This window comes from Variovorax sp. YR750, from assembly GCF_900109805.1.
Classification (GTDB): Bacteria; Pseudomonadota; Gammaproteobacteria; order Burkholderiales; family Burkholderiaceae_C; genus Variovorax; species Variovorax gossypii.
In genome coordinates, this window is record NZ_FOBJ01000011.1 from 224,181 (window position 1) to 281,851 (window position 57,671).

The window sequence follows — 57,671 nt, forward strand, 5'->3', positions numbered from 1 at the left end:
TCCGCGCCGGCCGCTGAACGGCGTGTTCCTCACCGTCAGCGTGGCCGACCTGCTGAGCCAGGGCCCCGAGGCGCGCACGCAGCTCGCGGCATCGATCCGCGCGCGCCTGCTGGAGCTCGACGGCAAGCTCACCACGCGGCTGCCGGTGTACGTGCTCGTCACCAAGAGCGACCTGCTCTACGGCTTCACCGACTACTTCGACGACCTGGGCAAGGAGCAGCGCGCGCAGGTCTTCGGCTTCACGCTGCCGGCCGACGAGAACCTGCAGGTCGAGGAAAAGGGGCTCTCCACCGCCTTCAACCGCGAGTTCGCGCTGCTGCACAACCGGGTGAACGACGGCCTCATCGCGCGCATGCAGCGCGAGACCGACGGCAATCGCCGCGCGGCCATCTTCGGCTTTCCGGCGCAGTTCGGCTCCATCGGCCCGCTGCTGTCCGACCTGCTGGAGCAGGTGTTCACCGGCTCGCGCTTCGCGCAGCCGCCGTGGGTGCGCGGCGTGTACTTCACCAGCGGCACGCAGGAAGGCAGCCCCATCGATCGCGTGATGGGCAGCCTCGCGCGCAGCTTCGGCATCGAGCGCGCGATGCTCGCGCCGCAGAAGTCCAGCGGGCGCAGTTACTTCCTCACCTCGCTGCTGCGCGAGGTGGTGTTCCCCGAGCAGCGCCTGGCCGGCGCCGACGTGAAGCTGGAGCGCCGCCGCCACACGCTGCGCGTGATCGGCGTGACGGCGATGACGCTGCTCACCGTCGGCCTGCTCGCGGCCTGGGGCTACAGCACGCTGCAGAACATGAACTACCTGAAGTCGGTCGAGGCCCGCGTCGAGCCCGCCCGGCAGAACCTCGCCGCGCTGCCGGCGCGCGTGCAGAACCTGGTGGAAGTCGCGCCCGTGCTGCAGAGCCTGCGCGACATCTGGAAGACGCCCGACAACCGGCAGGGCGACGAGCCGCTGTCGATGACGCTGGGCCTCTACCAGGGCGACAAGCTCGACGCCGCCGCCATGCTCACGCACCAGCGCGCGCTCAACGACGCCTTCCTGCCGCAGATCGCCAAGCGCATCGAGGACCAGCTGCGCACCGCGCAAAAGGACAACCTCGAATTCACGTATGAGGCGCTCAAGAGCTACCTGATGCTCTACCAGCCCGAGCACTTCGACGCCGAGGCGCTGAAGGCCTGGATCACGCTCGACTGGGCGCGCAACCTCGACCGCGGCATTCCCGAAGACCAGCGCAAGCAGCTCGAAGACCAGCTCGACGTGCTCATCGCCCAGGGTCCACCGCGCTCGCCGCTGAAGATGGACGAGAACCTGGTGCGCAGCGTGCGCGCCGTGCTCGCGAGCTATCCGCTGGAGCAGCGCGTGTTCAGCCGCCTCAAGCGCCAGCGCGCCAGCAAGGACATCCCGGCCTTCAGCGTGGCGACCGCCACCGGCCCCTCGGGTCCGCTGGTGTTCGAGCGCATCAGCGGCAAGCCGCTGTCCGATGGCGTGCCGGGCATGTTCACCTATGACGGCTATCACAAGCGCTTCCAGAACGAGGTGACCGTGCTCACCGGCCTGCTCGCGAATGAAGACCCGTGGGTGCTGGGCCAGGACCGCAACGCCGCCGACCGCCTGCGCGACGTGGCCGCGCTCGGCGCGCTGACCGACCGCGTGCGCCGTCTCTACCTGGAGGAATACGTGAAGCAGTGGGAGGCGCTGCTCGCCGACGTGCGCCTGATTCGCGTGAACGGCCTGGAGAAGAACATCGAGACCGCGCGCATCCTCTCGGGCGTCGATTCGCCGCTCGCCAACTTCCTGCGCGCCGTGGTCAAGCAGACCACGCTGATCCCTGCCGCCGACGCCAACAAGGACGTGGTCAGCAAGGCCACCGAGACCGTGCGCAACACCCGCAAGGGCCTGGAAGACCTGTTCGGCAGCGACCCCGGCCGCCAGGTGGCGCCGGGCAAGCGCATCGAGAGCATCGTGGACGACCGCTTCGAGGCGCTGCGCCGCCTCGTCACCGCCGGCGGCCCCAACCAGCCCGCGCCCATCGACGACGCGCTGAAGCTCTTCAACGAGGTGTACGTGTACCTCAACGCCGTCGACACGGCAGTGAAAGGCCGCACCTCGCCGCCGCCCGGCGACGTGGCCGGCAAGCTCAAGTCCGACGCCGGCCGGCTGCCCGAGCCGGTGCGCTCCATGGTCGAGAACCTGAGCCAGGCCGGCGCCGCGCAGGCGCAGGTGGCCGAGCGCGGCAACCTCAGCCAGGACCTGCGCCCCGTGACCGAGTTCTGCGCGCGCGCCATCGCCGGCCGCTACCCCTTCGTGCAGAGCAGCAAGCGCGACGTGCTGCCCGAGGACTTCGGCCAGATGTTCGGCCCCGGCGGCCTGATGGACGATTTCTTCCAGAAGCGCCTTGCCTCCATCGTCGACACCAGCACGCGCCCGTGGCGCTACAAACCCGTGGCCGAGCGCGGCGCCATCACCACGCAGGCGATCGCGCAGTTCGAGCGCGCCGCGCGCATCAAGGAGATCTTCTTCCGCGGCGGCGGCCGGGGCCCCTCGATGCGGCTGGACTTCAAGCCGGTGGAGATGGACGCGGGCATCACGCAGTTCATCCTCGACGTCGACGGCCAGCTCGTGAAATACGCGCACGGTCCGGTCGTGCCCATGGCCGTGCAGTGGCCGGGGCCGAAGGGCAGCAACCAGGTGCGCATCCAGGTCAGCCCGCCCTCGACCACCGGCAGCTCCGGCGCCGCGGTGGACGGCCCATGGGCCCTGTTCCGCGCGCTCGACGACGGCCAGCTCGAGGCAGGCGACGCGCCCGAGAAGTTCTTCATCACCTTCCAGATCGGCGCGCGCAAGACGCGGTTCGAGGTGACCACCAACAGCGTGCAGCATCCGATCCGCTTGCGCGAACTGCGCGAGTTCTCATGTCCGGAGGGGTTGTGAGCGAGGCTTCCTCTTCTTCTCCTTCTTCTCCACTGCTGTTTGCGTCGACTGCGCTGCCGGGGTGGTTCGGCAAGCTGCCGGGCATGGGGGACTTCGCGCATCGGCGGCTGCCTGAGCCGTTTCGTGCGGTGTGGGATCAATGGCTGCAGCGGGGGATGTCGCGGCTGCGGGACCGGGCGGACTGGACCGAGCGGTATCTGGAGGCGCCCATCTGGTGCTTTGCGCTCGGGCGGCAGGTGGCTGGCGACCAAGCCTGGATCGGGGTGTTGATGCCCTCGGTGGATGGGGTGGGGCGGTACTTTCCGTTTGCTCTTGCGATCGAGCTCGATGCTTCGGCGCCTGGGCAGCTGCAGGGGGAGGCGCTGGCTGCTGCGTTGCGGTGGTGGGCTCATGCGACGCAGGCTGCGTTGGAAGGGCTTGATGGGGATCTGGATGCCTTGCGGTTCGATGCTGTTCTGCATCGGCTGTTTGTTGAAGGCGCTTCTTCTGGTGTGCCTGAGAGTTCTGTCGAGTCGCTGGACTTGCCTCTGGCGGGGGCCTCGCTTTGGCTGAGTGATCCTGCTGCGGAGCATGGGGTTCGGATGTTGAGTACCGGGTTGCCTCGGGATGAGCAGTTCGATGCTTTGTTTCTTGGGTTTGCGGAGGAGGGGTGAGATGAAGGCCCTTCTTCGTTTTTCTTCCCGGAGCCGGGTCTCGCCCCGGCGGGCGACCTACTTTCTTTTGCTTCGCCAAAAGAAAGTAGGCAAAGAAAAGGCGACCCTGCTGTCTGTGTCCCTTCGCTTCGCTGCGGGCAACCTGCGGTGCTCGGCGCAGGAGGGGGTCCGCAGAACTCGCTTCGCTCAAACAGCTGCGGCCCTGATCCCTCCTGCGCCTGCGCTCCTCGGCACAGCCAGAAGGGAGTGGAACGCGCCATCGCTGCGCTCGGCTACCGAACAGCCGCTGCAGGCCTTCGCTTCGCTCGGCGGCGCATTGAGGCCCCGCGGCTTCGCCAAACCCGACTCCCCATTCCAAGCACAGCGAGCGCGAAGCGCTTGCTGTGCCTTGGTGGCCGAGCGAAGCAAAGGCCCGTGCGTATCCACTCCCCTCTGGCTGCGCCGAGGAGCGGAGCGTTTCGCGGATCAGGGCCGCAGCTGTTTGAGCGAAGCGAGTTCTGCGGACCCCGCGAAACGCGAGCACCGCAGGTTGCCCCGTAGCGAAGCGCAGGGGTCGCAGACAGTGGGGTCGCCTTTCTTTTGCCTACGTTTCTTTGGCGAAGCAAAGAAAAGTAGGTCGGCCGCCGGGCCGAGACCCGGCCCCGGGAAACAAACCCTCAGCACAACCCAAAAAGGAGCCAGTCAATGACCGACTCCAACGAAAACGACCGCACCCGCGTAGTCCCCAAATCGACCCCGCCGTCGCAGCCAACGACAACAGGCGACACATCAGCCACCGTCATCACGGCAGGCACCCCCACGAGCATGTCCGGCTCGAACCCCGTGACCAGCCCCGCCACCGGCGCAACGGAAGCCGGCCTCCTCCCCGTAGGCAGCCGCCTCGCAGAATTCGAAATAACAAGAGTCATAGGCCAGGGCGGCTTCGGCGTCGTCTACGAAGCCTGGGACCACACGCTGGAGCGAGTCGTAGCGATCAAGGAATACCTGCCGACCTCGCTATCGGCAAGACAGCAGGACGGCACAGTCGTCCCCCTGTCGGAGAAACACAGGGAAACCTTCGACCTCGGCATGCGCAGCTTCATCAACGAAGCCCGCCTGCTGGCCCAGTTCGACCATCCGTCGCTGCTGAAGGTCTACCGCTTCTGGCAGGAGAAGGGAACGACCTACATGGTCATGCCCTTCTACCGCGGCGAGACGCTCAGGGAGGCGCTGGTCTCGATCCCCGCGGGCGTGGACGAGGCCTGGCTGATCCGCATCATGGACGGCGTGACGCAGGCGCTCGCGGTGATGCACAACGCGAACTGCTACCACCGCGACATCGCGCCCGACAACATCATCCTGCTCGAAGGTTCGGGCCGACCGGTGGTGCTGGATTTCGGCGCGGCGCGGCGCGTGATCACCGACAAGACGCAGGCGATCACGGTGATCCTGAAGCCGGGCTACGCGCCAATCGAGCAGTACGCCGAGATGCCCGACATGTCGCAGGGCGCATGGACCGACGTGTACGCGCTCGCGGCGGTGATGCACGTGGCGGTGTGCGGGCGCGCGCCGCCGCCTTCGGTGGCACGGCTGCTGTCCGACAGCTACGTGCCGCTCGCGGGCAACGAGATCCTGCGCAAGCGCTACAGCCCGCGCCTGCTGGAGGCGATCGATGCGGGGCTGGGCGTGAGGCCCGAGCAGCGGCCGCAGTCGATGGCGGAGCTACGCGCCGCGCTCGACCTGGAGGTGGGTCACAGCATCGCGCCGGTTCCGCGCACGCAGCCGCCGTCGTCTTCGGGTGGGCGGGGAGCGGGTACGAATGCCGATGCGGCCACGGTCATCGCAGGGAAGGCCGGCGTCAAGGCGCCTGCGCCCGCACCGGCGCCCGCGGGAAACAAGGGCAGCAACAGCAGCAGCGGCGGTAGCAAGACCGTCGTCGCCCTCGCTTCGATCGCCGTGCTCGCCGCGGCGGCCGGCGGCGGCTGGTGGTGGTTCCAGGGGCGCGGCGGCGCGGACGACAAGCCGGTCGTCGCCAACACGCCGGCCCCGCCTTCCGATACGAAGGTCGCGGAGGCCCCGCCGGCGCCTCCTCCGCCGCCGCCGCCTCCTCCTCCGGCCCCGCGCACGCCGGCCGAGTCGCTGCAGTCGCTCGCGACTGGCGCCGCGCCCGGCTTCGACGTGACGGCCACGCCGAAGAAGGCCGAGGTCTCGATCGGCAAGGACCGGCTCGCGTTCGAGGTCCGCAGCAAGCGGGAGGGCTACGTCTACGTGTTCCTGCTGTCCAGCGGCGGCGAGATGTTCCTGCTGTTCCCGAACCTGCTCGACAAGTACAACAAGATCACCGCGGGCGGCACGCTCTCGCTGCCGCGCGCTTCGTGGCCGATGGACGCGGGCGGGCCGGCCGGCACCGACCAGTTCGCGGTGCTCGTGAGCGAGCACGAGCGCGATTTCAGCGCCGCCGGCGTGCAGAACGACGGCGTGTTCCCGGTGTTCCCGCTGCCGGTTCTGGCCGCGCTGGAGGCCACGCGCGGCACCGGTCCGTCGCCGCTGCTGGGCAGGCCGGTGTGCGGGCCCAACACCCCGTGCAACGACGTCTACGGCGTCGGCAATTTCAAAATCGTCGAGAAGTAATCGTCTGCAGAGCGTTGGCCTTCGGGCCGTGACTTTCCGGACAAGGAGGCTTTCATGATGACCACATCGCAACCGCAGCAGCAGCAACAACTGCTGCAACAGCAACGGCAACCCCGGGGACGCACCCTGGCCTGCGCACTCCGCTGGAGCGTTGCCGCCGCCGTCGCATCGCTGGCGGGTTGCGCCGCGCCTCCGCCGGCCGCCACCGACACCGGCGCCGCGACCACCGCCGCCGCGAGCACAGACACAGCCGCATCGCGCCCGCCCGCCGGCGCCAGCGTGGCCGGCCAGGCGCGCACCTTCTCGACCCAGCTCGCCACCTACACCTCGGTGAGCTTCGACGCGGTGCCGGGCTGGTCGCGCGACGATTTCTCCGAGAGCTGGCCGGCCTTCCTCGGCAGCTGCAAGGTGCTGAACGGGCGCGGAGCGGAATGGAAGTCGGTGTGCGACCGCGCGCAGAAGGTCGACGCGAAGAACAGCAATTCCATCCGCGGCTTCTTCGAGAGCGAGTTCTCGGCCTACCAGATCCGCGACGACGACCGCCGGCCCGACGGCGTGGTCACCGGCTACTTCGAGCCCGAGATCGCGGGCGCGCGCCAGTACGGCGCGCCCTTCATCTACCCGGTGTACGGCCAGCCCGAGGACATGCTCTTCGCCGACGCGCGCAAGCTGCCGCCGGGCAGCGGCACGGTCGCGGCCCGCGTCGACGGGCGCAACGTGGTGGTGCAGACCGGCCTGAGCACGCGCGACATGGGCGCGCCGGGCCTGTATGCGCTCGACCTCTCGGGCATCTCGCGCGACACGCTCGACCGCAAGGTGCGCCTGCGCATCGAGGGCAAGCAGCTGCTGCCGTACTACACGCGCGAGGAGATCGAGACCAAGGGCGCGCCCAACGCCAAGGTGCTGGCCTTCGTGAGCAGCGCCACCGCGCTCTACGAAATGCAGATCCAGGGCTCGGGCCGCATCCGCATGGCCAACGGCGACATCGTGCGCGTCGCCTATGCCGAGCAGAACGGGCAGCCCTTCCGCCCGACGCTGGCGCAAGCGGCCAACGGCAAGCCGCGCAGCCCGGTGAAGGTGCGCGGCTCGTCCATCGAGCTGCAGCTCGACGACGGCGACGACGACGACAGCGATGTCGGCGCGGTGGCCAACGGCACCATCCGCACGCGAGGCTTCACGCTCGCGCGGCCGGTGGCCAGCGGTCCGGTGGTGGTGCCGGGTCGGCGCCCGGCAACCGGCGGCGCGGTGACGGGCTCGGGCATCAAGGACCCGAGCTACGTGTTCTTCAAGGAATCGCCGTCGCCCGTGGGCGGCCCGGTGGGCGCCTTCGGCGTGCCGCTGTCGGCGGGGCGCTCCATCGCGGTCGATCCGCGCAGCACGCCGCTGGGCTATCCGGTGTTCGTGTCCACGCGCACGCCCGGCAGCGGCGCGCCGATGCAGCGCCTGACCATCGCGCAGGACACCGGTGGCGCCATTCGCGGCGCGGTGCGCGCCGACTATTTCTTCGGCAACGGCCAGCAGGCCGCGACCAACGCGCGTCGCATGAAGGAGCGCGGCCAGCTGTGGATATTGCTGCCGCGCGGCCTCGCGGTGGCTCAGGCGGCCGTGTCCTCGACGATCCGCACGCGCGGCGGGCCGGTGGGCGCGAACCTGCCGCAATGCCTGGTGCCTTCCGAGGGCAGCTGCGTCGACGATTGAAGGATCGAGGCATGCGAGACCCCGGGCCAATTGCCATCCCGTCGGCCCGCGAAGCGAGGCCCGTTCGGGGAACACCGCGGAACCGGCTTTGCCGGGCCGCAGGTGTTGCCCCCTGCAAGGGGGTGGGCGAAGCGACACGAAGTGCGCGAAGCCTGGGGGGGAGCCGATGATCGAAACGCTGTCGTCCGCGCAGAGCAGTGAGCTCGTCCGCCTCTGGCGGCGCAGGCAGACGCTGTCCCCCGACGACATGGGCGCCATGTATCGCATCGTGGGCGATGCGCTGGTGGCCTGCAATCCGCCCGAGCTGCAGGTGCTGGGCGAGGGGCGGCAGGAACTGGTGGCGCAGTTCATCTACGTCAAGGTGCTGCGGCTCGACGCCGACCCCGACGAGGCCGAGGAGCGCGCGGGCCACAGCGCGCCGTCCACCGCCTTCGCGCTGTGCGCCTACTTCCGCCGCTATCTCATCGACTGCACGCGCGCCAGTTCCTTCCGCCGCAAGCTCTCCATCGGCGACCAGATCACCGAGGCGCAGCTGGAGGACGAGATCGGCCCGGACGAAGACCTCGAAGGCTGCCTCGCCGAGCACGGCCTGAGCGCCCAGGCCGTGCAGCTCGCCGCGCGCGCCTTCATCGCCGAGCTGCCCGAGCCGGAGCGCCTGCTGCTGTGCGAGGGCTTCGGCAAGGAGGCCGAGGGCGGGCTCTCGGGCATCGCCTCGCGCCACGCCATCGCGTCCTACCACTACCGCGCGGGCCGGCTGGGGCTGGTGCACAAGCGCGAAGGGCTCACGGCGGACTATGCCCGCACGCGGCTCGGCGGCTGGATCCAGCAGACGCTGGGCATCGCCATCGAGCCCGACAACATGGCGGCGATCCTGCAGGTTTTCAAAATCCTCGGTGCTGAAGCGTCTTACGCCTGAAGACATAGCCATTCAGGAACAGACGCCATGACCCACGACCTCTGGCCCCCGCTCAGCGTGATCCGCAGCGCGCTGGAAACAGGCGCGGCCGTGCCCGACGGCGCACCCGGCACCGCGACCGTCGCCATGCCGGGCATATCCCCCGGAGCGCCGCCGGGAACCGAACCCTCGCCGGCAGCCGCATCCGACCTGCTGCTGCCGCTCACCGAATTGGCCCGGCGCCGCGAGGCCGTGGCCCGGCGCGCCTTTCCGGCCCGCTGGGCGCCGGGCCGCCTCGTCAGCGTGGTGCACCAGGGGCGCATGCTCGGCGTGCTGCTCGACCGGCGCGTGCAGGGCGAACTCTGGCAGGGCTGGATGGCCGCGGGCGAGGCCGACTGGGCCGGCGCCTTCGACGTGCTGCTGGAGCCGGAGGACGAGCCCTTCGAGCCCGCCTTCGGCGTGATCCAGGCCTGGAACGTGCTCACGCTCGAGCCCGGCCCGCAGCTCTGCGCGCGCGTGCTCGGCGAAGTCACGGCCACGCGGCTCGCGGCGGTCCGCGCGGTGCACGACGAGTGGGCCGCGCACGCCGCGCCGGCCATCGCGCCCGAGCCGGGGCGCATCGCGCTGCGCAGCGTGGGCGGTGTCTTCTCGGTGCTGTCGGGCACGCCGCTCGGGCCTGAAGACCCGCGCACCGAGTACCAGGACCTGTACCGCGACGTCGGCCTCGAACTGGGCAAGGCGCTGACGCGGCCGCAGGGCGAGGAGGCTTCTGCTTCTCCTGCGCCATCGCCCGCCCGGCCGCAGCCCCGGCCCGAAGGCGGCTGGTGGGGCAGCATCCGCCGCTGGTTCGGCTCCGAAGGCTGGGCGCGCCCGGCCTTCGCCGTGCTCGCGCTGGTCGTGGTGGTCCAGAACGTCGGTCTGCTCGGCGGACGCGGCGCCGGACCCGAGGAAGACGAAGTGCGCTTCCGCGCCGTGCCCGCCGCACCCGCGCCGGCACGCGCGGATCTGGTGGTGCGCTGGAAGGCCGGCGTGCGCATGGACGAGGCCGACAGGCTTCTGCAGTCGATCTCGGCCGACGTGGTGGGCGGGCCCGGCGGCGACGGCGCATGGCGCCTGCGCGTGCCCAGGCCGGTCGATGCGCTGGCGATGCTCGCGGCTTCGCCGCTGGTCCAGTCGGCTGGGCCGGCCGGGCCGGCCGCGCCGACGCAACCCGCCGGGGAGCAGCGGCCATGAAACGCGCCGCACACCAGTCTTCCTTCTCCCTTCTCCACTGGGGAAGGCCGGGAATGGGGGTGCATGACACGTACATGAGGCGCCCCCGCCAGACTCGTCCCGTCATCCCGCCGAAGAGGGAAGGGACAAGGCAGCTGCGCCTGCTGCAGGTGCTGCTCGTGCTGTGGCTGCTCGCCTGCTGCAGCCTCGCTTTCGCCACCCAGCGCGCGCTGCTCGTGGGCGTTTCGGAGCTGGTCAACCAGCCGCAGGCGCTGTGGCTGCAGGCGCCGCGCAACGACGTGCTGCTGATGCGCGACGCGCTGCAGAAGCAGGGCTTCGCGGCGACCGACATCGCCGTGCTGGCCGACGGCGTGAACGGCGCCGCGCTGCCCGAGGCGCAGGCCATCCACGACGCGCTGACGCGGCTGCTCGCGCAATCCAGAAGCGGCGACTTCGTGCTGCTGTACTTCTCGGGCCACGGCACCCGGCTGCGCGACATCGTCAAGCGCTACCAGGAGCCCGACGGGCTGTCGGAGAACTTCCTCGCGCGCGACGTGCGCGGCACGCTCGGCAGCGACAGCGCGCTCGCGGGCGACCTGCGAGACGTGGACTTCGATGCATGGATCCAGTCCTTCCTCGCGAAGAACGTGTTCGTCGCCTCGGTGTTCGACACCTGCTCCGCCAACTCCATGACGCGCGGCACCGCCGACGCGCCGCCTACCGCCGAGGGCACGGGCGACGACGAGGTGCGATGGCGCGGCCTGCGGGCGACGCAACTGGCGGGCGGTGCTCCGCCCGCGCGCGCGCCGGCACCGCCCGTGCCGGCGGAGGCCGTTCCCCGTGCCCGCTACGTCGCCTTCTTCGCATCGGAAAGCCACCAGATCACGCCCGAGCTGCGCCTGCCCCGCAAGGCGCGCAACGCCAGGCCGCAGGGCCTGCTGACCTGGGCGATGGTGGAAGCCCTCGCGCGCAAGCCCGCCACCTGGCGGGAATTGTTCGATGGCGTGCTCGCGCTGTACCCGCCGGTCATCGACGAGCTCGCGCAGCGCTTTCCCACGCGCGAGCTGCCATCGCCGGTGGCCGAAGGCAATCTCGACGCGCCGCTGTTCGCCAACAGCGGCGCGCCCGCGTCCACGCGCCCCGTGTGGCGCGCGCAGCGCAGCGGCGACAGCCTGGCCATCAAGGCGGGCCTGCTCGACGGCCTCGCGCAGCAGCAGGAGCTGCGCGTGCTCGCGACGTTGGACGACGGCACGGTGCGCGGCGCGTCCGCCACGGTGGCGCAGATCAAGCTCGGCGGTGCATGGCTCGGCGTGCCCGCCGCATTGAAGGACGTGCCGGGCAGCGCCTTCTGGAGCGTCACGCCCATGGGAGAGCCCGCCGCCACCGCGCTGCGCGTGCGCGCCGACAAGCCGCTGCCCGCCGGCCTCAGCCTCGACTACCCGGCCGCGATCCGACAGGCCGACGACGCCGCCACCGCCGACGTGCGCTGGACCGACCTCGGCCCTTCGGGACAGCGCCTCGAACTGCTCGCGCCGCTGTTCGGCGCCAACGTCTCCACCGTGGTTCTGCCCGACACCGCCGCGCTGCGCCGCCGCCTGCAGGCGCTGGCGCAGCTCAAGTGGCTCGCGCAGCTGCAGGGATACGGCAAGGACGGTCAGCTCGACGGCTTCGATGCGGCGCTCGAAGTGTGGAGCGCCGACCGCATGCTGCGCAGCGTGCCCATCGCATCAGTCGCGCAGGCCGCCAATGCGCTGCCGCCGCCGCGCCCCGGCGAGCGCCTGCGCCTGAGCGTGCGCAACACCAGCGGCCGTTCGCTCGATCTCGTCATCGCCGGCATCGATGCGCGCGGCAACCTGCAGCCGGTCTACCCCGACGAGTCGGGCGAAACCAACCGCTTCAAGCGCGGCACGCCCGAGCAGCCCTCGGTGAAGCGCTTCGACCTGCCATGGCTCGATGCGGCCGGTGACGCGCGCCTGCTGGTCATGGCCGTGCCCGCCACGCCCTACAGCGCGCCGCGCCTGTTCGGCGTGGCCTATGCGCAGGCCGACGTGTCGGAAGTGCGCGTGCGCGGCGGGCAGCCGCCGGCCGACAGCGGCGAGCGCCAGGTGTTCGCGGCCCTGCTGCGCAGGAGCGGCACAGCGGACGCGGGAGCGCGGCCATGACGGTTCCAGTTCTTCTTTTTCTTTCCTGTTCCTGTTCTCTCGATTTCCGGAGGTGATATGGCATTCCTTGACGACGGCTCCTGGAGCCCTGAAGACGCCCGCCAGTTCTACGAACTGATCGGCACCGGCTCGGCCGAGACCGACCTGGTCATGCTGATCGAGAACAAGGGCGCGCCGGTCGAAGGCGAGCTGGAGCGCAGCTTCGACGACGGCAAGGCGCGCCTGAACATCGGCGGCTACTACTGGTCGGTGCAGGTGCCGGAGTCTTCCAGCCAGAACCAGGTCGTGCCCAACAACCTGATCGTCGCGCGCCGCAGCGACGCGGCCACCGCCACCATCGCCAGCCTGCTGCGCGCGCAGGAGAAGGACCTGAAGATCATGATCAGCGCCTTCAAGTCGGGAGGCGACGAGCGCTCGCCCGATGCGCAGTCGACCTTCGAGATGGTGCTGGAGAACGCGCGCATCTGCCGGCTGGTGCTCAGCTCGGGCGGCCACTGGGGCGTGCCCTCGGAGCTGATCTCGATCAGCTACCGCACGGTGAAGGTCCGCTCGGCTCCGCAGAAGACCACCGGCCTGCGCGGCGCGGTGCGCGAATGCCAGTTCACCCGCGCATGAGCCGCGCACCCAGCCCAGCCACAAGGAGCCGCACGCCATGACCACCGCCGCTGAATTCCTCAAGGCCGCCGACCCGGCCGCCGCCCTCAAGGCCCTGAGCGACGATGTGCGCGCCAAGCCCTCCGACAGCAAGCACCGCGTGTTCATGGCGCAGCTGCTGTGCGTGCTGGGGCAGTGGGAGCGCGCGCTCAACCAGCTCACCGTCGCGGCCGAGCTCGACGCGCTGGCCGTGCCCATGAAACAGGTCTACGGCGAGGCCGTGCGCTGCGAGGGCCTGCGCGCCGAAGTGTTCGCCGGCACGCGCACGCCGATGATCTTCGGCCAGCCCGACGAGTGGCTGGCGCTGCTCATCGAGTCGCTGCTGCGCCAGGGCCGCGGCGAGAGCGAGCTGGCCGAGGACCTGCGCCAGCGCGCCTTCGACGGCGCGCCCGCCATCGGCGGCAGCATCGACGGCAAGCCCTTCGAGTGGCTGGCCGATGCCGACATGCGCCTGGGGCCGGTGCTCGAGGCCTTCGTCAACGGCAAGTACTACTGGATTCCCTACGCGCGCCTTGCCCACATCAAGATCGAGCCGCCGGAGGACCTGCGCGACTGCGTGTGGATGCCCGCGCACCTGCAGTTCGAAAATGGCGGTGAGACGCTCGCGCTCATTCCCACGCGCTACGAGGGCACCGAGAAGGTGGAAGACGGCGAGCTGCGGCTCGCGCGCAAGACCGAATGGCGCGAGCTGCGTCCCGAGGTGTGGGCCGGCTACGGCCAGCGCGTGCTCAGCAGCAGCGACGGCAGCGAGCATGCGCTGATGGACGTGCGCGAGATCCTCTTCACGCAGGCCGATGCAACGGCCGAAGCGCCCGCCGAAGGTGCGGTCGATGGCTGAGCTCACCGCGCAGGAGCGGCTGCAGCCATCGCTGCTCGACCGCCTCGTCGACAACGCGCCCGACGAGAAGCGCGAGGGCGACGACAAGCGCACGCTGACCAAGCAGGCGCTGCGGCAGGCCGTGCTGCGCGACCTGGGGTGGCTCTTCAACGCCACCGGCTACGGCCTCTCGATGGACGACAGGCAGTACCCGAATGCGGCGCGCTCGGTCATCAACTACGGATTGCCTATGCTGTCTGGCCAGTTCACCTCGTCGGTGCAGCGTGTCAGCATGGAACAGGCTTTGAAGAACGCAATCCTGCAGTTCGAGCCGCGCATCCTGTCCCGAACACTCGAAGTCGAACTCATCATGGAAGGCCCCGCACTGGACTCCCACAACAGCATCGGCCTGCAGATCCGCGGCATGCTGTGGGCGCAGCCCGTGCCGCTCGAGTTCCTCATGCGAAGCCGCGTTGACCTTGAAGAGGGCCGCATCGAGATAGTGGACATGGCGCAAAACCCAAGGTAAGTCCGACATGGACCCTCGGCTGCTGAGCCTGTATGAACAGGAACTGCGCTACTTCCGTGAGAGCTCTTCGGAGTTCGCACGCGCATTTCCAAAGATTGCGCATCGACTTGGCATCGAAGGCCAGGAGGTCGCCGATCCGTACGTGGAGCGGCTCATCGAGGCCACTGCATTCCTTTCGGCACGCGTGGGCCTGAAGCTCGACGCCGAATACCCGCGCTTCACCGGTCACCTGCTCGACATCGTCTATCCGCACTTCCTCGCGCCGACGCCGGCGATGGTGGTGGTCTCGTTCGCGCCCGACCCCGACGACGCCAACCTCGCCACCGGCCCGAGCCTGCCGCGCGGCAGCGGCCTGCGTGCGCGGCAGGCGGTGGGGCAGAACACGCATTGCGAGTTCCGCACGGCGAGCGCGCTGCGCGTCTGGCCCGTGGAGGTGCAGCGCGCGCAGTACTTCACCTACGCGCCCGACCTGCCGCTGAACACGCATCCGCAGTCGCGCGCGATCCGCGGCGGCCTGCGCATCACGCTGCGCGCCACGGCCGGCCTGGACTTCAGCCAGATCGCGCTCGACGACCTCGTGCTGCATTTCGGCGGCGCCGAAGACGTGGCCTGGCAGCTGCACGAATGCGCGCTGGGCCAGCCGGTCGGCGTGCTGGTGCGGCCGCTCGGTGCGGGCGGCGCCCTGCAGGGCACCGCGCGCAGCCTGCCGCCGAGCGCCATCGGCGCGGTCGGCTTCGAGGACGACGAGGCCCTGCTGCCCGTGACCGCCACCGGCTTCTCGGGCTTCAGGCTGCTGCAGGAGTACTTCGCGTTCCCGCAGCGCTTCCAGTTCGTGCGCATCGGCGGACTCAGGGCGCTGCTCGCGGAGATGCCGGTCGCCGAGGTCGAGATCGTGCTGCTGTTCTCGCGCGGCGACGCGGCGCTCGAGAAACTCGTGAGCGCCGACAACGTGCTGCTGCACTGCGTGCCCGCCGTCAATCTGTTCAACAAGCGGCTCGACCGCGTGGCCATGACCGAGGGCGTGAGCCAGTTCCACCTCGTGCCCGATCGCACGCGCCCGCAGGACTTCGAGGTGCATACCGTCACCGAGGTCATCGGTCACGGCGCGCCCGGCAGCGACGCGGTGGCGGCCGAGCAGCCGTTCAGGCCCTTCTACTCGGCCTTCCACGGCAGCCGCCTGAGCCACCCGGCCTATTTCACGACCACGCGCGAGCCGCGCATGCTGTCGGTGCGCCAGCGCACCGAGGGCAACCGCAGCAGCCACATCGGCTCCGAGGTCTACATGCAGATCGTCGACCCGCAGCAGGCGCCGTACGCGGCCACGCTGCGGCAGCTGGCGGTGACCGCGCTGTGCACCAACCGCGACCTGCCGCTGCTGATGCCGCTGGGCCGCGAGAACGACTTCGACTGCGTCGACTCCTTCCCCGTGCAGCGCGTGCGCATGGTGCGCGGACCGTCGCGGCCGGTGTCGCCGGTGGTGAGCCAGGGGCTGGGGTGGCGCGTGGTCGACCACCTCGCGCTCAACTACCTGTCGCTGTCCGACAGCACGCCGGAGCAGGGCGCCGCCGCGCTGCGCGAGACGCTGATGCTCTACGCGGTGCACGCCGACGAGATGCGGCAGGGCCAGGTGCGCGGCCTGCTGTCGGTGAAGTGCAAGCCCGTGGCGCGCAGGCTGCCGCTGAAGGGGCCGATCGCCTTCGGGCGCGGGCTCGAGGTGACGCTCGAGGTCGACAAGGACGCCTTCCACGGCCACAGCGCCTTCCTGTTCGGCGCGGTGCTGGCGCGCTTTCTCTCGCGCCACGTCGAGGTGAACCATTTCGTCGAGACCGTGCTGCGCATCGCGGGCAAGGGCGAGGCCATGCGCTGGAGGCCGCTGTGCGGAACGCGGCAGATCCTGTGACGAGCGTGGCCCGGCCACCCGAGGCCGGCGGCACCGTGCAGGCGCGCGTCGACGCGGCGCTGCGCGAATGGTCGAGCGAGCCCTGGGCCTTCGACTACTTCGCAGTGATGCGCCGGCTCGAATCGGTCGCGCGCACCACGCCGCGCTGGGGCCGCGCACTGCTGCCCGGCGCCGAGCCGGTGCGCGTGGGCCAGGAGCCGTCGCTGTCGTTCGCTCCCGCGAGCTTCAGCCGCTTCGAGCCCGCCACCGCGCATTCGCCGCCGCGCCTGCGCCAGCAGTTCTTCGGCTACATCGGCCCCAACGGACCGCTGCCGGTGCACCTGAGCGACTTCATCCGCGAGCGCAGCCTGAACCATGGCGACCCGACCTGGCTGGCCTTCCTCGACAGCTTTTCTCATCGCTTCTCGCTGCACTTCTATCGCGCGTGGGCGCAGTCGCGTCCCGCCGTCGCGCTCGACCGGCCGGGCGAGGACCGCTTCCGCCTGCAGATCGGCGCGCTGGTCGGCATCGGCACGCCGGGCCGCGTGGACCGCGACGAGATCCACGACGACGCGCGCCTGCACTTCTCGGGCTGGCTCGCGCGCCGCGTGCACAACGTGGAGAGCGTGGAATCGGTGCTGTGCAGCTACTTCGGCGTGCCGGTGAAGCTGGAGCGCTGGGTCGGTCACTGGATGAGCCTGCCGGCCGGCGAGCTCACGCGGCTGGGGCAGGGCGAGAGTTCGCGCTCCATGGGCATGGGCGCCATGCTCGGCACCCGCGCGTGGGACCGCCAGCACCGCGTGCGACTGCACCTGGGGCCGCTCACGCTGGAGCAGTACCGCATGTTCCTTCCGATCGGAAACGCGCGCCCCGTGCTGCAGCGCTGGATGCAGCAGCTGCTCGGCGACGAGCTCGAGTGGGATGCCGAGCTCGTGCTCGAGAAGGCACAGGTGCCGGCCACGCGCCTTGGCGACGCGAAGGGCAGCGCGCCGCGCCTCGGCTGGGTGTCGTGGCTCGGCGAGCGCCCGCGCTCGCGCAACGCCGCCGACGTGCGCATCGGCAACCAGTCTTTCAACAAGCCCATCTTCATTCGTTCAGAAGAGATACGGAGTCCCTCATGAGTGAAATCAGCCGCACCGCCCTTTTCGGCAAGCTCAACTCGCTGGCCTACAAGGCCATCGAAGGCGCCACCGTGTTCTGCAAGATGCGGGGCAATCCGTACGTGGAGCTGGAGCACTGGTTCGCGCAGCTGCTGCAGGCGCAGGACTCCGACCTGCACCGCGTGATCCAGCACTACGGCCTCGACGTGTCGGTCATCGCCAAGGACATGACAACCGCGCTCGACCGCCTGCCGCGCGGTGCCACCGCCATCAGCGACTTCTCGCCGCACATCGAGAACGCCATCGAGCGCGCATGGACCTACGCCACGCTGCAGTTCGGCGAGGCGCAGGTGCGCACCGGCTACCTGCTGGTGGGCATGCTGAAGACGCAGAGCCTGCGCAACCCGCTGTTCGGCCTGTCGAAGCAGTTCGAGAAAGTGAAGGTCGAGGACCTGGCCGACAACTTCGCCAAGATCTGCGACGCCTCGCCCGAGGCGCAGATGCGCGCGCAGGACGGCACCGGCATGGGCAGCGGCGCACCCGGCGAAGATTCCGGTGCGATGGCCCCGGCCGCCATGGGCAAGGGCGACGCACTGAAGAAGTTCGCGGTCGACCTCACCGAGAAGGCGAAGAAGGGCGAGATGGATCCGGTGACGGGCCGCGACGAGGAGATCCGCCAGATCGTCGACATCCTCATGCGCCGCCGCCAGAACAACCCTCTGCTCACCGGCGAGGCCGGCGTCGGCAAGACGGCCGTGGTCGAGGGCTTCGCGCAGCGCCTGGCGCGCGGCGACGTGCCGCCGCAACTGAAGGACGTGAAGCTGCTCACGCTCGACATCGGCCTGCTGCAGGCCGGCGCCAGCATGAAGGGCGAGTTCGAGCAGCGCCTGCGCCAGGTGATCGACGAGGTGCAGAGCTCGCCCACGCCCATCATTCTTTTCATCGACGAGATCCACACGCTGGTGGGCGCGGGCGGTGCCGCCGGCACCGGCGACGCAGCGAACCTGCTCAAGCCGGCGCTGGCGCGCGGCAACCTGCGCACCATCGGCGCCACCACCTGGGCCGAGTACAAGAAGTACATCGAGAAGGACCCGGCACTCACCCGCCGCTTCCAGGTGGTGCAGGTGCCGGAGCCTGACGAGACCAAGGCGATCCTGATGCTGCGCGGCGTGGCCAGCGTGCTAGAGAAGCACCACCGCGTGCAGCTGCTCGACGAAGCCATCGAGGCGGCCGTGAAGCTGAGCCACCGCTACATTCCCGCGCGCCAATTGCCCGACAAGGCCGTGAGCCTGCTCGACACCGCCTGCGCTCGCGTGGCCGTGTCGCAGCACGCGACGCCGCCCGAAGTGGAAGACTGCATGCGCCGCATCGAGGGCCTGACGGTGGAGCAGGAAATCATCGGCCGCGAGGAGGCCATCGGCATCGACGTGACCAAGCGTGCCGCGCAGGTTGCCGCGCTGCTGGCCGAATCGAAGGTGCAGCTCGATGCGCTGAATGCGCGCTGGCAGGAGGAGAAGGGGCTGGTCGACCGGCTGCTGGAGCTGCGCAGCAAGCTGCGCGCGGGCAACAAGCCGGTGGACACGCCCGCTGCAGCCACGGCCACCGATGCGGCCGCACCCGCATCCGCCGAACCCGCGCCCGACCGCGCCGCGCTGCTGGCCGAGCTGCACGAGCTGCAGGCGAAGATCCACGCGGTGCAGGGCGAGTCGCCGCTCATCCTGCCGTCGGTCGACGAGCAGGCCGTGGCCTCGGTGGTCGCCGACTGGACCGGCATTCCCGTCGGCCGCATGGTGAAGAACGAGGTGGAGGCCGTGCTCAAGCTCGCCGACACGCTCAACCAGCGCGTGATCGGACAGAAGCACGGGCTGGAGATGATCGCGCGGCGCATCCAGACCTCGCGCGCGCGGCTGGACAACCCGCAGAAGCCCATCGGCGTGTTCATGCTCTGCGGCACTTCCGGCGTGGGCAAGACCGAGACCGCGCTCGCGCTGGCCGAGGCGCTGTACGGCGGCGAGCAGAACATCATCACCATCAACATGAGCGAGTTCCAGGAGGCGCACACCGTCTCCACGCTCAAGGGCGCGCCTCCGGGCTACGTGGGGTACGGCGAAGGCGGCATCCTGACCGAGGCGGTGCGCCGCCGGCCCTACAGCGTGGTGCTGCTCGACGAAGTGGAGAAGGCCCACCCCGACGTGCACGAGATCTTCTTCCAGGTCTTCGACAAGGGCTGGATGGAAGACGGCGAGGGCCGGATGATCGACTTCAAGAACACCATCATCCTGCTGACCACCAACGCCGGCAGCGAGCTGGTGATGAGCATGTGCCGCGACCCCGAGCTGCTGCCCGAGCCCAACAGCCTGGCCGATGCGCTGAAGGCGCCGCTGATGAAGGTGTTCCCGCCCGCGCTGCTGGGCCGCATCGTCACCATTCCCTATTACCCGCTGTCGCCCGAGATGATGAAGAAGATCGTGCGGCTGCAGCTGGGCCGCATCAAGAAGCGCGTGGAAACCAACCACGGCGTGCCCTTCGAGTACAGCGACGCGGTGGTCGACCAGGTGGTCGCGCGCTGCCAGGACCCGGAGTCGGGCGGGCGCGTGATCGACGCGATCCTCACCAACACCGTGCTGCCGACGATCTCCGTCGAGTACCTGCAGCGCCTGGCCTCCGGCGGCGAGATCCGCCGCGTGGCGCTGGACGTGAAGGACGCCGACTTCACCTACGCCTTCGACTGACAAGCCTCCACCCCAAGAGAAAAAGATGGCCGACAACGAGTTCCGCATCGAGAGCGATTCACCCGCCAAGGACGACCTGATGTTCTGGCGCATCGTGGGGCACGAGGCGCTTGCGCGTCCATCGGCCTACGAGCTCACGGTGATCTCGAAGAACAAGGCCGTCGACGCCAAGGACATCCTGGGGCATGCCTTCGACGTGGTGATCGAGTTCAAGGACGCCGACGGCGGAACGCACGAGCGCCACTGCCAGGGCCATGCGGTGCGCTTCGTGCGCGCGGGCCACATGGGGCGGCACTACGAATACCGCATCACGCTGCGCTCGTGGTTCTGGCTGCTCACCAAGCGCGCCAACTCGCGCATCCTGCAGGAGAAGAAGGTGCTGGAGGTGCTCGACGCGGTGTTCGAGGACAGCCCCATCAAGCGCTTCAAGAAGACCAAGGCCGACAACGTGATCGGCACGCACAACCCGAGGCGCTACTGCGTGCAGCACCAGGAGAGCGACTACCGCTTTCTCTCGCGCCTGCTGGAGGACGAGGGCATCTACTACTGGTTCGACGCGCACGATGCGCCCGGCACCATGCACCTTTCGGATGCCAGCGACATGGCGCACGAGAAGCTGCCCGCGGCCGACACCCTGCGCCACATGGCCGTCAACGCCGCCGAGCCGCGCTTCAACGAGATCTCGCGCTGGGTCAGCGGGCGGCAGTTCGACACCGGCAAGCACGCCTCGCGCGACAGCGACTTCAAGGCCATCAAGAAGAAGCTGGGCGCCGACATCGACGCGTCGGACGACCATGAACTGGCGAGCCTGGAGCTCTTCGAGTTCCCCGGCGGCTACTTCAGCGGCGACGACGCCGAGACCCGCGCCAAGCTGCGCGGCGACGAACTCAACGCTCACCGCGACCGCCACTGGGCCGTGACGCCGTGGCCCGACGTGACGGCCGGGCGCGGCTTCAAGTACGAGGGCGACCCCGACGGCACGCGCAACGGCGACTACATCATCGCGGCCTGCACCTTCGTCGCCAGCCATCGCGGCTACGAGGGCGTGAGCGCCAGCGCCCCGGCCCGGCCCGTGCACGACGCACTGGCCGACGTGCTGCGCGACGACGCGGTGAACGCCGACACGCTGCCGGTGCTGGAAGAGATCATCGCCGCCACGCCCGCGCTCTCGGCCGCGCAGACCGGCAACAGCATCTTCCTGCTGACCGTGATGCCCACCGAGCGCCTGTTCCGCACGCCGCGCCTCACGCCGCGCGTGACCATGCCCGGCCCGCAGACCGCCATCGTGGTCGGCCCCAAGGGCGACGAGCTGCACGTGGACGACCACGGCCGAGTGAAGGTGCATTTCCACTGGGACCGCTACGACGAAAGCAACGAGAAGTCGACCTGCTGGATCCGCGTGTCGCAGCCGTGGGGCGGCAAGGGCTGGGGCGGCTACTTCGCCCCGCGCATCGGCCAGGAGGTGATCGTCGACTTTCTCAATGGCGACCCCGACCGGCCGATCATCATGGGCCGCGTCTACAACGACGAGCAGCCCATACCGTACAAGTCGCCCACGCAGAGCGGCTTCAAGACCCGCTCCACGCCCGGCGGCGGCTCCTCGAACTACAACGAGATCATGTTCGAGGACAAGAAGGGCGAGGAGAACATCAACATCCACGCCGAGCTCGACATGAGCCGCAGCGTGGAGCGCGACGACTCCACCACCATCGACCGCGACCAGAGCGTTACCGTCAAGCGCGACCAGACCAACCACGTGGACCGCGACCGCAAGAGCACGGTGACGCGCAACGACACGAACATGGTGGTGGTGGATCAGAAGAACACGGTCAAGGGCAAGCAGAACAACCAGGTGGTGGGCGACCGCACCACTTTCGTCGACAGCAACGACAAGACCATGGTGACCGGCACCAGCCTGAGCGACGTGACCGGTGCGCGCACCGACACCTCGCGCGCCGGCGAGACCCGCAACGTGATCGGCAACCAGACCATCACCGTCAGCGGCAACGTGACCTACAAGGCCGCGAAGATGAGCTTCGAGGCTGGGCACATCGACTGGATGGTGACGGGGGCGAGCTCGAAGTACATCACGGTGCCCACCGGGCCGCTGCACCTGATGGCCAACAAGATCAAGCTGATGAGCAACACCGGCATCGAGATGATGGCGGTGGGCAGCATCGACGCGACCTCGGTCGGCTCCAACACAACCATCCTGGGGCCGAACACCAGCGGCTACATCGGCACCAACAGCGAAGCCAACCTGGGTATCGCGCGCTCGACCTTCATGGGCATGAGCATCGACAACGCGCTGGCCATCGCCATCTCCAACTTCGGAGGCGTGGCCATCGATACCGCGCTGGGCGTCAAGCTGTCGTCCGGCCTCGCGCCGGAGATCCAGGCCTTTCCGGTCGACGTGGAGCAGGCCGCGCTGCACACCTTCACGCCGGGAGCGGGTGCCGGTGGCGCGGGCGGAGCCGCGGTCGCCGGCATGCTCGGAGCGGTTGCGGGCCTTGCCAGTGCGGACGCGGACATCGCCGCGACACTGAAGCAGTACGCGGACGCCGCCAACGCGCTGGACAACGCAGCCAACGAGGCCGACGCCGCGCACCTGCCGGGCCTTGCGGGCCGGCTGCGCTCGCTCGGCGCGATCACGCGCAACCGTCGCACGGAAGGCGTGATCGGCAGCATCCCGGTGATCGGCACTGTCGCGATCGCCGGCGGTGAACTGATCGTCGGTGCCTTGGGTGCCGCCGGCGTCGGCACCGGCGGCGAACGACTGGCAGCCGACGAGTCTGTCAACGCGGACGGCTCCGCCGCACCGCCCCCGCCTCCGCCGGCTCCACCGGCCCCGCCGCCTGCACCAGGGGTAGGCGCCCCCGCGGAGCCGACGCAGGAGTGGAGCCCGACGCCGCCAGCACCGCCGCCGCCGCCACCGCCACCGCCGCCGCCGCCGCCGCCGCCACCGCCACCGCCACCGCCACCGCCGTCATCCGACCCGCTGGACGGCGGGGTGCCGCCGAACGACGACTGGGAATGAAGAGGGCTGTCGATCGACCATGCAAGTCCTCAAACCCCAGGCGCTCGGCTTGTCGACGCGCCCAATCGAGTACCGCAAGCGCTTCGGGCTCAGCATCAGCGCCTGCCTGCACCTGCCGTTCGCGCAGGGCGAGCGCGCAACGCTGTGGGCGGAGCAGTCGATGTGGTCCTTCCTGGCGAAGGAGATGGCCCAGCCGATGATCGACGAGGGCGTGGCCAAGCTCACGCCGGAGTTCCTGGTGCACGGCAAGGCATTCCCGCCCCCGGACCGGCCCGACGGCTGTGCCGTGAGGGCCCGCTTCGGCACGCAGGAAAAGACCGTGCTGGTACTGGGCGACCGCTACTGGGACGGATCGAAGCCGAGCAAGGCCCGGCCTTTCGCGGAGATGCCGCTGGACTGGTCCAGGGCCTACGGCGGGACGGACTTTCCCCTCAACACCGCAGGCCGCGGCAGGCAGAAGGCGGATGGCGTGGCCTGGCTGCCCAACATCGAACTGCCGCACGACCGCCTCCTTCGCCCCGACCAGGCCATTGCGCCCGCCGGCATGGGCGCACTCGACGTGATGCATCCGCAGCGCGTGCAGTACCGCGGCACCTACGACGCCGACTACCTGAAGCTGCACGCGCCGGGCTTCGCGCCGGACACCGACTGGCGCTACTTCAACCTCGCGCCGCCGGACCAGTGGATGGGCGCGGCGCTCGTCGGCGACGAACCGTTCTCGTTCGAGAACATGCATCCGGAAAAGCGCCTGATCGAAGGCCGCCTGCCGGGCATGCGGGCCCGCGTGTTCGTCGGCTACCGCATGGCGATCGGGGAGCCCAAGGTGCGCGAAGTGCCGCTGCGGCTGACGACGGTGTGGTTCTTTCCGCATGCCGAGCGCTGCATCGCGATCTTCCAGGGCCTGGCCGAGGTGGGCACCGACGACGGCTCCGACGTGGTCAGCCTCATGGGGGCGGTCGAACGCATCGGCCAGGTCCGCTCCGATGCGCACTATCTCGACGCTGCCGCGAAGCGTGCCGATCCGAAGATGGGACCGATCTACGCCATCGTCGACAGCGACCTGCTCCCGGAGGGTGTGAGCACCGTCGACCCCGATGTGGAAGCCGCGAAGGCACCCTTCGGGACGGAGGGGCTGCAGGGCGAAGCGCAGCGCCGTCGCGCCGGGATGGATGTGGCCTTCGCTCGCGAGAAGGCCATCTCCATGGGCAAGGACCCGGACGCACTGGGCATCCGGATGCCGCCGCGCGAGAAGGTTCCGGTCGGCGACGAACTGCCGCCCTACCTCGAGAAGAAGATGAAGGAGGCCGAGGCGCAGCGGTGGGCGGCGGTCGAGGATGCGGTCACGGTCATCGAGCGGGCGCTGGCGATGTCGCAGGAGCAGAAGATCGACCTCGCCAAGCTGCAGCACCGCGGTCCGCCGAAATACGACCCCGACAGGCACATGGCCGAGATGCGCGCGCAGGTGGCCATGGGAACGAGGCCCGTCGACCTGGCGCCGATCTATCCGAAGCTGTGCCAGATCGAGGATGCGCATCGGGCAGGCTATCTCCAGTCCGCGCACATGCAGCCGCCGGCCTACCCGATGGCCGTGGGCGAGGCCGCGAAGCTGCGCGGCGAGATGGCACGCGCCAGCGCCGCGGGCATCAAGTTCTTCGCGGGCATCGACCTCACCGGCGCCGATCTCTCGGGCCTCGACCTGCGGGACGTGAACTTCGAAGGCGCGTGGCTCGAGAGCGCGAACCTCGTCAATACCAATCTCTCCGGTGCCAACCTCGCGGGGGCGGTGCTGGCGCATGCGAATCTGGAAGGCGCGATCGCCATCGGCACGAAGTTCGGCAAGGCCAACCTCGGCAAGGCGCGGCTCGCCCGCGGCGTCTTCGACGATGCCGACTTCAGCGGCGCGACGCTCATGCATTGCGCATTCGCCGGCACGCAGATGCGGCGCGCGACGTTCGCCAAGGCGAACCTGCTTCACACCACGTGGGGCGAGGCCGACTGGGCCGGTGCCGACCTGAGCGGCCAGGTCTTCCACAAGCTGGACCTGAAAGGCATGCGTTGGCCGGAGGCGAACCTGTCCGTCTGCAACTTCATCGAGTCCGACCTCTCGGGCGTCGACATGCACGGCGCGAAGATGGAGAACGCGACCTTCGTGACCAGCAAGCTCGACGGCGCAAGGATGATGGCGGCACATTGCGCCGGCACCGTGGCGGTCAAGGGAAGCAGCCTGGCCGGTGCGGACATGAGCCAGGCCGACCTGCGCCGTTTCAACTTCGGTGCCTCCGATGCGCGCGGCGCCAAGATGATTCGCGCCGTGCTCGACGGCGCCAATCTCTGCGAAGCCCTGCTCGAGGGCGCCGACATGCGGCTCGCCAGCGCCAAGGGCGCCCTGATGCGCAAGGCCGTCTGCACCAACGCGCTGCTGTCGGGCGTGAACTTCAGCGACGCCATCTTCCAGTCGGCGGATCTGCGCGGGGCCGACCTGCGGCGCAGCAATCTCTTCGGCGCCGACCTCGGGCGCGTGCGGCTGGACGGCTCGACGAGCTTCGACGGCGCATTGCTCAAGCGGGCGCGGACATGGCCACGGCTCACGCCGGAACAGCAGGCCGCAGCATGAGCCCGAACCTGCTGGCCATTGCAGTCAGCGTCGGCGAGGCGCTGGAAGGCCTCGACCTGCGCAAGGGACGCTACGCGGGCCTCGCGCTCGGCGGCGGAATCTTCTCCCGGATCAATTTCGCCGAAACGGATTTCCGCGGCGCCGACCTGCGCGAGACCGTGTTCGACGCATGCGACCTGCGCGGCGCCATCGCATCGGGCGCCAACCTGCGCAAGGCCGTCTTCAATCGCTGCAAGCTCGACCACGCAGACCTGCGCGAAGCCAATCTGCACGGTGCAGTCTTCTCCGAGTGCGACCTGACGCACGCGCAGATGGCGCAGTCGGCGATGACCATGGCCACGCTGGCGCGTTGCCGGCTGGACCATGCCGTACTGCGCGGCGTGCAGCTCGACTCCGCCGTCATCAGCCAGTCGGTGCTGCTCGACGTCTGCGCCGACGACACCAGCTGGCAATACACCACCGTCAACGAATGCGATCTCTCGCACCTGACGTGGACCGGCGCACGCATGCTGCGCAACGTGTTCTTCAAGACCTCGCTCAAGGGCATGTCGTTCGCGGGACTGGACCTGAACGGCTGCCAGTTCTCGTCCGCCGACCTGGGTGGGGCCGACTTCAGTGGCGTCACCTTGCAGCAGTGCAACTTCCAGGGCGCCAACCTCGAAGGCGCGAAGTTCGCGAACGCGGTGGCACCGTCGGCGATCTTCTGCGCGGCCACCGGCAAGGGAGCCGACTTCTCGGGCGCGCGCCTGCGGCAGGCTCTTTTCACCGGCGCCGTGCTGCCCAAAGCCAATTTCATAGGCTGCGACCTGTACCAGACCCATTTCGCGGGCGCGAAAGTGCAGGGCGCCAACTTCAGCGGCGCCGAGCTGACGTATGCCGACTTCAGGCATGCCGATCTCACCTCGGCCGACCTGCGTCGCGCCACCATGCTGCGCACCGTGCTGCATGCCGCCATCACCGAGAACGCGCAGATGAGCGACCGCGCGCGCGCGCTCGAGACCGATCCGGAGCTCGCGGAATCGGAACGCTGGCAGCCGCTGGTCGCCTGATTGCCTGATCACCAGATTCGCCGGATGAACGAACACAGAGGGAACACGCCATGAACAACGAAACGACCCTGAAGACCCGCACACGCCAGCGCCCGGCCGCGAAGGCCATCGGCGGCGAATGGTGCGTGGGCATCCTGGGCATCGACGCGAAGGGCGGCCAGGTCGTTGCCAGCGGCGACCTGAAGCTGCGAGCACGCCGCGCCGCGAGCTGCCTGCTCGAGCCCGCGGCCGGCGACAGCGTGGCCTGCCTGCGCATCGCGCCCGACGAGGTCTGGGTCATGGCCGTGCTGCAGCGCGAGGAGGGCACGGCCAATGTCGTGAACTGCGAAGGCGGCGACATGCGCATCGCCGCGGAGGGCGGGCGCATCGAGCTCGCTGCCGAGGAACTCGACATCGCCACGCAGCGCACGCGCCTGGCCACCGACAGCGCCGATGTCGTTGGCCGCCAGCTCAGTGTGGTCGGCACCAGCTTGAAGCTCGTGGGCTCGGTGCTGTCGTCGGTGATGGACCGCGTGCAGCACTTCAGCAGGCACTACCTGCGCATCACCGACGGCATCGATCGCGTGTCGGCCACGCATGTGGAGTGCGAGGCGCAGCAGCTAATGCGCCTGGAGGGCGAGCACACGCTGGTCAACGGCCGCGAACTGGTCAAGGCGCGCGGCGCGCAGATCCACTTCGGCTGAAGCGGCAGCGGAGAGAAAGAGAAATGTTCGCCAACTGCCAGCTGATGGGCACGGACACGGGCTTTCCCGATGTCTGCATCACGCCCGCCGCGCCGTCGCCGATTCCGGTGCCGTATCCGAACATCGCCATGGGTCCGATGGCGATTCCGAACTGCCCGACGATCCTCATCATGGGCGGTCCGGCCCACAACCTCGGCACCACCATTCCGATGACCAACGGCGACAACTCCGGCGTGCTGCTGGGCGTGGCCTCGGGCACGGTGATGGGACCGAGCCGCCATCTCACCGGCGCCTTCACGGTGCTGCTGATGGGCATGCCCGCGTCGCGCCTGACCAGCGTGTCGCTGCAGAACAGCACCAACTGCCCCGGCGTGCGCACCGTGCCGAGCCAGCCGCTGGTGCTGCTGTTGGCGCCGTAGGTTCCGCTGTCCGGTCCGTCCGCACGGACCAGGGGAGAGGAGAGGCGATGAGAGAGAGAAAAAAGGGGGAAGCATGGCCGATCACAAGTTCAGCATCCAGGGCGATTCGCCCGCGGTCGACAAGCTCATGTTCTGGCGCATCGTGGGCCACGAGGTGCTGGCGCGTCCCTCCGCCTACGAGCTCACCGTGCTGACCGACAACGAAAGCATCGACGCGGCCGACGTGCTGGGCCGCTCCTTCGACGTCGTGATCGAGTTCGCCGATGCCGACGGCAACGCCCACAAGCGGCATTGCCAGGGCCACGCGGTGCGCCTCACGCGCGTGTCGCAGAGCGGGCGCTTCCTCGAATACCGGATCAGCCTGCGTTCGTGGTTCTGGCTGCTGAGCAAGCGGACCAACGCGCGCATCCTGCAGAACAAGCCGGTGCTGGGCGTGATCGACGCCGTGCTGGACGACAGCCCGGTCGGCAGCCTGAAGAAGATCAAGGCGGGCGGCGTGGTGGGCCCGCATGCGCCCCACGTGTACTGCGTGCAGTACAGGGAAAGCGACTACCAGTTCCTCTCGCGCCTTCTGGAAGAAGAAGGTATCTATTACTGGTTCGACGCGCACGATGCGCCGGGCACGCTGTACCTGTCGGACACCAGCACGCTGGCGCACGAGAAGCTGCCGGCGGCCGACACGCTGAACCACGTCGAGCGCGGCGCATCGGAAGGGCGCTTCAACGAGATCACGCGCTGGGTCAGCTCGCGGCAGTTCGAGTCGGGCAAGTTCGCGTCGCGCGACCGCGACTTCAAGGTCATCAGCAAGCAGCTGGATGCGGACAAGGGCGACCCCGACACGCACGAGCTGGCCGACCTGGAGGTGTTCGAGTTCCCGGGCGGCTACCAGTCGGGCGACGATACCGACAACCTCGCGCAGCTGCGCCTGGACGAGCTGGTCGGCCGGCGGCAGCGCCACTGGGCATTGACCGGCTGGCCCGACGTGGCGGCCGGGCGCAGCTTCGCCTTCAAGGGCGACCCCGACGGCAAGCGCGACGGCGACTACCTGATCGCCGCCTGCACTTTCGTCGCGAGCCACCCAGGCTACGAGGGCGCGAATTTCCCCGAGAGCCAGCGTCCCATCGACGTCGTGCTGCACGAGGCCCTGGCCGACGATCCGGTCAATGCCGGCATGGCCGAACTGGTGGGCGACCTGATCGCCGAGACGCCGACTCTGCGCACGGGCCGGCAGGGGGCCTGCAGCTTCCTGCTCACCGCGATCCCGCTGAACACGCCCTGGCGCCCGCCGCGCATGACGCCGCGCGTGACCATGCCCGGCCCGCAGAGCGCCATCGTCACGGGCCGCAGCGGCGAGCAGATATGGACCGAGGAGCACGGCCGCGTGAAGGTGCAGTTCCACTGGGACCGCTACGGCAAGAACGACGAGAACAGCTCGTGCTGGGTGCGCGTGTCGCACCCCTGGGCCGGAAAGAGCTGGGGCGCGATCAGCATTCCGCGCATCGGCCAGGAGGTGATCGTCGACTTCCTCGACGGCGACCCCGACCAGCCCATCATCATCGGCCGCTTCTACAACGGCGAATCGATGGCACCGTTCGGCCTGCCGGCCGGCGCGGTGGTGAGCGGCATCAAGTCGAACACGCACAAGGGCAAGGGCTACAACGAACTGTCGATGGACGACACCGCCGGCAAGGAGAAGGTGACGATCCACGGCCAGTACGACATGAACACCACGGTCGAGAACAACCAGACGACCACCGTGCACAACAGCCGTACCGACACCATCGACGTCGACGACTCGGAGAGCGTGGGCAACAACCAGATGCAGCACGTGGGCGTGGACCAGAGCGTCTCGATCGGCGCCAACCGCACGGAGACCGTGGGCGGCACCGAGACCATCACCATCACGGGCCACCGCACCGAGACAGTGAACGGCGGCGAGACCGTAACGGTCAACGGCGGGCGCAGCCACACCGTCAACGGCATGCAGACCACCACCATCTCGGTGGCCGAGGCCCACACCGTGGGCGCGGGCCGGATGCACAGCGTGGGCGCCGGCGAGGCCATCAACGTGGGCGGCGTGCAGACCGTGAGCGTCGGCGGCGCGCAGATGGTGAGCGTGGGCGGACTGCAGAAGGTGAGCGTGGGTGCGCTGCAGTCGGTATCCGTGGGCGGTCCGCACAAGCTGTCGGCCGCGGTGATCTCCGAGACCTCGAAGGGGCCGATCAAGATCAAGGCGGGCGCGATCTGCATGGTCGAGGCGCCCACCATCATGCTCAAGGCGGGCGGCAGCAAGATCGTCATGAACGCCAGCGGCATCACCATCAAGGGTGCAAAGATCACCATCAAGGCCGACGGTACCGCATCGTTCAAGGCCGGAGGCTCGATCAAGATCAAGGGCTCCAACCTGGGGGAGGACTGAGACCGTGGAAGACCAAACCGATCTCAGGAGCGCGCGCAGCGTGCTGCACAGCGTGGCGGCATGGTCGAAGCTCTCGGGCCAGGGCGTGGCGGTGGCCCGTTTCGCCGGCTTCGATGCCGAGGGACGCTTCCTGGTCACGCTGGGCGAGGGCATGGCGCCGGTGCAGGCGCTGTCGACCGTAGGGCTGGCGCCCGGTGATGCGGGCGCGGCCGTCGTGGTCGCCTTCGAGAAGGGCGAGGCGCGACACCCCGTCATCGTGGGCCGCGTGCAGCCGCCGCACACGGAAACGCCGGCGCTCGACGCGCGCGTGGACGGCGAGCGCGTCGTGCTGCAGGCGCGCGAGCGCATCGAGCTGCGCTGCGGCGAGGCCAGCATCGTGCTCACGCGCGCGGGCAAGGTGCTGATCAACGGCAGCTACGTGCTCTCGCGCTCGAGCGGCGCCAACCGCGTCAAGGGCGCCTACGTGGGCATCAACTGACGAGGCACACGCCATGTGGCAACTCGAAAACCGCACGCCCTACGCCGCCGAACGCACCTGGGTGCGCGACCGCGACGGTGCGGAGATCTGGCTCGTGGCGGTGAAGTGCAGCTTCGACATCGCGCCCGACGGCGAGACGAGCGTCGCGCCCGAACAGCCACCCGTCGCGCAGGCGCCCGTCTTCGTCGACGAGGCCGCGCCCCAGCCGAACCTGTTGTACGAAATGGACCTGGTGCGCACGAAGCAGACCACCGACGTGCTGTTGATCGGCCACGCGCATGCGCCCGGCGGCGTGCCGGTGGCGCAGATCGACGTGGGACTGCGCGTCGGCCCGATAGCGAAGCGGCTGCGCGTGATGGGCGATCGCGTATGGCTGGGCGGTTCGCCGTCGGAGCCCCAGCCCTTCGTCACGATGCCGCTGGTGTGGGAACGCGCGTATGGCGGTGTCGATCCATGGACGCGCGATGCGCCGAATCCGCAGTTCGACGTGCGCAATCCGGTAGGTACCGGTTTCGCGCTCGAAGCCGCGCATGCGGAGGGGATGCGGCTGCCGAACATCGAGTACCCCGACCAGCTCGTGCGCGCCTGGAACGATCGGCCAGAGCCGGCGGGCTTCGGACCGCTGTGCAACCATTGGCAGCCGCGCGCGGGGTTCGCGGGAACGTACGACGAGGCGTGGCAGAGGGAGCGGTTGCCGTTGCTGCCGGTGGATTTCGACGACAGGCACTACCAGTGCGCTCCTGCGGACCAGCAGGCGCCGCAGTTCCTCGCCGGCGGAGAGCCGGTGATGCTGATCAACCTGTGGCCGCATGGCGAGATGCTGCGCTTCGAGCTGCCGCGGGTGATCCTGGGAATGGAGACTTTCTTTTCGGATGGCCAGCGTGTGCTGCATGAACGGCCGGCGCTGCACACGGTGATTGTCGAGCCGGACCGTTCGCGCGTCGCCTTGGTATGGCACAGCGCGCTGCCTTGCCACCCAAAGGTGCACAAGCTGTTGAAGACGCGCATCTTCGAGAAGCGCCTTGTGCGTCTGGGTGAGCACCCTGACGAGGCCGGAGTGCCGGCATGACCCCCGCAGTCTTGCAGGTCGCCGGTTTCGGCGCATGCACCCCCATCGGCCGCAATGCATGGGCGAGCGCTGCCGCGGCACGCGCCGGCATTTGCGGATTCGCCGAACACCCCTTCATGATCGATTCGGCGGGCGAGTCCATGCGCGTGGCCCGTGCGCCCTGGATCGGCGCGGATGTCGATGTACCGCGTCGCTGCGCCATGCTGCTGCTGCCGGCCATAGAGGAAGCCGTGCGTCCGCTCGTGGCCCTCGGCGACGCAGTACATTGCCGGTTGGGCCTGGCGTTGGCCCTGCCGCCTCCGCGCGCCGGGCATCCGTTTGGCCTTCGAGATGCACTGCTGGCGGATATCACACAGGCAAACCGTGCGCTCTTCGGTGCGAGCCGGGTCTTCGAAGTCGGCCACGCGGGCGGGCACCTGGCCCTCGATGCAGCGATGCGCGGTTGCGCCGGCGCTTCCATCGACGCTTGCGTGGTTTGCGGCGTCGATTCCTACCTCGCGCCGGAAACGCTCGAATGGATCGATGCCAGCGAGCAGCTTCATGGCGGCGGCGTACTCAACAATCCCTGGGGCTTCATTCCTGGCGAAGCAGCCGGCGCCGTGCTGGTTGTCTCGCAGGAGTTCATGGAGCGGACCGGCATGGCTTCACTCGCCACGCTCGCCGAGCCGGGCCTCGGATTGGAGACCCGGCTCATCAAGAGTCCCGATGTTTGCATCGGCGACGGTCTCACTCAGGCCTTCCGTCATGCACTTCAATCCTTGGGGCCGGGCGACATGGTGCACAACGTCATCTGCGACATGAACGGCGAGACCTATCGCGCTGACGAGTATGGGTTTACCGTGCTGCGCACGAAAGAGCACTTTCGCAACGCCACTGATTTCGTGGCACCGGCCGATTGCTGGGGCGATGTGGGCGCCGCAGGAATGCCATTGCATGTCGTCCTTGCCGCCATCTCTCATCTCAAGCACTACGGCAGGGGCCCGGTGTCGATGGTGTGGGCCAGTTCCGAGTCGGGCGAGCGCGGCGCCGTGCTGGTACGCGGCATCGACCCGCGTGATGGCTGAGACGCGCCATGCCCGTCACTATCCGCGTCAATGGCACCGTAGGCTCGCTCGTTCACAAGATGAGCAGCGGGATTACCACCGCGACCATCCCGGACGTCTGCAAGACGCCGAGCCCAGGTGGCCCGGTGCCCGTGCCTTATCCGAACATCGCGCAATCCATCACGTTGACCAACGGGACGACCACGGTCAAGGGCGACAAGGTGATGGCTGCGAACAAGGGGTCGAAGTTCGCACTCTCCAACGGCGACAACGCCGGGGTGGCTGGTGGCGTGAAGTCGAGCACCTTCATGAAGGAGGCGACGTGGATCCTCTACTCATTCGACGTGAAGATGGACGGCAAGAATGCCGCGCGCTTCATGGACAAGATGTTCCACAACTCGGAGAACGCGGCCAATCTGGCGGGCATTCTCCAGTCGGTGGTCAAGGACCTCGGGCTCGATGCCGACGAGGAGGCGATGGCGAACAAGCTTTGCGAAGAGTTCTGCAAGGACCTCGCCAAAGGCCATGTGAAGGGGCCGCGCGGCGGCTGGAGCCGGGACTCATCCTCGAGCGGAAACTGGTCCTACGAACTGGAGAGCCGCCTGAGCAACCCTCAGTCCTCGGCAGCGCGCGAGATACAGAAACTCGGCGGCCTGATCACCCAGCAATTCACTCGTTCCTACGGCGTTCTGATTCCCGACGTGGTGCTGGCGGTGGGAACGGATGCGGCGGGCGTGCCGATAGTGAAGCGCTGCTTCGATTTCAAGTTTCCCGGCGACCGCTGGCGCAAGACGCAGAAGCTGCGCCAGCAGAAACTGGCCAATGGCAACAAGCCGGTGAAGATCAACGCCAAGAATTGCGACTGCTGAGTCGGAAGGAACACTCCCATGAGCAATGAGAAGGAAAAGCTGGTTTTTTCGGGCGACGATGGCATCTACCTGCGCCTGGTGACGGACATCACGTTGTACTGGCGTGGGTCGATGTTCGACCATGCGCAAGGCATCCAGAACTTCTATGCGAAGGCACTGGGGGTAATCGGCAGCTACCTGAAGTTCTATCGGACCGAATCGATGGAGGGCTCCAGACCGCTCAAGCCCGATTCGCTGCAACTGCTGCCCGACTGGTTTACCAAGCGCAAGGGAAAAGGCAAGGGCATCTACATGCTGAGTCTCGAAGGTGGCGACGACAGGGACGAGCCGTCGGAGCATGGCTTCTACCTGCTGGCCGACCAGGAAGAAGAGACGAAGGTGGGGGTGGTTCGGCTCATCCTGCCGTCCTGGTTCATGGATACCGGATACGAAAGCGTTGCGAACCTGCTGGCCCAGCTGGTCGCAGGTTTCGATTTCGACTCCGGACACGCAGGCTTCGCCGTCAACTGGGATCCGGAGGGCGAGTACGAGAACGAGGCCGCGAGCCAGATGCTGATGCTCGCAAAGAAGTACCCGGGCATCGATCTGAACTACATGGACTCGACCATCATCGCCCTGCAGCGTTCCGATGCACCTTCCATCAAGTGCGTCAACTGGCTCACACTGACCGGGGCCCCACTTCGACAGCGCTTGCCCGCGCTGGAAGACGTGCGCGAGGAGCTGGGGCGCTCATGCCCCGTGCACGAATTGCCGGGCTGCTGGGTGATCCAGGCCGGCCCTGCGCCGGTCCTCGGCTATCCGGACAGAGACGAGATGAAGCCCTATCAACGCGTCGGAGCGTTGCTGGCGCCCGTGCGCCTGCAGCAGCATCCGGCGATCTTTGCCGAGTCGGATCCAGGCTATGGAACAGACGAGTGGCTGGCGCGACTCGACTGACATCGCGGTGGCTGCGATGAATGACCCGGATGTCTCGTCGCCGGCACTTGCCGGGGTTCTGGCCGAGCACGCCGACGAAGCCTCCTTCCTCTGGCTGCAACGCGCCAGCGCAGTCCACGCCCCCAACTATTCGCTCCAGCAGTTCACCGACCTCGACGAGCGCCTCGCCGCCCACATCGACGGCCTGCGCGTCGCCGGTGACGAGGGCTGGCAGCACGCGCTGGCCCTCGCCGACAACGAAGGCCCCGAGGATTTCTTCGTTGCGGCCGTGCTCGCCATCGAAGCTGTCGATGGCCGTTTCGACGACCTGGTCGAGCGCGCGAAGGACCTGCCCGAGGTCGTGCCCGGCCTGATCTCCGCGCTCGGCTGGGTCGAGCCGAAGCATCTCGGCGGCCGCGTCAGGGCCTTGCTCGAAGATGCCTCGCCGCTGAAGCAGAAGCTGGGCGTGGCGGCTTGCGCGCTGCATCGGCGCGACCCGGGCCCGTTGCTCGGCGAACTGCTCGGGAGTGCGCCCGACAGCGTGCGCGTCCGCGCGCTTCGGGCGGCGGGCGAGTTGGGCCGTGTCGACCTGTTGCCGCAGGCCCTGTCGCTGCTCGGCGAGGTCAAGCCCGAGCTGCGCTTCTGGGCCGCGTGGGCGGCGGTGCTGCTCGGCGACCGGGCGCAGGCGCTCGACGTACTCGCGGCCTTTGCGCTGAAGAGCGGACCGCGCCAGCCGCGCGCGTTCCAGCTCGCGCTGCAGGCGATGGAGGTCGCGCCGGGCCACGCACTGCTGCTCGACAGCGCCGCGCTGCCCGAGGCGCAACGCCTGCGCATCATCGGCTCGGGTTTCATCGGCGACTCGCGCTACGTGCCCTGGCTCATCGAGCAGATGGCGCAGCCGGCCACGGCGCGCATCGCGGCCGAGGCCTTCGTCGCCGTCACCGGGGTGGACTTCAACCTCGAGCAGATGGAGGTCCCCCCGCCCGACGGCTTCGAGGACGGACCTACCGACGATCCCGATGACGACAACGTCGAGCTGCCCGAGGACATCGCCTTGCCCTGGCCCGACATCGACAAGGTGCGCGCGTGGTGGCAGCGGAACGGCGCGCGCTTCGCCCCGGGAGGACGGCTCTTCATGGGGCAGCCGGTCTCGCCTGGCAGCTGCCAGGGCGTGCTGAGCCAGGGCTTCCAGCGCCAGCGGGTGGCCGCCGCGCTGCACCTTGCGCTGCTCGACGCGCGTGCGCCCGTGTTCGCCACCAGCGCGCCGGCGTGGCGCCAGCAGCGCTGGCTGGGCGACGGCATACCTCTTTAGGCGAGATTGCCAACATGCCCCACGGAATGAATACTCCTTGCGAGTTTGTTCGGGCGCATTCAGGCACAGAGCCTTCGGGGGCCGATTCATGATCCATATCGCTGTCATCACCCGGCAAGGCGCTCCGGCTGGCCAGTCCATCTCGGCGGACTTCGGCCCCAACGGAGGCACCATCGGCCGGGCCGACACCAACACGCTGGTGCTCGACGACCCCGACCGCACGGTCTCGCGCGTGCATGCGCAGGTGCTGTGCCGCGACGGGCAGTACTTCGTGATCGACCGCGGCAGCAACCCGATGCAATGCAACGGCGTGTCGCTGGGCTCCGGCAAGGAGGCCGCGCTGACCGACGGCGCGCGGCTGGTGGTGGGCAGCTTCGAACTCACGGTGCGCGTGACGGCAGTCGCTGCTGCCGCGCCGGCATCGCCGATCATTCCCGCGACGGTGCTGGGAAGCTCTCCTGTCGCGGCCACGCCGACGAGCGACGATCCCTTTGCCGACCTGCTCGCGGGCCTCGCGCCGCCGCCTGCTCCGGCTCCGCCGGCGGCGGCGCCCGCCGCAGTCGCCTCCACCCCGGCCGCCGCGCTGCCCGATTCGCTGCTCTTCCCCGACCCGATGGAAAGCGGCTCGCGCAACGTGCAGGCCTCGCAGGTCGATCCCTTCGCCAACCTGCTGGGGCCCACGCCGTCGTCGGCGCCGGTGGCCGGCCTGGGGGCGCTCGACGACTTCTCCGATCTCGGCGCGCCGCCCGCGCACGGCAAGGCTGCGAACATCGACGAGCTGTTCGGCGGCATGGGGGGCGGCGGTGGCGGCATCGGCGGCGATCCGCTCGCGCTGTCGCCGCTTGCCGATCCGCTGCTGCAGCCGAACACCGCGTCCAACGCCGATCCGCTGGCGGCCCTGCAGCAGGCGGCGCCTCCAACGCCCACGCCGCGCCCCGACCATCTGCCCATCGACCAGTTCGGCTTCACGCCGCCGAAGGCCGTCGAGCCGCCGAAGCCGCCGGTGATGGCGCCAGCCCCTGTCCCCGCGCCTGCGCCAGTCATGCCGACCGCGCAATTCGACGACATGACCGGCCAGCCGATCCGCATCAGCGGGCCCGAGGGTTCCGGCAAGCCGCTGGAGCCGCTGCGGCCTCCGGCGCCGGCGGTCGTCGCTCCCGCGCCAGCTCCGCGTCCGGCGGCGCCTCCGCCCGAGCGCATGGCCAGCGACGACGAGCTGCTCGCGGCCTTCCTGCGTGGCCTCGCGAGCACGCACCAGCCGCCCGAGATGCTCACGCCCGGCCTGATGGAGCGCATCGGCTCGATGCTGCGCAGCGCCACCGAGGGCACGCTGCAGCTGCTGCTCACGCGCCAGGAGTTCAAGCGCGAAGTACGCGCCGAGGTCACGATGATCGCGGCGCAGGCCAACAACCCGCTGAAGTTCTCGCCCACGGTGGAGGTGGCGCTCGCGCACCTGCTGGGCCCCGGCGTGCGCGGCTTCATGCCGCCCGAGGCCGCGATGCGCGATGCCTTCAACGACCTGCGCGCGCACCAGTTCGGCGTGATGGTGGGCATGCGCGCGGCGCTGGCCCATGTCATCGCGCGCTTCGAGCCGGCGGAGCTGGAGAAGAAGATCAGCGCGAAGACGGCGCTCGACGCGCTCTTCAGCGCCAACCGCAAGGCCAAGCTGTGGGACCAGTTCGTGTCGCTCTACGGCGGCATCGCGAGCGAGGCGGAGGACGACTTCCACAGTCTCTTCGGCAAGGCCTTCCTCGAGGCCTACGAGGAGCAGATGGCGCGCCTGAAGTCCGACGCCTGACGAGAAAAAAGAAGAAGAGCAGAGCAGCTGACAGGCAGGCAACACAAAGACAACACAACCCCAGCACTCGCGAGGCACCCCGCTTGGAAATCGAAATCGTCACGCTCTCCCGGCAGGGAGGCCGCAACTACAACGAGGACGTGCACGGCCACTGGCACGACGAGCGCTTCGTCGCCTGCCTCGTGGCCGACGGCGCGGGCGGCCATGGCGGCGGCGACGTGGCGGCGGCCACCGCGCGCGGCAGCATGCTCGCCGGCTTCGCGGTCGCGCCGGGGCTGGACGAGGCCACGCTGCGCGGTCTCGTGGAGCAGGCCAACCGCGACGTGGTGGCGCGCCAGGCCGAGGGCGGCAAGCTCGCGGGCATGCGATCGACCATCGTCTTCGCGGCCATCGACCTCGAGAGCCAGGCGCTCGCCTGGGTGCACAGCGGCGACAGCCGCGCCTACCTGTTCCGCGGCGGCGCCATCGTGGCGCGCACCACCGACCACAGCCTGGTGCAGCAGATGGTGGCCGGCGGCATGCTCGACGAGGAGGGCGCGCGGCTGCACCCTCAGCGCAACATGCTGCTGTCGGCGCTGGGATCGATCGAGGAGGCGCCCGACATCGCGGTGTCGGAGCGCATGCGCCTGCTGCCCGGCGACGTGCTGCTGCTGTGCAGCGACGGCGTGTGGGAGCCGCTGGGCGACGAATGCCTGATCGACACGCTGCACGCCTCGCGCACGCCCAGCCAGTGGACCGAGCTGATCGACGCGCAGGTCAAGGCCAACGCCAAGCCGGGCCACGACAACTACACGGCGCTCACGCTGTGGGTGATCGAGGACGACGGCGACGACGTGACGCGGCTGATGCCAGAGAACGTCGCGTCGACCGACTCCTGACCTCTCTCTTCCCGGCCGGCAAAAGAGAAAGGGCCCCGAGGGGCCCTTTCTTGCGGGTGAGGCAACTGCGCTGCTCAGGCACCGCCCGTGCTGGGCACGGTCTGGGGCGCGACGTAGGTGTACTTGCTCGCCGTCTTCTTCACCTTCTTCAGCGCGCTGCGCAGCAGCTGCGGCATGTCCTGGCGGTTGGGCAGGTTGGTGTAGTTGTCGATGCCCTGTTCCTTGCAGCAGTTGGCGCAGCCGTTGTTGAGCAGGTCGAGCGCGTAGCGCGTCTTGCTCAGCGTGCTGGACGCGCCGGGCTCGCGGAACGGATCGAAGATGCCGTCCGGCAGAACCTTCTGTCCGAGCGCGATCGCCTGCGTCTGGAAGTGCGTGATGTGCTTCTGCGTGATCGGCCCGTAGTAGCCGTCCACGACGATCACCTCGGTTTGGCCCGGGGGCGGGTCCAGGTCGTGGTTGAAGCCCAGCAGCTCGTAGTAGAAGATCTTGAACAGCGCCTGTACCAGCATCACGTCTTCACGCGTGTTGGAACCGATCCGGCCTACCGACCAGTCGATGTTGTAGGCGGTGAGCAGCGCGCCGCTGGTGCCGATGAGTGGGGTGCTGAATGCCATTGCATTGCTCCGGTGAGGACGCGTGGAAACCGCACCGGGCACTGGCGCGCCCGATGCCGTGCCCCGCGGGTCCGTCGTCCGTCAGCGGGTCTCGGTGGTCGCGACGTTCCAGCCGAACTTGACTTCGCCGCCGGCCGCGCCCTTGTCGTCCTGGGCCTTGTAGGCGAACTCGATGTCCTTGAACGAGCACGACACCTGTTCCTGCACGTCGCCGCCCTGCGCGCCGCCGGGGCCGACCATGGCGATGAAGACTTCCTTGAGCGTGACCTTGAGGTACTCCTGCTGGCCTTCGCCCGACTTGCGGCAGGTCAGGACCATGTCCTTGAAGTGCTTGCCGCTCACGCAGTTCTTGGCGAGCACCGGGGAGGCCTTGTCGTAGGTGTGCGTGAAGTGGAACTCGCCGGGGGTGGCCTTGCCCTTGCCCGAACCGCCGCCGGAGCCGGCGCCCGAGGCGTTGCTCACGTTCCAGGTCCACGACGAGATCTCGATCTCGTCCTTGTGGTCCTTGTGGGAAGACTCGCCCTTGACGCCGTCGAGCTTGATGTGAAAGTCAGAAGACATGTTCCTACTCCTTGGAACCCGATTGCGTTCGGGCAGTTGCTGTTGATGATCGAGACGGATGCTTGGGCTGCCGCCGGCTTGCTGGCAAGACCGGTATGTGGCAGCTGTTGATAGAACGAAACGGGAGCCGGAATTTCAAGAAAGTCCGGCCCGTTTTTTCAGGTTTTCACGCGCCGCCCTTGGCCGAGGGCAGCTTCGACACGAGGCGCAGCGAAACCGTGAGGCCTTCGAGCTGGTAGTGCGGGCGCAGGAAGAACTTGGAGGTGTAGTAGCCCGGGTTGCCTTCCACTTCCTCCACGACCACCTCGGCGGCGGCCAGGGGCTTCTGCGACTTGGTGATCTCCGAGGAGTTGGCGGGGTCGCCGTCCACGTAGTTCATGATCCATTTGTTGAGCCAGCGCTGCATGTCCTCGCGCTCCTTGAAGCTGCCGATCTTGTCCCGCACGATGCACTTGAGGTAGTGCGCGAAGCGGTTGCAGGCGAAGAGGTAGGGCAGGCGCGCCGCCAGGTTGGCGTTGGCCGTGGCGTCCGGGTCGTCGTACTCGGCCGGCTTGTTCAGCGACTGGGCGCCGATGAAGGCCGCGAAGTCGGAGTTCTTGCGGTGGATCATCGACAGCAGCCCGGCCTTCGAGAGCTCGGCCTCGCGGCGGTCGCTGATGGCGATCTCGGTGGGGCACTTCTGGTCCACGCCGCCGTCGTCGCTCGGGAAGGTGTGCAGCGGCAGGTTCTCCACCGCGCCGCCCGACTCGATGCCGCGGATGCGCGAACCCCAGCCGTAGAGCTTGTACGAGCGGTTGATGTTGGTCGCCATCGCATAGGCCGCGTTGGCCCAGGCGTACTTGTTGTGGTCGGCGCCGGCGGTGTCTTCCTCGAAGTCGAACTCCTCCACCGGGTTGGTGTTGGCACCATAGGGCGTGCGCGCCAGGAAGCGCGGCATGCACAGGCCGATGTACTTGGAGTCGTCCGACTCGCGCAGGCTGCGCCAGCCGGCGTACTCGGGGGTGGAGAAGATCTTGGTCAGGTCGCGCGGGTTGGCGAGCTCCTGCCACGACTCCATCTGCATCAGGTTGGGGCTGGCGCCGGTGATGAAGGGGGCGTGCGCAGACGCGGCGATCTTGGCCATCTCGCCGAGCAGTTCCACGTCGGGCGGGCTCTGGTCGAAGTGGTAGTCGCCCACCAGCGCGCCGAAGGGCTCGCCGCCGAACTGGCCGTATTCCTGCTCGTAGATCTTCTTGAACATCGGGCTCTGGTCCCAGGCCGCGCCCTTGAATTTCTTCAGGTTCTTGGCCAGCTCCTGCTTGGAGATGTCCATCACGCGGATCTTGAGGTTCTCGTCGGTCTCGGTGTTGTTCACCATGTAGTGCAGGCCGCGCCACGCACTCTCGAGCTTCTGGTAGTCGGGGTGGTGGATGATCTTGTTGACCTGGTCGGTGAGCTTGGCGTCGATCGCGGCGATCATGGCCTGGATCGACTTGGTCACGTCCTTGCCGATGACGGTGGTGTTGGCCAGCGCCTGCTGCGCCAGCGTGAGCACCGCGGCTTCGACGGCGCTCTTGGCTTCGTCGCTGCGCGGCTTGAATTCCTTCTGCAGCAGCGATGAAAAGTCGCTGCCCGCATACGCGACATCTTTCAGCGCGCTCTGTTCGAGTGCTTCGGTGGCCATGGTTGTTTACTCCTCGTGATCCTGTGTGGCGGTCGGATGGGTGTCGTCAGGCGGCGGGCGTGGCGCCGCCGTCTTCGGGTTTCTTGCTCGCGGCCAGGGTCTGCAGCAGGGCCGGGTCCTCGAGCACCTTGGCCAGCAGTTCCTCGGCGCCGCCCTTGCCGTCCATGTAGGTGACGAGGTTCGAAAGCTGCGTGCGCGCCTCCAGCAGCTTGTTGAGCGCGCCGACCTTGCGCGCCACGGCGGCGGGCGAAAAGTCTTCCATGTTCTCGAAGGTGAGTTCGACCTTCAGGTCGCCTTCCCCGGTGAGCGAGTTCTCCACCGCGAAGGCCGCGCGCGGCTTCATGGCCTTCATGCGCGAGTCGAAGTTGTCGATGTCGATCTCCAGGAACTTGCGGTCGGCCACCGGTGCGAGCGGGTCTGCCGGCTTGCCGGAGAGATCGGCCAGCACGCCCATCACGAAGGGCAGCTGCACCTTCTTCTCCGCCCCGTAGAGCTCCACGTCGTACTCGATCTGGACCCGGGGCGCCCGGTTGCGGGCGATGAATTTCTGACTGCTCTTGGCCATGGAGATGCTCCTTGCGGGTGTGAATGGGGGCGGATGAGGCGGATAGGGAAGTGGTCGGGGCCTACTCGGAAGGACGGCGGCCCGTGACCGTTTCGATGGTGTCCATCGCGTTCGGCGCGAGGTTGGCCATGATTTCGAGGAAGCTCACGCCGATGAGCTTCTTGGCGCGCTCGATCAGCAGCGGAGCCGGGTTGCCGGGCTCGGCCTGCTCGAGATAGCGGATCACGCGGTCGAGCATCTGCACGGCGTCCTGGCGGCTCTGGATCTCGCCGCGCGCGGCGGCGGGGCGGGCCGCGGCAGCGCCGTCGGGCTGGGTGTCCGCCGCGCCGGAGGCTTCGTCCGCCGACGCCTCGGCCGACGCGCCGCTGGCGGAGGCGCATGCCTTCTGCAGCACGCGGGCGATGCAGCGCAGCGGGTCGAAGTCGAACGCATCGGCGCGGCCGGTGCGGTCTGCGATGAGCTTCCTGAGCTGGTCCACCAGCGCGGGCACGCCCAGCGCGGCCTGGATCGCATCGGGCCGTTCGGACTGGATGGTCTCCAGGCCGCCCTGCACCTGCGCCATCGAGTAGGTGGCTTCGCCGCCGACGGCCGTGAGCGTGTTGTGGGCGATGGCGATGTCGCGCACGCGGATCGGGCCCACGCCCCGCGCGACGCCGACCTGCGCCTCGTACAGGTCCCGCAGGCCCATGGCCTCGTCGGTCAGCGGCGCGAGCGCGTTCAGGCGCATCGTCGGGTCGTTGTCGTCGTCGGCATCCAGCTTTGGATGTATGCCGTCCCAGAATGTGTCGAGCAAATCGTTGAGCAGCCGCAGCCCGGCGGCGAAGCCTTCCACGCCCTGCATGCGGGTGGAGGCGCGCAGCAGCAGTACGGCGGCGCGCACGTCCTTGCTGCGGCGAAGAATGCCTTCGGCCTTCTCTCCCACCTCGCGCCACTCGGGCTCGACAGCGGGGATCACCGTGTCGCCGAACTGCTGCTCGGGCTTGCCCTGCGCGTCCGCGACCAGTGCCATGAAGTCCGCGTCGTACTCGAGATCGTCGCCGCACGGCGATGCATCGCCGATGGGCGCGAGCAGTGTTGCAGCGAGTTCGTTGTTCAGCATGTTGCCTGTTCGAGTTCGCTGGTGATAATCAAAGATGCGTCTTGACCGGTCAATGCAACGAAGGGAATAGCATGCGCACGCTGGGTACACACCATTCGTCCTATGAGGGCCTCCCTGCCGCAGTAACGCGGCGCCACATCGCCGTTCTTGGCCTTGCTGGAGCCGGTCTTCTGCTCGCGGGTTGCGCGGCGAAGCCCGTGGTCACCACGGTGGCCGTCACGCTCACCGCCGGCGCCGACGCCAACCCCGACGCGCGCGGCCGCGCATCGCCGCTCACGGTGCGCGTGTATGCATTGAAGTCGCCGGGCCCGTTCGAAGGCTCCGACTTCTTCTCGCTCTTCGAGAAGGACCAGGCCACGCTCGGCGCCGAGCTCGTGCAGCGCGAAGAAGTGCTGCTGCGGCCCGGCGAGACGAAGAAGCTCGACTTCAACCTGCCGCCTGACGCGAAGTCGATGGGCGTGATGGCTGCCTACCGCGACCTCGATCGCGCACGCTGGCGCGAAGTGCGCCCCGTGGTCACCGGCAAGGCGCAGGCGCTCGACGTGACCTTCGGCGCGCGCGCGATGCGCGTCGACAGCAAGTAGCGGCCGTAGCGGCCGCGCCCGCCTCGCTCCCGATCACGACGGTCGTCCCGGCCGCACCAGCGGCTGGTCGACGGGCAGGAAGCGCTCGAACAGATCGTTCACGAAGGCGCCGCCGACGGCATCCGACGCGGCGGCCGTGAGATAGAGGCCGCGCCAGCGCGGCGCGCGCGAATTCCGGCCGTGGTTCTCGAACAGCACCTGCGCGAACTCGCGCAGGCCGGGCCGCAGCGCACGCACGGCCTCCACGAATTCATGGATCGCGAGCCGGCCGGTGGCGCCGGGCTGTTCGCGCAGCAGTGCCATGCGCAGTGCGTGCAGCTGCTGCGCGAGCGGGTCGAACACCGCGTCGAGCCGTTCGCCGGCCGGCGTCTCGATGAATGCCGAAGGGTCGGTCAACCGGTGCCCCAGTGCCTGCGCCAGCACTTCGGGCGGCAGCGCCCCGTGCAGGGTCTCGTAGCCCGCGAGCCGCTCCAGGCCGGTCACGACGAGGTAGGTAGGCATCTGCAGGCGCAGGGTGTCGCTGGCTTCGTCGAGCAGGCGGCGCGTTTGCGCGGCCAGGGACTTCAGCTCCGCCGCGTCGGCCTCCAGCAGGTCTGCGGCTGCCACGCCCACCACGAGTCCGTTGAGCGGCAGCCGGTCGCGCCGCTCGGCCAGTGCGAGCAGCGAGTGCAGCCACAGGCCGCGCGACCGTGGCGCACCGGCGGTGTCGCCGGCGGCGTTGGAATCGATCTCGACGGCCACCAGCCGCGGCGTCAGCCACCAGCGCCACCAGGCGCCGTCGGGTGAGGAAGGCGTGTCCGCGCGTTCGCCGTGCGCCGTCGCGAACAGGCCCGGCAGGTTGGCCGCCTTGTCGCCGAAGCACAGGAACCACGGCACCGGCGCAGCGGACTTCGCCCAGTGCGCGCGGCGCATGGTCTGCTGCGCCTGCGCCATGCCTTCCCTCAGCGCACTGATGGCCGCCTCGTCCGTGCCGGCAGCGGGCCAGCCGAGCGCCGCGATGCGCTTCTGCAGCCCGCGCCGCCGCGCGCCGCGCCCCGCGTCGCGCACCACCGCATACAGCAGGCCGAAGCCCAGCAGGCACAGCGACAGCAGCAGCCAGAAGCGGTGGGCGGGCGACAGCAGCAGCGCGCTCATCGCGGAACGGTCTCCAGGAAGACGAAGTCGGCGATCAGCCGGTCGCTGTTCTTGCTGGCCGCGAGCGACTCGCGCAGCCGCAGCAGGTAGGCCGAGGCGAGCTCGAAGGGCGGCCGGTCGGATGCCTCGCTGAGCGGCGTGGGCGACGACAGCACCGTGACGAGCACGCTGCCGAAGGGTGGGCTCACGAGCCAGCTCGAGGGGATGTCGCGGCCGATCTCCAGCGTTTCGCCCGAGTGCAGCCGCGTGGGCTGCTGGCCCGCGTTGAGGTGCATGACCGAGCCGTCGACGGTGTAGTAGTCGACCCAGATGTAGCTGTCGTGCCGCGGCGCGACGACCTGCATGCGCACGTTGTCGCCCTCGCGCAGCTTGCCGTCGCGGGCCGTGGGCGCGCTCACGTCCAGCCCGTAGGCCTTCTCGCTGTTGCGCGTCTGGTAGGGCTTGAGGATGGCGAACACCTCGCAGTGCGGCCACACGCGCAGCCCGATGTCGAAGCGCGGCGCCTTCACGCCGGGCAGGGCGCTCACCTCATGCTCCACGCGCGGCAGGTCGCCGGGCAGCGAGACGAAGCCGGTGACACGCGTGTGGCCGTCGCGGTCCACGCTGGCCGTGAGGTCGGCGCAGGCGAAGGTCTGCAGGTGCTGCTCGATGCGCTGGGCCAGGCCGGTGTCGGCCGCCGGCGGGCCGCCGGACCATAGCCACAGCATGTACAGCAGGGGCAGGGCGAGCGCCAGCGCGGCGCCGCTGAGCAGCAGCGTGCGGTCGCGCCGGCGCGTGTCGTTGGGACCGCGCGGGTCGGCCACCTCGTAGGGCTGCGGCGCGATGCGGTCCTGCACCAGGCTGCCCGTCGAGAGCGGGCGCAGCAGGAGCTGGCGGCTGTGCAGGTCCTTCAGCTTGCCCAGCTCGCCCTGGTCGCCTTCCTCGAAGTAGTACTGGCCCTTGAAGCCCAGAGCCAGCGCGTGCCAGTACACCTCGCGCACCGCGTCGTCGCCGGTACCCAGCGCCGACAGGTGATGGAAGAACTCGCTGTGGGCGTTGTTCGAGTTGAAGAGCTGGACCTGCAGCGGGGCCGCCGCGCCTGCCCCGGTACCCGCGGCCGTGGCGGCGTCGGGGTGGCGCGCGAGGATTTCGTCGATCCAGGCCACCATTGCGAAGGCGGCCGACTCGATCTGCGCCGCCGGCGTGCCCGATGCCTCCGCGGCGGCGCGTGCCGCGTCGAGCTGCTGGCGGAACTGCTGCTGCGCGGCGTCGAGCGACGGCAGCGGGGCACCGGCCGCGATGGCGGCGTCCAGTGAGAGGCCGGACGAGATGAGGGTGGAGAAGCAGTCGAGGAGGCGGGCCATGGACGGGCCCGCTCAGTCGAGGGTTGCGAAGGATGCCTTGCACCGGCGTCTGCAGCGATGGCACATGCCCATGTCCCCGGTTCCTTCGAGTAGGCGCTCATTCTTTCAAAGTGCTTGCGGCGGGCGCCATATCGCTTGGGGTCTATGCCTTTGGTGGGGCCGCCGGCCTTGCTGCGCGGGGCATTCGCCGGTATCTTCAGCGTCTGCCGTGCGTTGCACGCTGGGACACGGGGAAAAGACATCATGAAAATACTGATCGCCGACGACCACCGGCTCGTCATCGAGGCGGTCAAAGCCAAGCTGTCGGAGCTGGAGCCCGGCATCGAATTCGTCCTGGCGATGAGCGTCGACGAATTGCTTGCCGGGGCCACCGACGACCTCGACCTGGCCCTGATCGACCTCAACATGCCCGGTGCCGATGGCCAGGCCCACATCGACCAGATCCGCCAGCGCCATCCGGCGGTGCCGGTGATCGTGCTGTCGGGCTACGAAGACCCGGCCATCATGCGCAGCGCGCTCGAGCGCGGCGTGCTCGGATTCATACCCAAGGCCTACTCCCCCGACGTGATGCTCTCGGCCGTGCGCTTGGTGCTGGCCGGCGGCGTGTACGTGCCGCCGATGATGCTGACGGCGCTGCCGCCGGGCATGGTGGCGGGCATGGCACCGCAGGCGGGCGCCGAGGCGCTGGTGCGCGGCGGCGGTGCCGCCGGCGGCGCCAGCAGCAGCGGCGGTGGCGGCACCCAGACGCTGGAGCACCTGCGCAGCGTGCTCACCGAGCGGCAGGTCGAGGTGCTGCAGCTGCTGTCGCAGGGCAAGCCCAACAAGCTCATCGGGCGCAGCCTGGGCATCAGCGAAGGCACGGTGAAGATCCACCTGGCGGCCATCTTCCGGGCGCTCAACGTGCGCAACCGCACCGAGGCAGTGGTGGCGGCGCAGGCGTTGACCGAGGCCCAGCAGGCCTGATAGGCCTGATAGGCCTGATAGGCCTGATAGGCCCTGCGCCTTCTGGCTCCTCTTCCTTTTCTTCACTGCACCAGCAGTTCGAACTCGGACACGGTCATCGTGCCCGTGTTGTCGAACTCGATCCTGTACCTGCTGTAGGACTCGGTACCTGCCTTCAGCGCGAACGGGCGGGTCTGCTGGCGCCACTGGAAGCTCTCGTTCCTTCGCTCGTCCAGCGTCACCCAGGTGACGCCGTCCTTCGAGGCCCTGAGCTTCCAGCTCTTCGGGTCCTGATCCGCGCCCTGCGTGCCCGAGGTCAGTGTGTAGATCCTGGGCACGCTGGCCGGCTGGCCCGCTGCGGCGTCGGCCTCGATCCACGCGTTGGCCGATGCGCTCTGCCAGGCGGTGTCGGAGTCGCGGTCGTACAGGTTGCCCGACTGGCCTGTCGTGCTCGACGACACCGTGTACGTGCCCGTCGGCAGCAGCGACTGCAGCGGTGCCGGCTTCGCGTTGCCCTGCGTGATCGAGGCCGGCACGTCGTTCTCGCCCGTGCCCCATGACGAGGGTTGCGCGCCCATGGCGAACTCCAGCGTCGCTCCGTCGGCGATCTCCTGGTGCAGCAGGTAGCTGCGCGTGATGGGCTGGCCGTTCAGTCGCAGGCCCTGCACGTAGCGGTTGATGTCGCTCACGCCCGGCGCAGTGATGACGATGCGCTTGCCGTTCTCCAGGTTCACGACCATCTTCGGGAAGTAGGGCGCGCCGATCGCGTACTCCGGCCGTCCCATGCTCACCGGATAGAAGCCCATGGCGCTGAACACGTACCAGGCCGACTGCTCGCCGTTGTCCTCGTCGCCGATGTAGCCGCTGCCGTCGGGAACGCCGTTGCCGTCGAACCCGGCGCTGTAGAGCTTGCTCATCACGTCGCGCAGGTACTTCTGTCCCTGCGCCGGAGCCCCGGCGTAGTTGTACATGTAGATCGAGTGATGCACCGGCTGGTTCGAGTGCTGGTACTGGCCGACCCTGGCCAGCACGCTGACCGCGTGGGCTTCCTTGATCTCGTGGATCACCGTCCAGTAGCTGCCGGGCGACAGGTAGGTGGGCGCGGAGAAGAAGGTGTCGAGGCTGGCCTTGAGCTGCGCGCGGCCGCCGTGCAGGTTGGCCAGGCCCTGGCCGTCCTGCGGGGCGAGGAACTGGTACGACCACGCGTTGCCTTCGGTGTAGCCGTAGCCCCAGTCGTCGGGTGTGTTGCCGTCGTCGGTCCATCTGCCGGCGCTGTCCTTCTCGCGGAACCACTTGCCGGCCCAGGCGCCCGTGCCCTGGTCGGAGAAGAGGCGCGTGTAGCTCAGGGCGCGGTCGATGAAGTAGGCGTAGTCGTCGGGCTTGCCGAGCGCCTTGGCCATCTGCGCGATGCCGAAGTCGTTGAGGTTCGCTTCGAGGGACCAGGCCACGCTCTCGCGCGACATCGCGTCCGAGGGCACGTAGCCGTGGAAGACTGACTGGTTCATGTTCTTGCGCCCCTTGCTGCCGTCGGTGCTGTTGGCCGAGGCGTTGCGCAGCATCGACGCGTAGGCCGAATCAACGTCGAAGTTGCGCACGCCCTTGAGGTAGGCGTCGGCGAAGATCACGTCGGAGCTGGTGGCGACCATGCTGTCGCGGTAGTCGGGGCCCGACCAGCGCGGCACCCAGCCGCCGTCCTTGTAGGCGTTGACGAAACCGTCCAGCATCTCGCCCGCCTGAGTCGGAACGAGCAGCGAATAGAGCGGCCAGGTGGTCCGGTAGGTGTCCCAGAAGCCGTTGTTGACCCAGATCTTTCCCTGCCTTTTGGGCGTGCCCTGGATGTACGGGCTCATGTAGGTTGCCGTGCCCTTGCCGGTTGCAGGGTCGCGCACGTTCTCCCACGCGGAGTTCGGGTAGAGGAAGGCCCGGTACATGTTCGAGTAGAGCGTGACCTTCCTGTCCTCGAAAGCCTTCACGGCATCGGGTGTCTTCGCGTCGTCGGCGCTGCCTTCCACCTGGACGGTGTTGAGCTTGTCGTCCCACGCGGCTGCGGCCAGCAGCCGGATGTCGTCGAAGCCCTTGTCGCCGATCTCCTGCGCCAGGTTGTCCTTCGCCTGCTCGATGCTGATGAAGGAGGTGGCGATCTTCATGCCCACGGTCTTCCCGGTGCCCGGTGTCGCGAACTGGACCCAGGTCTTGATGCTTCCTGCGTCGATGTTCTTCGAGGCCGTGATGGGGGCGTCGAACTTCGCATGGAAGTACATGAGCGGCGCGTTCTTGTCGCCGTTGTTGTTCACCGTTCCCGATACGGTGCTGGCGTTGGTGTCCACGCTCAGGCTGCCTGATCCTTCCCCGGCGAACCGATCGAACAGCACCGTGGCGGTGGTCGCCGAGGCCGGCACCGTGAACCGGAAGTAGGCCGCGTGGTCCGTCGGCGTGATCTCGGTCTTGATGCCGTTGTCGAAGGTCACGCTGTAGTAGTGCGCATGCGCGACCTGCGTTGCGCGCGAGTAGGTCTGGGCGCGGTTCCACGGGGCGGTGGCGTTCACGTCGTCGATCGGCATGATCGACAGCGACTGCCGGTTGCCGATCCACGGGCTGGGCTCGTGCACCGTCGCGAAGGACTGGATCGTGGTGATGGGCGAACCGTCGGAGGTCTCTCCGGTGCTCGTGTGGAACTGGTAGAACCAGTTGTTGTCGTCGCGGTTGACCGGCGTCCAGAAGTTGAATCCGAACGGCACGGCGATGGCGGGGAAGGTGTTGCCTCGCGTGAAGTCGCCGCTGGAGTTGGCCCCTCGCATGGTGTTCACGTAGTCGGCGAGAGACTGCTTGACGAACGGCACCGCCGGATCGCCGCCCGTCGACGCCGGAGCCGTCGCGGGGTTGCCGGCATCCGCCGGCGAGGGAACGAGTGCTCCGCTGGTTCCGTTGTTCGTGGATCCGGGCAATGGCAGGAGCGCATTGTTCGATCCGCCGCCACTGCCGCCGCAGGCGGCCAGCAACGAAACCCCCACGGCCAGCGCAAGCTGGCACAGTCTTCGAGTGCTCATCAGGTTGTCTCCCTTCTTGCTGCAATCGCTTCGCGTTGCGCGATGCAGTCTAGGGAGACGTCGAGCGGACCGTGCCTGTGCTTTCCCGCAAGCAATACGGCGTTGCCAACGCAACAAGCGTGCGTCGCGGTGCGTTGGAAGGCGCTGGAAGACGGGAGACGAAGCGCCGCGGAAATAGTGTGAACAGGCCCTAGGCCGCGCGCAACTCGGGATGCGGCGCGGCGCTGCCGGCACCGTCGCACAAGCCCTCCTTGCCTTCCTTCCGCTGCGCAATGGCCTCCGCCAGGAATTCGGCGTCGCGCGCCACGCCCGAGAAGCGCCCCGATCCCCAGGTGTGCAGCCATGGCAGCCCGAGGAAATACAGCCCCGGCTCGTTCGTCACGCCGCGCAGGTGAACCGGCGCGCCGCGCCCGTTGAACACCGGTGCGTCGACCCAGGCGAAATCGGGCGAGAAGCCGATGCACCAGACCACGCTGGCGATGCCCGCGGCCGCGAGGTCGAGCCGCGTGCGCTCTTCCTTCGGCTCCCACACCGGCGTGTAGACAGAAGGGGGCGGGGCCCCGATGCCCTGCGCGGCGATGTGCCTGTCGATCGATGCGTTGATGCGGTTGTAGGTGTCGTCGGCCTGGTCGAGGTTGTCGCGCAGGTTGGGCTGGAACTCGAAGCTGCCCTCGTCGAAGCCGCTCAGCAGGCCGTAGAGCTCCATGCCCTCGAGCGCGAAGCGCCGCAGGTCGATGTCGCGGCCGCCGTCGCGGCCCGTCACGTAATGGTTGGTGTTGTCGCGCACGCCCTCGCGCAGCGGATGCTCGGTGACCGGCATGTCGTAGTACTTCATGTCGGCGAGCCAGTCGACCACTTCGCGGCCGCGGTAGAAGCGCGCGCACCGCGGTGCGTTGCCGGTGGCCAGGTGGACCTTGCGGCCGGCCAGGTGCAGGTCTTCGGCGATCTGCGCGCCCGACTGGCCGCAGCCCACCACCAGCACGGCACCCTCGGGCAGTTGCGCCGGGTTTCGGTACTGGGCGGAATGGAACTGCGCGACGCCCGCCGGCAGCTTCTCGGCAAGGCGCGGCACGATGGGGCGGTGGTAGCCGCCCGAGGCCACCACCACCTGGTCGGCGGTGTAGAGGCCGGCGTCGGTCTGTACGCTGAAGCGCTCGCGTTCGCCGTCGCGCGCCACGCGTTCCACCGTCACGCCTTCGATGGCCGGTGCTTTCACGTGCTCGACGAAGCCCGCGAGCCATTCATTGATCTGGTCCTTGACCATGAAGCCGTGCGGATCGCTGCCGATGTAGCCCCAGCCCGGCAGCTGGCACTGCCAGTTGGGCGTGACGAGGCAGAACGAGTCCCAGCGCTGCGTGCGCCAGGTGTGCACGAGGCTGCGCTTCTCGATCACGAGATGATCGACGCCTCGCTGCTGCAGGCAGTGGCTCAGCGACAGTCCGGCCTGGCCGCCGCCGACGATGACGACGCTGTAGTGGCTGCGTCCGCCATAAGGATGTGACATGGGGTGCTTCTTTCGTTCTCTGGATATGGGGAGAGGTCAGTCGAAGGCGACGACGGTGACCTGGGCGTCCGCGGTTTCGCCGAAGCGCGCGGCGATGCTTTCGATCTCGGCGAGCTGGTCCATCGCCTGCGAGCACGCGAAGCCGTACTTGGCGCGCACCCGCTCCGAGGCGATGCCCAGCGCCTCGCGCGTGCGTTGCAGGAACTCGTCGAGCCGGTAGTGCCGGCCGGGCTCGAGGTAGTCGCGCACCACCAGCGATGGCGAATAGCAGCGGGTCTCGCTGGCGTCGGGCCAGCGCACGTGGAAGTGCATCACGGGCATGCTTCGGTCTCCTGCTTGGCGGCGCGGTACAGCGCCACGTGGCGCGCGGCGCTGGCCTGCCAGCTGAAGCGCTGGGCCAGCCTCGAGGCCGAGCGCGCAATGCGTTGCGGGTCGCGAGTCGAGAGCGCATGCCGCAGGGCGGCGGCAATGGAACCGGCGTCGAGCGGATCGGCCCAGCTCACGTCGTCCTCGGCCAGGTATTCGGTGAACGGGGCGATGCGCGAGGCGACCACCGGCGCGCCGCTCGCCAGCCCTTCGAGCACCACCAGCCCGAAGCCCTCGCGCAGCGACGGCATCGCGACCACGTCCGCCAGCCGGTAGAGCGCGGGGATGTCTCCGTCGGGCAGGGGGCCGGTCAGCCGCACCGGTTGCAGCGGGCCTTCGTCGAAGCCGAGTGCCTGCATCAGGGCCTGGAACTCCAGCGCGTAGGCCGAGTGATCGAGCAGGCTCGCGCCGCCGGCGATGACCAGCTGCGCCCGCGGATGCGTGGCGCGCAGCAGCGCGAAGGCCGAGAGCAGCCGCGCAGTGTTCTTGCGCTCCTCGACGCCGCCCAGGGCGAGCACCACGGGCGCGTCGGGCCGGATGCCGAGGCGATGCGCCAGTGCCGCATCGGCCGGCTGCGCTTGCGGCGAGAAGCGCGTCGTGTCCACGCCGTTGGTCACTTCGTGCGCCGCGATGCCGTATTCGCGCGCCAGGTGATCGCACCACAGGCGGCTCACGCACAGCACCCGGCTCGCGCTCGCGAAGGCCGTGTGCTGCCATTGCGTGAGCTGCGGCACGTCGAAGGTGTCGAGGTGATGCACGGTGCGCACGAAGCCGTCGATGTCGCCCGCGTCGCGCAGCTGGGCGAGTGCATTGCCGCCGATGGAGTCGTGCGTGTGCAGCACGTCGAAGCGCTCGTGCCGCAGCAGTCCGCGCAGGTGCTGCACGAAGGCCGCGATGCGCGAGCGCACCATCTCCACCGTGTCGCGAGGCGTGCCGTGCACCGGCACCAGTTCGACGGCGCAGGGCGGCGTGCGGAACAGCCGCTGCCCCGGCGCGGCGGGCGCGAGCACGGTCACCGCATGGCCGGCCTCGTGCAGCGCGGTCGCGAGTTCGAGCGTGTGCACCACGCCGCCGCGCGGGTTGACCGAGTGCGTGAGCAGGGCGATGCGCAGGGGGCGGTCAGACATACGTCGCCTCGTGCATGTCGGCGGCGGGCTGGATGAAGGCGTCGCTGCCGAAGTCCCACAGCAGAGCCTCCTGGCCTGACGCGCGCAGCCGCACCTGCCGGGTCGTGTCGACCTCGCCGATCACGCCGCACGCGATGTCGCGCGCCGCGAACCGGGCCAGCACCGGTGCCACCTGGGCGGGCGCCACGCTCAGCACGAAGCCGTAGCTCGGGAACGAGGACAGCCAGCGCAGCAGCGGCACGCCGTCGGGCCGCGGAATCGCGTCGAGGTCGATGCGGGCGCCGGTGCCCGAGCATTCGAGCAGCATCATGGCCGTGCCCATCGCGCCGGCCATGCTGATGTCCTTCGCGGCGCAGCACAGGCCGTCCTCCGCGATGGACGGCAGCAGCTCCAGGTCGGTCCGCAGCCGCGCGGCGGGTGCGCGGGTCGAGGCGTTCCAGTACGGGAACGGCTCTTCGTAGGCGCCGCGCAGGTCGGCTGCCATCACGAGCAGGTCGCCCGGCTTCGCGTCGAAGCTGGTCAGCAGCCGGCGGGCATGGCCGAGGATGGCCACCGCCAGTTGCGGCCGCTCGCTGCGGTTGTTGCTGTGTCCGCCGACGATGGGCACGCCGTAGCGCACGGCGGCCTCGGCCATGCCGCGCAGCACATCGTCGGCCGGGTTCATGCCGTTGCTCCACAGCGCGTCGACCACCGCGGTGGGGCGGCCGCCCATCGCATAGATGTCGCTCACGTTGACCATCACGCCGCAGTAGCCCGCGAACCAGGGCATGCGCACGATGAAGTCCTCCACCAGCCCCTCGATGGCGAAGAGCAGGTAGCCGCCGTGGCCGTCGGGAATGGCGGCGCAGTCGTCCCCCACGGGAACGGCCTGCGCGAGCGCGGCATGGCCGCCGGGCAGCGAGCGGCCCAGCGCCGACATCACGTCGCCGATGTCGCGCTTGTGGGCGAAGCCGCGCGTGGCGCGCAGGGCTTCGGCAATCTCGCCGGCGTTGGTCATGACATCACCTTGGCGCGCGTGACGAAGCCGCTCACCGGGTCGTGGCAGGGTGGATACCGGCCGAGGTCGGCCTGCATGCGCGCATGCGGACGGCCGTGCACGTCGGTCTCCTCGAGCACAGCCCAGCCGAGCTTCTGGAACAGCGGCACGTTCTGCATCTGCACCTGCGCGAGAAAGACCTCGCAGCCCAGCGCGTTGGCGCGCGACACGGCGAGCCGGATCAGCGTCGCGCCCAGGTGTCCCTGGCTGCGGAAGGCGGGATGCACGGCCAGCCGCGACCCCCACCACTCGCCGTCGCCCTGGCCGCGATGGATGCGCACCGTGCCCACCACCTGCTCGGGCATGCCGCCGTTGCACGACATGGCCACCAGCAGCCGCGCATGGTCGTCGACGGCATCGCGGTCGTCGCGCGCGAAGATGCCCTGCTCGATGCAGAACACCGCGCGGCGCAGCGCCATGGCCTCGTCGCGCTCCCACTGCTGCGCGGCTTCGCGCACCAGGTATTCGACGGGCGCGTAGTGGTCGCCCATCCGTTCGCGCATCTCGCAGAGGTCGTCGATGCACAGCATGGTCAGCTTTCGCTTTCTTTTTCGTATATGGAGAGCGACGAGCACGCGCCGCACTTGCCGCAGCCGGCCTTGATGTCGGCCGAGCGCAGGCCCGCCGCCACCACGCGCTCGCCCAGCGGCGCGAGCAGCGACTTCATGAACTCGGGCGTGGGGGCGGGGTGGTCTTCCAGTGGCGTGCCGCTGATCGGCACGAAGGGCACGACGAAGGGATAGACGCCGCGCGCCAGCAGCTGGTCGCAGGTGTCGAGGATGGCCTCGCGCGTGTCGCCCAGCCCGGCCAGGATGTAGGTGCTGACCTGCCCGCGCCCGAACACGCCCACGGCGGCCTCGAAGGCGCTCATGTAGCGCGAGACCGGCACGCTGGCCTTGCCCGGCATGATGCGTTCGCGCACCTCGGGCGTGACCACCTCGAGGTGCATGCCCAGGGTGTCGATGCCCGCGGCCTTCATGCGGTGGAACCACTGGTCGTCGTCGGGCGGCTCGCACTGGCCCTGGATGGGAATGTCCACAGCGGCCTTGATGGCGAAGGCGCTCTCGCACAGCACGGCCGCGCCGCGGTCGGTGGCGTTGGGCGTGCCGGTGGTCATCACCATGTGCTTCACGCCGTCGAGCAGCACGGCGGCGCGCGCCACCTCTGCGAGCTGCTCGGGCGTCTTGCGCGCGACGGTGCGGCCCGCCGCTAGCGACTGGCCGATCGCGCAGAACTTGCAGCTCTTCCTGCGGCTCTCGTAGCGGATGCAGGTCTGCAGCACGGTGGTGGCCAGCACGTCGCTGCCGTGCAGCGTGGCGATGTGCGAGTAGGGCACGCCGTCGAAGGTCTGCATCGCGTAGAAGCGCGGCTGCTTCGGAAAGCTGATGCTCGCGATGGGAATGCTGCCGCGCATCACGCGGCTCACGCCGGCGGCGTCGGGAGCCTCGGCGGTGAAGGGCGAGTGCCAGGCGGTGGAGGTGTGGACCGGCACCATGATCGTGTGGCCGTCCACCGTCACGGCCTTGTGGTCCGAAGGGCCCGCGCCGCCGCGGCGGCTAGAGACGCCGGCCGAAGGGTCAACCAGCCGCAACCCGAAGGACTGGAGCTCTGTCATCAGCTGCCGGCTGTCCTGCGGCTGCGTCGTCGTGGGTGTCGTCATGGTCGGGGCTCCGTTGAACAAGGGGTTGCGTGGGGTGCATCGGCACGGTGGTCTGCGCGGGCCGGTCGTTGATGGCGAGCGACAGCAGTTCCGGCCGCGCGTAGTGGCCGACCGAATCCATCATTCGCTTGCGCTTGGCGATCAGCGCCATGTCGAGATCGGCGATCACCATGCCTTCGCCCTCGGTGAGTGGCGGCGCGAGGTGCTTTCCCTCGGGCGAGACGATGGCCGTGTGGCAGCCGCCGCGCAGCGCCTTCTGCAGGTTGGCGTCGGGCGTGACCGAGCGGATCTGCTCGTCGGTCAGCCAGCCGGTGGCGTTGATCACGAAGCAGCCCGACTCCAGCGCGTGGTGGCGGATGGTCACTTCCATCTGCTCCGCGAAGATCGGGCCGACCAGCGAGCCGGGAAACTGCGCGCAGTGGATCTGCTCGTGCTGCGCCATCAGGCTGTAGCGCGCGAGCGGGTTGTAGTGCTCCCAGCAGGCCAGCGCGCCGACGCGGCCGACGGCGGTATCGACCACCTTGAGGCCGGCGCCGTCGCCCATGCCCCAGACCATGCGCTCGTGGTACGTGGGCGTGATCTTGCGGCGCTTGAGCGCCAGCGTGCCGTCGGCGTCGAACACCAGCTGCGTGTTGTAGAGGCTGCCGTGGTCGCGCTCGTTCACGCCGAGCACCACCACCATGCCGCGCGCGCGGGCCCGCTCGGCCACCGCCTGCGTGACCGGGCCGGGCACGACCACCGCGCGCTCGGCCAGCCGCAGGTGCGGCGCGCCCTGCAGAACCGGCGGCAGCACGAAGCTGAAGTAGGGGTAGTAGGGCACGAAGGTCTCGGGAAAGACCGCGATCTGCGCGCCCTTCGCGGCGGCCGCGTCGATGGCGCCGCACACGCGCTCCAGCGTGCCCTCGGGCCGCTCGAAGTCGGGCGCGATCTGGATCGCCGCGGCCCGCACGACATGGGGTGTGGAAGCCATCGCCGCGCCTTCGCTCACAGGGTCCAGGTGTCGATGACGACGGCGCCGGCCTTCTTGTGCAGCAGCACGAGGTCGAGCACGTCGAGCGGGTTGATCGGCGTGATGCCCTCGATCAGCGCGCCTTCGCCGTGGCCGTACAGCGCCTGCAGCGCGAAGCGGCAGGCGTACACCTTGCCGCCTTCCTCGATGAACTTGGCGATCTGCTTGTTGAAGTTCTGGTGGCCCGGGAAGGCCTCGTCGCCCAGCGTGGGAAAGCCGCGCTGCACGCCCAGCGTCACGCCGGGGCCGTACAGCAGGATGGAGGTCTCGTAGCCCTTGCGCTTGAGCCGCGTGGCCTGCAGCAGGTTCACGAAGCCGATGGAGCCTTCGAAGGCCACGGTGTGGAAGGTGACGAGCGCCTTCTCGCCGGGCTCGGCCTTGACGTCTTCGAACACCTTCTCTTCGTAGTCGACGAGGAACTCGCCTTTTTCGTTGCGGGGGCGGGTGACTTTGGGCATGGGGTACTCCGGTTGGGTGGTGGGTACGCAGGTGCTGCGTGCCCTTCTCTTCGCAGGCGATGTGCCAGCGGCTCGCCGGGTTCATGCGATCAATGCGCGATCAACGCGCAGCGGTGCGGGTCGCGTGCGCGCGAAAATTTTTCGAGGCCCGGAAATGCGGGGTCCCGACGGGTCCGGGATGGTCCGTTCCGCACCGTGACGACGCACGTCCCATGCGATCAATGCACCCGATCAATGGGTTTGATCGCACCTGATCGAAGCATCCGGCCCCTCTGGCGCGGGCGCGGTTCCTGCATGTTGATCGGTGGCCAGATGCAATCAACTCCGCCGGACCACGCCCCATGACCACCATCACCGCCCACTGGCGCAAGCAGCTGCGCAACACCGCCCGGCCGGCCTACCTGCTGCTGGCCGACCTGATCGCCGACGACATCAAGACCGGCCGCCTCGGCGTGCGCGACCGCCTGCCCACGCTGCGCGAACTGGCAGTGGACCTCGAGCTGAACTAC

Annotated in this window: 46 protein-coding genes (2 of these 46 cut by a window edge); 30 read left to right on the forward strand and 16 right to left on the reverse strand. The window is 68.9% G+C overall.

The features are described from left to right. From tssM to BMY35_RS22980, 27 genes are all read left to right on the forward strand, one after another. Nucleotides 1-2,926 carry the 3' portion of a type VI secretion system membrane subunit TssM gene (gene tssM / locus BMY35_RS22845; protein ID WP_093204097.1) on the forward strand. 677 nt of this gene lie to the left of the window's left edge, so 2,926 of the gene's 3,603 nt are visible here — the last part of the coding sequence; its start codon lies beyond the left edge, outside the window; its stop codon occupies nt 2,924-2,926. Next, nucleotides 2,923-3,579: a type VI secretion system-associated protein TagF gene (tagF, locus tag BMY35_RS22850; RefSeq protein ID WP_170217236.1), complete on the forward strand. Its 657-nt coding sequence runs from the start codon at nt 2,923-2,925 to the stop codon at nt 3,577-3,579. The genes tssM and tagF overlap by 4 nt, the downstream gene beginning before the upstream one ends. A 684-nt stretch (nt 3,580-4,263) precedes the next feature. After that, on the forward strand, nt 4,264-6,189 hold the full coding sequence (locus BMY35_RS22860; protein WP_093204102.1) for a serine/threonine-protein kinase: 1,926 nt from the start codon (nt 4,264-4,266) through the stop codon (nt 6,187-6,189). A gap of 54 nt (nt 6,190-6,243) precedes the next feature. Further along, nucleotides 6,244-7,887 carry a murein transglycosylase A gene (locus BMY35_RS22865; RefSeq protein WP_256229274.1) on the forward strand — a complete coding sequence of 548 codons (1,644 nt, stop codon included), beginning with the start codon at nt 6,244-6,246 and terminating at the stop codon, nt 7,885-7,887. 166 nt (nt 7,888-8,053) lie between these two features. After that, the gene (locus BMY35_RS22870; RefSeq protein WP_093204295.1) at nt 8,054-8,803 is read left to right on the forward strand and encodes a hypothetical protein; all 750 of its coding nucleotides are present in this window, start codon (nt 8,054-8,056) and stop codon (nt 8,801-8,803) included. A gap of 27 nt (nt 8,804-8,830) precedes the next feature. Further along, nucleotides 8,831-10,015: a hypothetical protein gene (locus BMY35_RS22875; protein ID WP_093204105.1), complete on the forward strand. Its 1,185-nt coding sequence runs from the start codon at nt 8,831-8,833 to the stop codon at nt 10,013-10,015. Nucleotides 10,016-10,089: 74 nt separating this feature from the next. Then, nucleotides 10,090-12,156 (forward strand): caspase family protein, encoded by a 2,067-nt coding sequence (locus BMY35_RS22880; RefSeq protein WP_177213680.1) that lies wholly within the window; start codon nt 10,090-10,092, stop codon nt 12,154-12,156. Nucleotides 12,157-12,213: 57 nt separating this feature from the next. Further along, nucleotides 12,214-12,771, forward strand: a complete 558-nt coding sequence (locus tag BMY35_RS22885) for a type VI secretion system tube protein Hcp (RefSeq protein ID WP_093204111.1) — start codon at nt 12,214-12,216, stop codon at nt 12,769-12,771. Nucleotides 12,772-12,808: 37 nt separating this feature from the next. After that, a complete protein-coding gene (locus BMY35_RS22890) occupies nt 12,809-13,648 on the forward strand; it encodes a type VI secretion system accessory protein TagJ (RefSeq protein WP_093204114.1) in 840 nt (279 codons plus the stop codon). Beyond that, nucleotides 13,641-14,156, forward strand: a complete 516-nt coding sequence (gene tssE, locus BMY35_RS22895) for a type VI secretion system baseplate subunit TssE (RefSeq protein WP_093204116.1) — start codon at nt 13,641-13,643, stop codon at nt 14,154-14,156. Before BMY35_RS22890 ends, tssE begins: the two co-directional genes overlap by 8 nt. A 7-nt stretch (nt 14,157-14,163) precedes the next feature. Continuing rightward, nucleotides 14,164-16,056 (forward strand): type VI secretion system baseplate subunit TssF, encoded by a 1,893-nt coding sequence (gene tssF, locus BMY35_RS22900; RefSeq protein WP_093204119.1) that lies wholly within the window; start codon nt 14,164-14,166, stop codon nt 16,054-16,056. A gap of 5 nt (nt 16,057-16,061) precedes the next feature. Next, nucleotides 16,062-17,156, forward strand: coding sequence for a type VI secretion system baseplate subunit TssG (tssG, locus tag BMY35_RS22905; protein ID WP_256229280.1), 1,095 nt, complete (start codon nt 16,062-16,064; stop codon nt 17,154-17,156). After that, nucleotides 17,153-19,867: a type VI secretion system ATPase TssH gene (tssH, locus tag BMY35_RS22910; RefSeq protein ID WP_093204124.1), complete on the forward strand. Its 2,715-nt coding sequence runs from the start codon at nt 17,153-17,155 to the stop codon at nt 19,865-19,867. Before tssG ends, tssH begins: the two co-directional genes overlap by 4 nt. Before the next feature lie 25 nt (nt 19,868-19,892). Next, the gene (locus BMY35_RS22915) at nt 19,893-22,904 is read left to right on the forward strand and encodes a type VI secretion system Vgr family protein (protein WP_093204127.1); all 3,012 of its coding nucleotides are present in this window, start codon (nt 19,893-19,895) and stop codon (nt 22,902-22,904) included. Nucleotides 22,905-22,953: 49 nt separating this feature from the next. Further along, nucleotides 22,954-25,518, forward strand: coding sequence for a DUF2169 family type VI secretion system accessory protein (locus BMY35_RS22920; RefSeq protein ID WP_256229284.1), 2,565 nt, complete (start codon nt 22,954-22,956; stop codon nt 25,516-25,518). Next, nucleotides 25,515-26,567, forward strand: a complete 1,053-nt coding sequence (locus BMY35_RS22925; RefSeq protein ID WP_093204132.1) for a pentapeptide repeat-containing protein — start codon at nt 25,515-25,517, stop codon at nt 26,565-26,567. Before BMY35_RS22920 ends, BMY35_RS22925 begins: the two co-directional genes overlap by 4 nt. A 50-nt stretch (nt 26,568-26,617) precedes the next feature. Then, nucleotides 26,618-27,250, forward strand: a complete 633-nt coding sequence (locus BMY35_RS22930) for a DUF3540 domain-containing protein (protein WP_093204134.1) — start codon at nt 26,618-26,620, stop codon at nt 27,248-27,250. A 23-nt stretch (nt 27,251-27,273) separates the two neighbouring features. Next, nucleotides 27,274-27,669, forward strand: a complete 396-nt coding sequence (locus BMY35_RS22935; protein WP_093204137.1) for a DUF4150 domain-containing protein — start codon at nt 27,274-27,276, stop codon at nt 27,667-27,669. Between the two features lie 73 nt (nt 27,670-27,742). After that, nucleotides 27,743-30,088: a type VI secretion system Vgr family protein gene (locus BMY35_RS22940; RefSeq protein ID WP_093204139.1), complete on the forward strand. Its 2,346-nt coding sequence runs from the start codon at nt 27,743-27,745 to the stop codon at nt 30,086-30,088. A 4-nt stretch (nt 30,089-30,092) separates the two neighbouring features. Further along, nucleotides 30,093-30,566: a DUF6484 domain-containing protein gene (locus tag BMY35_RS22945; RefSeq protein ID WP_093204142.1), complete on the forward strand. Its 474-nt coding sequence runs from the start codon at nt 30,093-30,095 to the stop codon at nt 30,564-30,566. Nucleotides 30,567-30,579: 13 nt separating this feature from the next. After that, nucleotides 30,580-31,635, forward strand: coding sequence for a DUF2169 family type VI secretion system accessory protein (locus BMY35_RS22950; RefSeq protein WP_093204145.1), 1,056 nt, complete (start codon nt 30,580-30,582; stop codon nt 31,633-31,635). Then, on the forward strand, nt 31,632-32,699 hold the full coding sequence (locus BMY35_RS22955) for a hypothetical protein (RefSeq protein ID WP_093204147.1): 1,068 nt from the start codon (nt 31,632-31,634) through the stop codon (nt 32,697-32,699). Before BMY35_RS22950 ends, BMY35_RS22955 begins: the two co-directional genes overlap by 4 nt. An 8-nt stretch (nt 32,700-32,707) precedes the next feature. After that, on the forward strand, nt 32,708-33,547 hold the full coding sequence (locus BMY35_RS22960; RefSeq protein ID WP_093204150.1) for a DUF4150 domain-containing protein: 840 nt from the start codon (nt 32,708-32,710) through the stop codon (nt 33,545-33,547). A gap of 18 nt (nt 33,548-33,565) precedes the next feature. Then, nucleotides 33,566-34,483: a type VI immunity family protein gene (locus BMY35_RS22965; protein WP_093204153.1), complete on the forward strand. Its 918-nt coding sequence runs from the start codon at nt 33,566-33,568 to the stop codon at nt 34,481-34,483. After that, on the forward strand, nt 34,449-35,774 hold the full coding sequence (locus tag BMY35_RS22970) for a TIGR02270 family protein (RefSeq protein WP_256229291.1): 1,326 nt from the start codon (nt 34,449-34,451) through the stop codon (nt 35,772-35,774). The genes BMY35_RS22965 and BMY35_RS22970 overlap by 35 nt, the downstream gene beginning before the upstream one ends. An 88-nt stretch (nt 35,775-35,862) precedes the next feature. Continuing rightward, a complete protein-coding gene (gene tagH / locus BMY35_RS22975; RefSeq protein WP_093204155.1) occupies nt 35,863-37,572 on the forward strand; it encodes a type VI secretion system-associated FHA domain protein TagH in 1,710 nt (569 codons plus the stop codon). Nucleotides 37,573-37,655: 83 nt separating this feature from the next. Further along, nucleotides 37,656-38,450 carry a PP2C family protein-serine/threonine phosphatase gene (locus tag BMY35_RS22980; RefSeq protein ID WP_093204159.1) on the forward strand — a complete coding sequence of 265 codons (795 nt, stop codon included), beginning with the start codon at nt 37,656-37,658 and terminating at the stop codon, nt 38,448-38,450. A gap of 74 nt (nt 38,451-38,524) precedes the next feature. Here BMY35_RS22980 and BMY35_RS22985 read toward each other — a convergent pair whose 3' ends face one another. The 5 genes from BMY35_RS22985 to tssA all read right to left on the reverse strand — a co-directional run bounded on the left by BMY35_RS22985 (nt 38,525) and on the right by tssA (nt 42,952). After that, complete coding sequence (locus BMY35_RS22985; protein WP_093204162.1) at nt 38,525-39,064, reverse strand: peptidoglycan-binding domain-containing protein; 540 nt, start codon at nt 39,062-39,064, stop codon at nt 38,525-38,527. Between the two features lie 81 nt (nt 39,065-39,145). Beyond that, nucleotides 39,146-39,625 carry an Hcp family type VI secretion system effector gene (locus BMY35_RS22990; RefSeq protein WP_093204164.1) on the reverse strand — a complete coding sequence of 160 codons (480 nt, stop codon included), beginning with the start codon at nt 39,623-39,625 and terminating at the stop codon, nt 39,146-39,148. A 166-nt stretch (nt 39,626-39,791) separates the two neighbouring features. Beyond that, nucleotides 39,792-41,288, reverse strand: a complete 1,497-nt coding sequence (gene tssC / locus BMY35_RS22995; RefSeq protein WP_093204167.1) for a type VI secretion system contractile sheath large subunit — start codon at nt 41,286-41,288, stop codon at nt 39,792-39,794. A gap of 46 nt (nt 41,289-41,334) precedes the next feature. Next, nucleotides 41,335-41,853 (reverse strand): type VI secretion system contractile sheath small subunit, encoded by a 519-nt coding sequence (tssB, locus tag BMY35_RS23000; RefSeq protein WP_093204169.1) that lies wholly within the window; start codon nt 41,851-41,853, stop codon nt 41,335-41,337. Between the two features lie 61 nt (nt 41,854-41,914). Next, nucleotides 41,915-42,952, reverse strand: coding sequence for a type VI secretion system protein TssA (gene tssA, locus BMY35_RS23005; protein WP_093204172.1), 1,038 nt, complete (start codon nt 42,950-42,952; stop codon nt 41,915-41,917). Between the two features lie 71 nt (nt 42,953-43,023). Here tssA and tssJ point away from each other — a divergent pair, with 71 nt between their 5' ends. Beyond that, nucleotides 43,024-43,536 (forward strand): type VI secretion system lipoprotein TssJ, encoded by a 513-nt coding sequence (gene tssJ, locus BMY35_RS23010; protein ID WP_093204174.1) that lies wholly within the window; start codon nt 43,024-43,026, stop codon nt 43,534-43,536. Between the two features lie 33 nt (nt 43,537-43,569). Here tssJ and BMY35_RS23015 read toward each other — a convergent pair whose 3' ends face one another. Together BMY35_RS23015 and BMY35_RS23020 are read right to left on the reverse strand one after the other, a co-directional pair. Continuing rightward, nucleotides 43,570-44,670, reverse strand: a complete 1,101-nt coding sequence (locus tag BMY35_RS23015) for a type VI secretion system protein (protein WP_093204177.1) — start codon at nt 44,668-44,670, stop codon at nt 43,570-43,572. Continuing rightward, nucleotides 44,667-46,013 (reverse strand): DotU family type IV/VI secretion system protein, encoded by a 1,347-nt coding sequence (locus tag BMY35_RS23020; protein WP_093204180.1) that lies wholly within the window; start codon nt 46,011-46,013, stop codon nt 44,667-44,669. The genes BMY35_RS23015 and BMY35_RS23020 overlap by 4 nt, the downstream gene beginning before the upstream one ends. A gap of 243 nt (nt 46,014-46,256) precedes the next feature. Between BMY35_RS23020 and BMY35_RS23025 the strand changes: the two genes are divergently transcribed. Further along, entirely contained in the window at nt 46,257-46,976 is a 720-nt protein-coding gene (locus BMY35_RS23025; RefSeq protein WP_093204182.1) for a response regulator transcription factor, read from the forward strand. A gap of 62 nt (nt 46,977-47,038) precedes the next feature. Here the strand turns inward: BMY35_RS23025 and BMY35_RS23030 are convergent, their stop codons facing one another. The 9 genes from BMY35_RS23030 to BMY35_RS23070 all read right to left on the reverse strand — a co-directional run bounded on the left by BMY35_RS23030 (nt 47,039) and on the right by BMY35_RS23070 (nt 57,162). Beyond that, nucleotides 47,039-50,002, reverse strand: coding sequence for a GH92 family glycosyl hydrolase (locus BMY35_RS23030; protein ID WP_093204185.1), 2,964 nt, complete (start codon nt 50,000-50,002; stop codon nt 47,039-47,041). Between the two features lie 190 nt (nt 50,003-50,192). Continuing rightward, the gene (locus tag BMY35_RS23035) at nt 50,193-51,506 is read right to left on the reverse strand and encodes an MSMEG_0569 family flavin-dependent oxidoreductase (protein WP_256229298.1); all 1,314 of its coding nucleotides are present in this window, start codon (nt 51,504-51,506) and stop codon (nt 50,193-50,195) included. 36 nt (nt 51,507-51,542) lie between these two features. Then, nucleotides 51,543-51,827 carry an MSMEG_0570 family nitrogen starvation response protein gene (locus BMY35_RS23040; protein WP_093204187.1) on the reverse strand — a complete coding sequence of 95 codons (285 nt, stop codon included), beginning with the start codon at nt 51,825-51,827 and terminating at the stop codon, nt 51,543-51,545. Next, nucleotides 51,818-52,999 (reverse strand): MSMEG_0565 family glycosyltransferase, encoded by a 1,182-nt coding sequence (locus tag BMY35_RS23045; protein WP_093204190.1) that lies wholly within the window; start codon nt 52,997-52,999, stop codon nt 51,818-51,820. The genes BMY35_RS23040 and BMY35_RS23045 overlap by 10 nt, the downstream gene beginning before the upstream one ends. Further along, nucleotides 52,992-53,996: a sll0787 family AIR synthase-like protein gene (locus BMY35_RS23050; RefSeq protein ID WP_093204193.1), complete on the reverse strand. Its 1,005-nt coding sequence runs from the start codon at nt 53,994-53,996 to the stop codon at nt 52,992-52,994. The genes BMY35_RS23045 and BMY35_RS23050 overlap by 8 nt, the downstream gene beginning before the upstream one ends. Then, nucleotides 53,993-54,565 (reverse strand): MSMEG_0567/Sll0786 family nitrogen starvation N-acetyltransferase, encoded by a 573-nt coding sequence (locus BMY35_RS23055; RefSeq protein WP_093204195.1) that lies wholly within the window; start codon nt 54,563-54,565, stop codon nt 53,993-53,995. The genes BMY35_RS23050 and BMY35_RS23055 overlap by 4 nt, the downstream gene beginning before the upstream one ends. Nucleotides 54,566-54,567: 2 nt before the next feature. Beyond that, nucleotides 54,568-55,650, reverse strand: a complete 1,083-nt coding sequence (locus tag BMY35_RS23060) for an MSMEG_0568 family radical SAM protein (RefSeq protein WP_093204299.1) — start codon at nt 55,648-55,650, stop codon at nt 54,568-54,570. After that, a complete protein-coding gene (locus tag BMY35_RS23065) occupies nt 55,613-56,665 on the reverse strand; it encodes a Nit6803 family nitrilase (protein ID WP_093204301.1) in 1,053 nt (350 codons plus the stop codon). Before BMY35_RS23065 ends, BMY35_RS23060 begins: the two co-directional genes overlap by 38 nt. Before the next feature lie 14 nt (nt 56,666-56,679). After that, nucleotides 56,680-57,162, reverse strand: a complete 483-nt coding sequence (locus BMY35_RS23070; protein ID WP_093204198.1) for an MSMEG_0572/Sll0783 family nitrogen starvation response protein — start codon at nt 57,160-57,162, stop codon at nt 56,680-56,682. 341 nt (nt 57,163-57,503) lie between these two features. Here BMY35_RS23070 and BMY35_RS23075 point away from each other — a divergent pair, with 341 nt between their 5' ends. Then, on the forward strand, nt 57,504-57,671 hold the start of the coding sequence (locus tag BMY35_RS23075; RefSeq protein WP_093204200.1) for an aminotransferase-like domain-containing protein. It continues 1,224 nt past the right edge of the window; the window shows 168 of its 1,392 coding nt (coding positions 1-168); the start codon lies at nt 57,504-57,506; the stop codon falls past the right edge of the window.

What these genes read in the sequence shown, in the direction of transcription:
- BMY35_RS22860 (WP_093204102.1), top strand. Translation starts at nt 4,264, where the DNA reads ATGACCGACTCCAACGAAAACGACCGCACCCGCGTAGTCCCCAAATCG.
- BMY35_RS22865 (WP_256229274.1), top strand. Translation starts at nt 6,244, where the DNA reads ATGATGACCACATCGCAACCGCAGCAGCAGCAACAACTGCTGCAACAG.
- BMY35_RS22870 (WP_093204295.1), top strand. Translation starts at nt 8,054, where the DNA reads ATGATCGAAACGCTGTCGTCCGCGCAGAGCAGTGAGCTCGTCCGCCTC.
- BMY35_RS22875 (WP_093204105.1), top strand. Translation starts at nt 8,831, where the DNA reads ATGACCCACGACCTCTGGCCCCCGCTCAGCGTGATCCGCAGCGCGCTG.
- BMY35_RS22880 (WP_177213680.1), top strand. Translation starts at nt 10,090, where the DNA reads ATGAGGCGCCCCCGCCAGACTCGTCCCGTCATCCCGCCGAAGAGGGAA.
- BMY35_RS22885 (WP_093204111.1), top strand. Translation starts at nt 12,214, where the DNA reads ATGGCATTCCTTGACGACGGCTCCTGGAGCCCTGAAGACGCCCGCCAG.
- BMY35_RS22890 (WP_093204114.1), top strand. Translation starts at nt 12,809, where the DNA reads ATGACCACCGCCGCTGAATTCCTCAAGGCCGCCGACCCGGCCGCCGCC.
- tssE (WP_093204116.1), top strand. Translation starts at nt 13,641, where the DNA reads ATGGCTGAGCTCACCGCGCAGGAGCGGCTGCAGCCATCGCTGCTCGAC.
- tssF (WP_093204119.1), top strand. Translation starts at nt 14,164, where the DNA reads ATGGACCCTCGGCTGCTGAGCCTGTATGAACAGGAACTGCGCTACTTC.
- tssH (WP_093204124.1), top strand. Translation starts at nt 17,153, where the DNA reads ATGAGTGAAATCAGCCGCACCGCCCTTTTCGGCAAGCTCAACTCGCTG.
- BMY35_RS22915 (WP_093204127.1), top strand. Translation starts at nt 19,893, where the DNA reads ATGGCCGACAACGAGTTCCGCATCGAGAGCGATTCACCCGCCAAGGAC.
- BMY35_RS22925 (WP_093204132.1), top strand. Translation starts at nt 25,515, where the DNA reads ATGAGCCCGAACCTGCTGGCCATTGCAGTCAGCGTCGGCGAGGCGCTG.
- BMY35_RS22930 (WP_093204134.1), top strand. Translation starts at nt 26,618, where the DNA reads ATGAACAACGAAACGACCCTGAAGACCCGCACACGCCAGCGCCCGGCC.
- BMY35_RS22935 (WP_093204137.1), top strand. Translation starts at nt 27,274, where the DNA reads ATGTTCGCCAACTGCCAGCTGATGGGCACGGACACGGGCTTTCCCGAT.
- BMY35_RS22940 (WP_093204139.1), top strand. Translation starts at nt 27,743, where the DNA reads ATGGCCGATCACAAGTTCAGCATCCAGGGCGATTCGCCCGCGGTCGAC.
- BMY35_RS22950 (WP_093204145.1), top strand. Translation starts at nt 30,580, where the DNA reads ATGTGGCAACTCGAAAACCGCACGCCCTACGCCGCCGAACGCACCTGG.
- BMY35_RS22955 (WP_093204147.1), top strand. Translation starts at nt 31,632, where the DNA reads ATGACCCCCGCAGTCTTGCAGGTCGCCGGTTTCGGCGCATGCACCCCC.
- BMY35_RS22960 (WP_093204150.1), top strand. Translation starts at nt 32,708, where the DNA reads ATGCCCGTCACTATCCGCGTCAATGGCACCGTAGGCTCGCTCGTTCAC.
- BMY35_RS22965 (WP_093204153.1), top strand. Translation starts at nt 33,566, where the DNA reads ATGAGCAATGAGAAGGAAAAGCTGGTTTTTTCGGGCGACGATGGCATC.
- BMY35_RS22970 (WP_256229291.1), top strand. Translation starts at nt 34,449, where the DNA reads ATGGAACAGACGAGTGGCTGGCGCGACTCGACTGACATCGCGGTGGCT.
- tagH (WP_093204155.1), top strand. Translation starts at nt 35,863, where the DNA reads ATGATCCATATCGCTGTCATCACCCGGCAAGGCGCTCCGGCTGGCCAG.
- BMY35_RS22985 (WP_093204162.1), bottom strand. Translation starts at nt 39,064, where the DNA reads ATGGCATTCAGCACCCCACTCATCGGCACCAGCGGCGCGCTGCTCACC.
- BMY35_RS22990 (WP_093204164.1), bottom strand. Translation starts at nt 39,625, where the DNA reads ATGTCTTCTGACTTTCACATCAAGCTCGACGGCGTCAAGGGCGAGTCT.
- tssC (WP_093204167.1), bottom strand. Translation starts at nt 41,288, where the DNA reads ATGGCCACCGAAGCACTCGAACAGAGCGCGCTGAAAGATGTCGCGTAT.
- tssB (WP_093204169.1), bottom strand. Translation starts at nt 41,853, where the DNA reads ATGGCCAAGAGCAGTCAGAAATTCATCGCCCGCAACCGGGCGCCCCGG.
- tssA (WP_093204172.1), bottom strand. Translation starts at nt 42,952, where the DNA reads ATGCTGAACAACGAACTCGCTGCAACACTGCTCGCGCCCATCGGCGAT.
- tssJ (WP_093204174.1), top strand. Translation starts at nt 43,024, where the DNA reads ATGCGCACGCTGGGTACACACCATTCGTCCTATGAGGGCCTCCCTGCC.
- BMY35_RS23015 (WP_093204177.1), bottom strand. Translation starts at nt 44,670, where the DNA reads ATGAGCGCGCTGCTGCTGTCGCCCGCCCACCGCTTCTGGCTGCTGCTG.
- BMY35_RS23020 (WP_093204180.1), bottom strand. Translation starts at nt 46,013, where the DNA reads ATGGCCCGCCTCCTCGACTGCTTCTCCACCCTCATCTCGTCCGGCCTC.
- BMY35_RS23025 (WP_093204182.1), top strand. Translation starts at nt 46,257, where the DNA reads ATGAAAATACTGATCGCCGACGACCACCGGCTCGTCATCGAGGCGGTC.
- BMY35_RS23030 (WP_093204185.1), bottom strand. Translation starts at nt 50,002, where the DNA reads ATGAGCACTCGAAGACTGTGCCAGCTTGCGCTGGCCGTGGGGGTTTCG.
- BMY35_RS23035 (WP_256229298.1), bottom strand. Translation starts at nt 51,506, where the DNA reads ATGTCACATCCTTATGGCGGACGCAGCCACTACAGCGTCGTCATCGTC.
- BMY35_RS23040 (WP_093204187.1), bottom strand. Translation starts at nt 51,827, where the DNA reads ATGCCCGTGATGCACTTCCACGTGCGCTGGCCCGACGCCAGCGAGACC.
- BMY35_RS23045 (WP_093204190.1), bottom strand. Translation starts at nt 52,999, where the DNA reads ATGTCTGACCGCCCCCTGCGCATCGCCCTGCTCACGCACTCGGTCAAC.
- BMY35_RS23050 (WP_093204193.1), bottom strand. Translation starts at nt 53,996, where the DNA reads ATGACCAACGCCGGCGAGATTGCCGAAGCCCTGCGCGCCACGCGCGGC.
- BMY35_RS23055 (WP_093204195.1), bottom strand. Translation starts at nt 54,565, where the DNA reads ATGCTGTGCATCGACGACCTCTGCGAGATGCGCGAACGGATGGGCGAC.
- BMY35_RS23060 (WP_093204299.1), bottom strand. Translation starts at nt 55,650, where the DNA reads ATGACAGAGCTCCAGTCCTTCGGGTTGCGGCTGGTTGACCCTTCGGCC.
- BMY35_RS23065 (WP_093204301.1), bottom strand. Translation starts at nt 56,665, where the DNA reads ATGGCTTCCACACCCCATGTCGTGCGGGCCGCGGCGATCCAGATCGCG.
- BMY35_RS23070 (WP_093204198.1), bottom strand. Translation starts at nt 57,162, where the DNA reads ATGCCCAAAGTCACCCGCCCCCGCAACGAAAAAGGCGAGTTCCTCGTC.